Origin of the sequence: Pseudomonas akapageensis, assembly GCF_011355085.1 — a bacterium.
In the GTDB taxonomy this organism is placed as follows: Bacteria; Pseudomonadota; Gammaproteobacteria; order Pseudomonadales; family Pseudomonadaceae; genus Aquipseudomonas; species Aquipseudomonas akapageensis.
In genome coordinates this window covers 1-55,910 of record NZ_VXCP01000033.1, presented here as the reverse complement: position 1 = coordinate 55,910, position 55,910 = coordinate 1, and the positions used below count along the sequence as shown (strand labels likewise).

Annotated in this window: 56 protein-coding genes, 2 tRNA genes and 1 riboswitch (1 of these 59 running past the window's edge); of the genes, 28 read left to right on the top strand and 30 right to left on the bottom strand. The window is 60.0% G+C overall.

The features are described from left to right. The 3 genes from F2S13_RS19925 to F2S13_RS19915 all read right to left on the bottom strand — a co-directional run. On the bottom strand, positions 1–427 hold the start of the coding sequence (locus tag F2S13_RS19925) for a DUF1302 domain-containing protein (RefSeq protein WP_166363942.1). It extends 1,451 nt beyond the left edge of the window; only the first 427 of its 1,878 coding nucleotides appear in the window; the start codon lies at positions 425–427; the stop codon falls past the left edge of the window. Positions 428–773: 346 nt separating this feature from the next. After that, on the bottom strand, positions 774–2,456 hold the full coding sequence (locus F2S13_RS19920; RefSeq protein ID WP_166363940.1) for a fatty acid--CoA ligase: 1,683 nt from the start codon (positions 2,454–2,456) through the stop codon (positions 774–776). A gap of 150 nt (positions 2,457–2,606) precedes the next feature. Further along, complete coding sequence (locus F2S13_RS19915) at positions 2,607–3,236, bottom strand: LysE family translocator (protein ID WP_166363938.1); 630 nt, start codon at positions 3,234–3,236, stop codon at positions 2,607–2,609. Between the two features lie 77 nt (positions 3,237–3,313). Between F2S13_RS19915 and F2S13_RS19910 the strand changes: the two genes are divergently transcribed. From F2S13_RS19910 to F2S13_RS19900, 3 genes are all read left to right on the top strand, one after another. After that, the gene (locus F2S13_RS19910; protein ID WP_166363936.1) at positions 3,314–4,279 is read left to right on the top strand and encodes a 2-hydroxyacid dehydrogenase; all 966 of its coding nucleotides are present in this window, start codon (positions 3,314–3,316) and stop codon (positions 4,277–4,279) included. A gap of 45 nt (positions 4,280–4,324) precedes the next feature. After that, complete coding sequence (locus tag F2S13_RS19905) at positions 4,325–5,320, top strand: methyltransferase (protein ID WP_166363934.1); 996 nt, start codon at positions 4,325–4,327, stop codon at positions 5,318–5,320. A gap of 42 nt (positions 5,321–5,362) precedes the next feature. Beyond that, positions 5,363–5,483, top strand: a riboswitch (yybP-ykoY riboswitch). A gap of 90 nt (positions 5,484–5,573) precedes the next feature. Next, a complete protein-coding gene (locus F2S13_RS19900; RefSeq protein WP_166363932.1) occupies positions 5,574–6,161 on the top strand; it encodes a TMEM165/GDT1 family protein in 588 nt (195 codons plus the stop codon). Positions 6,162–6,306: 145 nt separating this feature from the next. Here the strand turns inward: F2S13_RS19900 and F2S13_RS19895 are convergent, their stop codons facing one another. From F2S13_RS19895 to F2S13_RS19880, 4 genes are all read right to left on the bottom strand, one after another. Continuing rightward, complete coding sequence (locus F2S13_RS19895; RefSeq protein WP_166363930.1) at positions 6,307–7,122, bottom strand: M48 family metallopeptidase; 816 nt, start codon at positions 7,120–7,122, stop codon at positions 6,307–6,309. Positions 7,123–7,197: 75 nt separating this feature from the next. Beyond that, a complete protein-coding gene (locus F2S13_RS19890) occupies positions 7,198–7,818 on the bottom strand; it encodes an SOS response-associated peptidase (protein WP_166363928.1) in 621 nt (206 codons plus the stop codon). Between the two features lie 34 nt (positions 7,819–7,852). Continuing rightward, a complete protein-coding gene (locus F2S13_RS19885; protein WP_166363926.1) occupies positions 7,853–8,113 on the bottom strand; it encodes a putative signal transducing protein in 261 nt (86 codons plus the stop codon). Next, the gene (locus F2S13_RS19880; protein ID WP_166363924.1) at positions 8,113–8,295 is read right to left on the bottom strand and encodes a CPXCG motif-containing cysteine-rich protein; all 183 of its coding nucleotides are present in this window, start codon (positions 8,293–8,295) and stop codon (positions 8,113–8,115) included. Before F2S13_RS19880 ends, F2S13_RS19885 begins: the two co-directional genes overlap by 1 nt. 121 nt (positions 8,296–8,416) lie before the next feature. Here F2S13_RS19880 and F2S13_RS19875 point away from each other — a divergent pair, with 121 nt between their 5' ends. Beyond that, positions 8,417–9,583: a 1-acyl-sn-glycerol-3-phosphate acyltransferase gene (locus tag F2S13_RS19875; RefSeq protein WP_166363922.1), complete on the top strand. Its 1,167-nt coding sequence runs from the start codon at positions 8,417–8,419 to the stop codon at positions 9,581–9,583. Between the two features lie 124 nt (positions 9,584–9,707). Here F2S13_RS19875 and F2S13_RS19870 read toward each other — a convergent pair whose 3' ends face one another. Together F2S13_RS19870 and F2S13_RS19865 are read right to left on the bottom strand one after the other, a co-directional pair. After that, the gene (locus F2S13_RS19870) at positions 9,708–9,974 is read right to left on the bottom strand and encodes a hypothetical protein (RefSeq protein WP_166363920.1); all 267 of its coding nucleotides are present in this window, start codon (positions 9,972–9,974) and stop codon (positions 9,708–9,710) included. Between the two features lie 167 nt (positions 9,975–10,141). After that, positions 10,142–10,726 carry a YajG family lipoprotein gene (locus F2S13_RS19865; protein ID WP_166363918.1) on the bottom strand — a complete coding sequence of 195 codons (585 nt, stop codon included), beginning with the start codon at positions 10,724–10,726 and terminating at the stop codon, positions 10,142–10,144. A 773-nt stretch (positions 10,727–11,499) separates the two neighbouring features. Between F2S13_RS19865 and mqo the strand changes: the two genes are divergently transcribed. After that, positions 11,500–13,011 carry a malate dehydrogenase (quinone) gene (gene mqo / locus F2S13_RS19860; protein WP_166363916.1) on the top strand — a complete coding sequence of 504 codons (1,512 nt, stop codon included), beginning with the start codon at positions 11,500–11,502 and terminating at the stop codon, positions 13,009–13,011. A 51-nt stretch (positions 13,012–13,062) separates the two neighbouring features. Here mqo and F2S13_RS19855 read toward each other — a convergent pair whose 3' ends face one another. From F2S13_RS19855 to F2S13_RS19840, 4 genes are all read right to left on the bottom strand, one after another. Then, positions 13,063–13,350 carry a PA4642 family protein gene (locus F2S13_RS19855; protein WP_166363914.1) on the bottom strand — a complete coding sequence of 96 codons (288 nt, stop codon included), beginning with the start codon at positions 13,348–13,350 and terminating at the stop codon, positions 13,063–13,065. Between the two features lie 69 nt (positions 13,351–13,419). After that, complete coding sequence (locus F2S13_RS19850; protein WP_166363912.1) at positions 13,420–13,899, bottom strand: hypothetical protein; 480 nt, start codon at positions 13,897–13,899, stop codon at positions 13,420–13,422. A gap of 187 nt (positions 13,900–14,086) precedes the next feature. Continuing rightward, positions 14,087–14,560, bottom strand: coding sequence for a WbuC family cupin fold metalloprotein (locus tag F2S13_RS19845; protein ID WP_166363910.1), 474 nt, complete (start codon positions 14,558–14,560; stop codon positions 14,087–14,089). Positions 14,561–14,563: 3 nt separating this feature from the next. Further along, positions 14,564–15,121, bottom strand: a complete 558-nt coding sequence (locus tag F2S13_RS19840; RefSeq protein ID WP_166363908.1) for a hypoxanthine-guanine phosphoribosyltransferase — start codon at positions 15,119–15,121, stop codon at positions 14,564–14,566. Positions 15,122–15,284: 163 nt separating this feature from the next. On the opposite strand from F2S13_RS19840, the gene upp reads away from it, so the two are divergent. Then, positions 15,285–15,923, top strand: a complete 639-nt coding sequence (upp, locus tag F2S13_RS19835) for a uracil phosphoribosyltransferase (protein WP_166363906.1) — start codon at positions 15,285–15,287, stop codon at positions 15,921–15,923. A gap of 2 nt (positions 15,924–15,925) precedes the next feature. Next, entirely contained in the window at positions 15,926–17,200 is a 1,275-nt protein-coding gene (locus tag F2S13_RS19830) for a uracil-xanthine permease family protein (protein WP_166363904.1), read from the top strand. Positions 17,201–17,308: 108 nt separating this feature from the next. Here the strand turns inward: F2S13_RS19830 and hemH are convergent, their stop codons facing one another. Both hemH and F2S13_RS19820 read right to left on the bottom strand, forming a co-directional pair. Further along, positions 17,309–18,325, bottom strand: a complete 1,017-nt coding sequence (gene hemH, locus F2S13_RS19825) for a ferrochelatase (protein ID WP_166363902.1) — start codon at positions 18,323–18,325, stop codon at positions 17,309–17,311. 14 nt (positions 18,326–18,339) lie between these two features. Next, positions 18,340–19,242 carry a TIGR01777 family oxidoreductase gene (locus F2S13_RS19820; protein WP_166363900.1) on the bottom strand — a complete coding sequence of 301 codons (903 nt, stop codon included), beginning with the start codon at positions 19,240–19,242 and terminating at the stop codon, positions 18,340–18,342. A gap of 194 nt (positions 19,243–19,436) precedes the next feature. Between F2S13_RS19820 and F2S13_RS19815 the strand changes: the two genes are divergently transcribed. From F2S13_RS19815 to phrB, 4 genes are all read left to right on the top strand, one after another. Beyond that, the gene (locus F2S13_RS19815) at positions 19,437–20,426 is read left to right on the top strand and encodes an NAD(P)/FAD-dependent oxidoreductase (RefSeq protein ID WP_166363898.1); all 990 of its coding nucleotides are present in this window, start codon (positions 19,437–19,439) and stop codon (positions 20,424–20,426) included. Positions 20,427–20,555: 129 nt separating this feature from the next. Next, positions 20,556–21,044, top strand: coding sequence for a DUF1722 domain-containing protein (locus F2S13_RS19810; protein WP_166363896.1), 489 nt, complete (start codon positions 20,556–20,558; stop codon positions 21,042–21,044). Next, positions 21,034–21,981: a MerR family transcriptional regulator gene (locus F2S13_RS19805; RefSeq protein ID WP_166363894.1), complete on the top strand. Its 948-nt coding sequence runs from the start codon at positions 21,034–21,036 to the stop codon at positions 21,979–21,981. Before F2S13_RS19810 ends, F2S13_RS19805 begins: the two co-directional genes overlap by 11 nt. Before the next feature lie 11 nt (positions 21,982–21,992). Continuing rightward, positions 21,993–23,465 carry a deoxyribodipyrimidine photo-lyase gene (gene phrB / locus F2S13_RS19800; protein ID WP_166363892.1) on the top strand — a complete coding sequence of 491 codons (1,473 nt, stop codon included), beginning with the start codon at positions 21,993–21,995 and terminating at the stop codon, positions 23,463–23,465. 1 nt (position 23,466) lies between these two features. On the opposite strand, the gene F2S13_RS19795 is transcribed toward phrB, so the two are convergent. The 6 genes from F2S13_RS19795 to hemA form a co-directional block, all read right to left on the bottom strand. After that, positions 23,467–23,994, bottom strand: a complete 528-nt coding sequence (locus F2S13_RS19795; protein WP_178119031.1) for an acyloxyacyl hydrolase — start codon at positions 23,992–23,994, stop codon at positions 23,467–23,469. Between the two features lie 96 nt (positions 23,995–24,090). After that, a complete protein-coding gene (gene murI / locus F2S13_RS19790) occupies positions 24,091–24,888 on the bottom strand; it encodes a glutamate racemase (protein WP_166363888.1) in 798 nt (265 codons plus the stop codon). Beyond that, positions 24,881–25,636, bottom strand: a complete 756-nt coding sequence (locus F2S13_RS19785) for a molybdopterin-synthase adenylyltransferase MoeB (RefSeq protein ID WP_166363886.1) — start codon at positions 25,634–25,636, stop codon at positions 24,881–24,883. The genes murI and F2S13_RS19785 overlap by 8 nt, the downstream gene beginning before the upstream one ends. Continuing rightward, entirely contained in the window at positions 25,630–26,460 is an 831-nt protein-coding gene (gene prmC, locus F2S13_RS19780) for a peptide chain release factor N(5)-glutamine methyltransferase (protein ID WP_166363884.1), read from the bottom strand. Before prmC ends, F2S13_RS19785 begins: the two co-directional genes overlap by 7 nt. Next, the gene (gene prfA, locus F2S13_RS19775) at positions 26,461–27,543 is read right to left on the bottom strand and encodes a peptide chain release factor 1 (RefSeq protein WP_166363882.1); all 1,083 of its coding nucleotides are present in this window, start codon (positions 27,541–27,543) and stop codon (positions 26,461–26,463) included. Further along, a complete protein-coding gene (hemA, locus tag F2S13_RS19770) occupies positions 27,540–28,817 on the bottom strand; it encodes a glutamyl-tRNA reductase (protein ID WP_166363880.1) in 1,278 nt (425 codons plus the stop codon). The genes prfA and hemA overlap by 4 nt, the downstream gene beginning before the upstream one ends. 175 nt (positions 28,818–28,992) lie before the next feature. Between hemA and F2S13_RS19765 the strand changes: the two genes are divergently transcribed. The 11 genes from F2S13_RS19765 to F2S13_RS19715 all read left to right on the top strand — a co-directional run bounded on the left by F2S13_RS19765 (position 28,993) and on the right by F2S13_RS19715 (position 39,938). Next, positions 28,993–30,720 (top strand): tetratricopeptide repeat protein, encoded by a 1,728-nt coding sequence (locus F2S13_RS19765; protein WP_166363878.1) that lies wholly within the window; start codon positions 28,993–28,995, stop codon positions 30,718–30,720. A 3-nt stretch (positions 30,721–30,723) separates the two neighbouring features. After that, positions 30,724–31,341 carry a lipoprotein insertase outer membrane protein LolB gene (gene lolB / locus F2S13_RS19760; RefSeq protein WP_166363876.1) on the top strand — a complete coding sequence of 206 codons (618 nt, stop codon included), beginning with the start codon at positions 30,724–30,726 and terminating at the stop codon, positions 31,339–31,341. A gap of 1 nt (position 31,342) precedes the next feature. Next, positions 31,343–32,194, top strand: a complete 852-nt coding sequence (gene ispE / locus F2S13_RS19755) for a 4-(cytidine 5'-diphospho)-2-C-methyl-D-erythritol kinase (protein WP_166363874.1) — start codon at positions 31,343–31,345, stop codon at positions 32,192–32,194. A gap of 34 nt (positions 32,195–32,228) precedes the next feature. Further along, positions 32,229–32,303, top strand: a tRNA-Gln gene (locus tag F2S13_RS19750). A 48-nt stretch (positions 32,304–32,351) separates the two neighbouring features. Then, positions 32,352–33,293 carry a ribose-phosphate diphosphokinase gene (locus tag F2S13_RS19745; protein WP_166363872.1) on the top strand — a complete coding sequence of 314 codons (942 nt, stop codon included), beginning with the start codon at positions 32,352–32,354 and terminating at the stop codon, positions 33,291–33,293. 139 nt (positions 33,294–33,432) lie between these two features. Beyond that, the gene (locus F2S13_RS19740; protein ID WP_166363870.1) at positions 33,433–34,023 is read left to right on the top strand and encodes a 50S ribosomal protein L25/general stress protein Ctc; all 591 of its coding nucleotides are present in this window, start codon (positions 33,433–33,435) and stop codon (positions 34,021–34,023) included. A gap of 74 nt (positions 34,024–34,097) precedes the next feature. Then, positions 34,098–34,682: an aminoacyl-tRNA hydrolase gene (gene pth, locus F2S13_RS19735; protein WP_166363868.1), complete on the top strand. Its 585-nt coding sequence runs from the start codon at positions 34,098–34,100 to the stop codon at positions 34,680–34,682. Positions 34,683–34,704: 22 nt separating this feature from the next. After that, complete coding sequence (gene ychF / locus F2S13_RS19730) at positions 34,705–35,805, top strand: redox-regulated ATPase YchF (RefSeq protein ID WP_166363866.1); 1,101 nt, start codon at positions 34,705–34,707, stop codon at positions 35,803–35,805. Positions 35,806–36,070: 265 nt separating this feature from the next. Then, entirely contained in the window at positions 36,071–37,516 is a 1,446-nt protein-coding gene (locus F2S13_RS19725) for an OmpA family protein (RefSeq protein WP_166363864.1), read from the top strand. A gap of 15 nt (positions 37,517–37,531) precedes the next feature. Beyond that, positions 37,532–39,106, top strand: a complete 1,575-nt coding sequence (locus F2S13_RS19720) for a hypothetical protein (RefSeq protein ID WP_166363862.1) — start codon at positions 37,532–37,534, stop codon at positions 39,104–39,106. A gap of 1 nt (position 39,107) precedes the next feature. After that, positions 39,108–39,938 carry a hypothetical protein gene (locus F2S13_RS19715; RefSeq protein WP_166363860.1) on the top strand — a complete coding sequence of 277 codons (831 nt, stop codon included), beginning with the start codon at positions 39,108–39,110 and terminating at the stop codon, positions 39,936–39,938. A 109-nt stretch (positions 39,939–40,047) separates the two neighbouring features. On the opposite strand, the gene F2S13_RS19710 is transcribed toward F2S13_RS19715, so the two are convergent. Continuing rightward, on the bottom strand, positions 40,048–41,265 hold the full coding sequence (locus tag F2S13_RS19710; protein ID WP_166363858.1) for an MFS transporter: 1,218 nt from the start codon (positions 41,263–41,265) through the stop codon (positions 40,048–40,050). A gap of 177 nt (positions 41,266–41,442) precedes the next feature. On the opposite strand from F2S13_RS19710, the gene F2S13_RS19705 reads away from it, so the two are divergent. Both F2S13_RS19705 and F2S13_RS19700 read left to right on the top strand, forming a co-directional pair. After that, positions 41,443–41,519: transfer RNA gene (locus F2S13_RS19705), tRNA-Met, on the top strand. Positions 41,520–41,956: 437 nt separating this feature from the next. Continuing rightward, positions 41,957–42,283: a DUF6124 family protein gene (locus F2S13_RS19700; protein WP_166363856.1), complete on the top strand. Its 327-nt coding sequence runs from the start codon at positions 41,957–41,959 to the stop codon at positions 42,281–42,283. A gap of 297 nt (positions 42,284–42,580) precedes the next feature. Here the strand turns inward: F2S13_RS19700 and F2S13_RS19695 are convergent, their stop codons facing one another. Beyond that, positions 42,581–43,138 carry a D-Ala-D-Ala carboxypeptidase family metallohydrolase gene (locus F2S13_RS19695; protein ID WP_166363978.1) on the bottom strand — a complete coding sequence of 186 codons (558 nt, stop codon included), beginning with the start codon at positions 43,136–43,138 and terminating at the stop codon, positions 42,581–42,583. A 136-nt stretch (positions 43,139–43,274) separates the two neighbouring features. On the opposite strand from F2S13_RS19695, the gene F2S13_RS19690 reads away from it, so the two are divergent. Then, positions 43,275–44,447 carry a hypothetical protein gene (locus F2S13_RS19690; protein WP_166363854.1) on the top strand — a complete coding sequence of 391 codons (1,173 nt, stop codon included), beginning with the start codon at positions 43,275–43,277 and terminating at the stop codon, positions 44,445–44,447. Positions 44,448–44,500: 53 nt separating this feature from the next. On the opposite strand, the gene sodC is transcribed toward F2S13_RS19690, so the two are convergent. From sodC to F2S13_RS19670, 4 genes are all read right to left on the bottom strand, one after another. Next, on the bottom strand, positions 44,501–45,022 hold the full coding sequence (sodC, locus tag F2S13_RS19685; RefSeq protein ID WP_166363852.1) for a superoxide dismutase family protein: 522 nt from the start codon (positions 45,020–45,022) through the stop codon (positions 44,501–44,503). Positions 45,023–45,121: 99 nt separating this feature from the next. Continuing rightward, positions 45,122–45,763 (bottom strand): carbonate dehydratase, encoded by a 642-nt coding sequence (gene can / locus F2S13_RS19680; RefSeq protein ID WP_166363850.1) that lies wholly within the window; start codon positions 45,761–45,763, stop codon positions 45,122–45,124. Positions 45,764–45,833: 70 nt separating this feature from the next. Beyond that, positions 45,834–46,286, bottom strand: coding sequence for a ribosomal protein S18-alanine N-acetyltransferase (gene rimI / locus F2S13_RS19675; protein WP_166363848.1), 453 nt, complete (start codon positions 46,284–46,286; stop codon positions 45,834–45,836). Beyond that, positions 46,279–47,058: an energy transducer TonB gene (locus F2S13_RS19670; RefSeq protein ID WP_166363846.1), complete on the bottom strand. Its 780-nt coding sequence runs from the start codon at positions 47,056–47,058 to the stop codon at positions 46,279–46,281. Before F2S13_RS19670 ends, rimI begins: the two co-directional genes overlap by 8 nt. A gap of 178 nt (positions 47,059–47,236) precedes the next feature. Here F2S13_RS19670 and mksB point away from each other — a divergent pair, with 178 nt between their 5' ends. Genes mksB through mksF form a run of 3 tightly spaced genes read left to right on the top strand, consistent with a single transcriptional unit; the run spans position 47,237 to position 52,030 of the window. Beyond that, positions 47,237–48,514 (top strand): Mks condensin complex protein MksB, encoded by a 1,278-nt coding sequence (gene mksB / locus F2S13_RS19665; RefSeq protein WP_166363844.1) that lies wholly within the window; start codon positions 47,237–47,239, stop codon positions 48,512–48,514. After that, positions 48,504–49,205, top strand: a complete 702-nt coding sequence (mksE, locus tag F2S13_RS19660; protein ID WP_166363842.1) for an Mks condensin complex protein MksE — start codon at positions 48,504–48,506, stop codon at positions 49,203–49,205. The genes mksB and mksE overlap by 11 nt, the downstream gene beginning before the upstream one ends. Further along, a complete protein-coding gene (mksF, locus tag F2S13_RS19655) occupies positions 49,202–52,030 on the top strand; it encodes an Mks condensin complex protein MksF (protein WP_166363840.1) in 2,829 nt (942 codons plus the stop codon). Before mksE ends, mksF begins: the two co-directional genes overlap by 4 nt. A 74-nt stretch (positions 52,031–52,104) precedes the next feature. Here mksF and F2S13_RS19650 read toward each other — a convergent pair whose 3' ends face one another. From F2S13_RS19650 to F2S13_RS19640, 3 genes are read right to left on the bottom strand one after another with little or no spacing between them, the layout of a single operon-like run. Then, a complete protein-coding gene (locus F2S13_RS19650) occupies positions 52,105–54,408 on the bottom strand; it encodes a PqiB family protein (RefSeq protein WP_166363838.1) in 2,304 nt (767 codons plus the stop codon). Further along, on the bottom strand, positions 54,401–55,024 hold the full coding sequence (locus F2S13_RS19645) for a paraquat-inducible protein A (protein WP_166363836.1): 624 nt from the start codon (positions 55,022–55,024) through the stop codon (positions 54,401–54,403). The genes F2S13_RS19650 and F2S13_RS19645 overlap by 8 nt, the downstream gene beginning before the upstream one ends. After that, a complete protein-coding gene (locus F2S13_RS19640; protein WP_166363834.1) occupies positions 55,011–55,670 on the bottom strand; it encodes a paraquat-inducible protein A in 660 nt (219 codons plus the stop codon). The genes F2S13_RS19645 and F2S13_RS19640 overlap by 14 nt, the downstream gene beginning before the upstream one ends. Positions 55,671–55,910 lie beyond the last annotated feature (240 nt).

Sequence of the window (55,910 nt, the reverse complement as noted above, 5' to 3'; positions counted from 1 at the left end):
GGCTGCCGGCCGACTTGGCGCCTTCCTTGCGATTGGAGTCGCTGATGTTCTTGAAGTTCAGGTCTTCATCCTTGAGCTTGAAGTCGTACCAGTACTTGCCGCGCACGAACACCCCGGTGTCGCCGTATTTCAGCTCCAGGTCGTGGATGCCCTTGAAGATCTTCGAGAAGGTTTCGCCACTGTTGAAGTTCAGGTGGCCGTCATCGGAGGTCTGGGACAAGCCCTTGCCGCCGTTGTTGACGCCAATCAGGTTCCTGTTCGGACTTTCGGTCGACCAGCTGGCCCCGATGGACAGCGACGAGTCGAATTGGCCTTCGATTTCCCCAATGTTGAAGCTGACGCCGAATGCAGGACCGGCGAGCGTAGAAGCGAGACTGACTGCCAGGGGAAGTTTCGCCCGGCGCCAGAACTGGTTTAACGATGTCATCGACGCTACTCCATGTACTTTTATAGTTATGGCAATGAGTCCTTCTAAAAACGCTTCGATCGACAGGTCTTTCGATATGTTTCGACTACCCTGATCGGCCGAAGTGGCAGTGCGCATTCAATTGCGCGAACCCCCGTTCCTAAAAATTCCCTGGCCCGACTATAGCCAGCAGGTACTACTGCTTGATCCCTCTAAAGTGTGATTTGCAGTGCGCGAACGCCCTGGCACGGCCTTTACGGCGATCCGGCCAAAAAGCAGGGCAATCATGACTGAAGTTTTTTCGTGAACAAGCCAAGCGCTTGCTTGGTGGGCTTGCCGTGCCTTTTGGGGCACGGCAAGGGACGCGTCAGAGCGTCGAGAGGAAGGTGCTGTCAGTGGCTTGCCATTCGCTGATATCGAGGCGAATTTGCTTCTTGTTGAGCTTGCCGACACTGGTCTTGGGAATTTCAGTAACAAGCGCGATCTGGCTGGGGATGGCCCACTTGTTGATGTGCCCCAGCTCCACGAACGGCTTCAGATGCTCCTTGAGCGCCTTGGCATCTATCGCGTGCCCCTCACGCACCACCAGCAACGCGAAGGGGCGTTCGCCCCATTGCGGATCGGCGATGCCGACCACTGCTACCTCACGTATCGCCGGGTGCTGGCTGATCAGGTCTTCGAGGTCCAATGAGGAGATCCACTCGCCGCCGGTCTTGATGACATCCTTGATCCGGTCGCGAATATCGATCACGCCCATGCTGTCGAGGGTCGCGACATCGCCCGTATGCAGCCAGCCGCCTTCCCACAGCTCGGCGCCCTTCTCCTCCTCGCGGAAATAACCCATGGTCAACCAGGGGGCCCGCAGCACCAACTCGCCCTGGGACTCGCCGTCGGCGGGCAGGAAGTTGCCGTCGCAGTCGACGATGGCCGCCTCGACCAATGGCGTGGGCACGCCGGCCTTGATCCGGTAAGTGGTGCGCTCGTCTTCACTGCTGGCCAGCAGTTCTTCGTTCAGGTGCGCGCAGGAAATCAACGGGCAGGTTTCCGACATGCCGTAAGCCGCCGTCAACTGGATGCCACGGGCCTTGGCCGCATCGTACAAGGCATGGTTCAGGGCGCTGCCGCCGATGATGATTTTCCAGCCATTGAAGTCGACACCCTGGCCCCCCTTGGCGTTGAGCAGCATCTGCAGGATTGTCGGCACGCAGTGGGAGAAGCTGACGTTTTCCTTGCGCCACAGCTCAACCAGCAATTCCGGGTCGTAACGGCCGGGGTAGACCTGTTTGATGCCGAGCATGGTCGCCACGTACGGAATACCCCAGGCATGCACGTGAAACATCGGGGTAATGGGCATGTACACATCGTTGGTGCCCATCAGCCGAACACTGTCGACGCTGCCGGTCACCGCCGCCGCGGCCAGGGTATGCAGTACCAATTGACGATGGGTGAAGTAGACACCCTTGGGGTTACCAGTGGTGCCGGTGGTGTAGAACGTGGTGGCCACCGAGTTCTCGTCGAAATCCGGGAAGTCGTACACCGGGCTTGCTGCGGCCAGCAATTGTTCGTACTCGCCGACCAGGTTGGGCAAATCGGCTGTCTTGTCGGTGCCGTCGGTAATCAGCAGGGTTTTTTCGACCGTGGTCAATTGCCCGGCGATGGCGTTGTAAAGACCGACGAAATCACTGTTGACCAGCACGAAGCGGTCGTCAGCGTGGTTCATGGTATAGAGAATCTGATCGGGAGACAGACGCACATTGATGGTGTGGATCACCGCGCCGATCATCGGGACGGCGAACATGCATTCCAGGTAGCGATGGCTGTCCCAGTCCATCACCGCCACGGTGTCGCCCGCCTTGACGCCGGCTTCGGTCAGCACGTTTGCCAGTCGCGCGATGCGCTCGTTGAGGGTTGTATAGTTGTAGCGCAGCTGGTCCCGGTAGACGATCTCGCGAGTTTTCTCGTAACGGCTGCCCGACAGCAGCAGCCGCTTGATCAACAGAGGGTACTCATAAGCGCCATCGGCGGGTGGAATGATGCGAGTCTGCAACATAAGGATCCCTTTTCTGAGTGCAAAGGCTTGGCAAGTTCCTTAACACTCTAGATCCCCTGTGTTACATACAAATCAGCCGAAGGAATGATTTGGAAACAACACCGACATTAATGGCTAATAGCCATTAATGTCATTTTCAGCTCAGCCGGATCAATGCATCTCGGTGAAGGCGATCTTGATGCCCAGCGCCACCAGCACAGCGCCCATGGTCCTGTCGAACCAGTGCCCCATCCGGGCAAAGCCTGCACGCACGCGCTGCTGGCTGAAGAGCATCGCCACCAGGCAAAACCACAACCCCGTGGCCACGGCCAGGTAAACCCCGTAACCGGCCTGGATCGCCAGCGGCGTATGCGGGTTGATGACCACGGTGAACAGCGACAGGAAGAACAACGTCGCCTTGGGATTAAGACCATTGGTCATGAAGCCTGCGACAAAGGCACCGCGCGGGGTCCGCTCGACCACCGGCGCCGCCGCGTCTTCGGCGGCTGGCGTTGCCGGTCCTGAACGCAAGGCCTTGATACCGATATAAACCAGGTACGCCGCCGCAAGCCACTTCAAGGCGTTGAACAGCACGATCGACTGGGACACGATCAGCCCGATACCCAGCAGCGAATACCCTACATGCAGGAAAATCGCGGTGCCCACGCCGAATGCCGTCCAGGTGCCCGCGCGGCGACCATGGGTCACACTCTCTCGCACCACCACGGCAAAATCGGGACCGGGGCTGGCGACCGCCAGCAAGTGAATGAGGGCAACGGTCAGAAATTCCGTCCAGTACATGGGGCCTCCAAAGGCATCTTCGAGAACAGCGGCTGGTAACATTACCCCTTCGCCCGCCCGCACAAAAGGTACAGTTGATGAGTAACAATCGCCGCGCCGTTTTTCTCGATTACACTTCCCTGGACCTGGGCGACCTCGATTTCAGTGAATTGCGCGGCTGCTTCGATGACCTGCAGCTGTACGCTTCCACTGCGCCGAATCAGGTGCGCGAACGCTTGCAGGGTGCAAGCGCGGTGATCAGCAATAAAGTCGTACTCGATGCCGAAACCCTGGCCGCCTGCCCGGATTTGAAGTTGATCCTGGTGGCCGCCACTGGCACCAACAACATCGACCTGGCCGCCGCCCGGGCCCAGGGTATCTGCGTCAGCAATTGCCAGGGCTACGGTACGCCCTCGGTCGCCCAGCACACCTTGACCCTGTTGCTTGCCCTGGCCACGAGCCTGCCCGATTATCAAAAAGCCGTGACCGAGGGCCACTGGCAGAAAGCCAAACAGTTCTGCTTGCTGGATTTCCCCATTGTCGAATTGGAAGGCAAGACCCTCGGCCTGCTCGGCCATGGTGAACTGGGCAGCGCGGTGGCCCGCCTTGCCGAAGCCTTCGGCATGCGTGTGCTGCTCGGCCAGTTGCCCGGCCGTCCGCAACGCGCCGACCGCCTGGCCCTGGACGAACTGCTGCCGCAGGTCGATGCCCTGACCCTGCATTGCCCGCTCAACGAACAGACCCGGAACATGATCGGCGCCGAGCAACTGCGTCTGCTCAAGCCGGGAGCTTTCGTGATCAACACGGCCCGCGGCGGCCTGATCGACGAACAGGCACTGGCCGATGCCCTGCGCAGCGGTCACCTGGGAGGGGCGGCGACCGATGTGCTCAGCGTCGAGCCGCCGGTCGCGGGCAACCCATTGCTGGCCGCCGATATTCCACGCTTGATCGTCACACCACACAACGCCTGGGGTTCGCGCGAGGCTCGGCAACGCATCGTGGGCCAATTGACCGAGAATGCCCGAGCGTTTTTTGCCAATGCACCGCGTCGGGTCGTCAGCTGAACCTGCCCGCTCTGGTAGACTTCGTCACTTTTTCAGGAGCCGTCCATGGACCCGCGCAGTGAAGTGTTGCTTCGACAGGCAGAATTGTTCCAGGGCCCTTTGTTGTTGGCCGGCCTGCCAGCCGACGATCTGCTCGGGAAGTTGCCCCAGGCCCATGGCTGGTGCTGGCATGCCGGTGACCAGACGGCCCTTGAGGCGCGCTTCGCCGGTCGCAGCCAATTCGGCGTGAGCGTAACGGAGCAGCCTTTCGAAGCCGCCGTACTGTTCCTGCCCAAGTCCCGCGAGCTGGCCAATTACCTGCTCAACGCCCTGGCCTCGCGCCTGGCCGGGCGCGAGCTGTATCTGGTCGGTGAAAAACGCGGCGGCATCGAGGGGGCGGCCAAACAACTGCACGCCTTCGGCAAGCCGCGCAAGCTGGACAGCGCCCGGCATTGCCAGCTATGGCAGGTGGTGGTTGAAACGCCGCCGGCGGCCGTCGAACTCGAGAGCCTGGCGCAACGCTACAGCCTGCCGCTGGCAGAAGGCCCGCTGGAAATTGTCAGCCTTCCGGGCGTGTTCAGTCACGGCCGCCTCGACCGGGGCACCGCACTGCTGCTCGAACACCTGGACAAACTCCCCGAGGGCCATGTGCTGGATTTCGGCTGCGGTGCCGGCGTGCTCGGAGCGGCCATCAAGCGACGTTACCCACAAAGCCATCTGACCCTGCTCGATGTCGACGCCTTCGCCGCCGCCAGCAGTCGCCTGACCCTGGCCGCCAATGGCTTGACCGGTGAAGTCATCTGCGGCGATGGCATCGATGCAGCCCCCAGGGGGCTCAATGCCATTCTGAGCAACCCGCCGTTCCACACCGGCGTTCATACCGATTACCAAGCCTCGGAAACCATGCTGAGAAAAGCAGCCGAACATCTGATAAAAGGCGGCGAACTTCGACTGGTAGCCAACAGCTTCCTGCGCTATCAACCGCTGATCGAAGAGCGCTTCGGTGCTTGCCAGGTGCGTGCCCAGGGGCAGGGCTTCAAGATCTATCAGGCAACGCGCTGATAAAAACTTCGCTTGCCGAATCGGATTTGCCTAGGCAGAATCCGCACCGTCCTAGGGGAGTAGTCTCCCACGAGCGCCAGCTCGTCCGGCATGCGTCAACATACTTGGTCCACAGACCATGGCGCATGCGATCCCAAGTCCGCACAGACGGACTTCAGGGTTTGACAAGACCTATGACACGCACACCTTACCCGGGGCGGGGAGGCTGTACGTGTCATAGCCGTGTCGACCCGCCCCCGTAGGAAACCCCCTGATGCTGGAATCCCTGCTCGTCCCCACCGCTATCGTGGCCCTGGCCGAAATTGGCGACAAGACCCAATTACTCGCGCTGATCCTTGCCGCACGCTTTCGCAAACCCTGGCCAATCATCGCCGGGATCATCGCCGCAACTCTGGCCAACCACGCCGCCGCCGGTGCGGTCGGGGCCTGGTTCAGCAGTTTCTTCAGCGACGCGACCCTGCACTGGATTCTCGCTGCCAGCTTCACCGCTACGGCACTGTGGACCCTGGTTCCAGACAAGATGGACGATGACGAGGCCAGCACCGCTCGACGCTTCGGGCCGTTCCTGACAACGCTGTTCGCTTTCTTCATCGCTGAAATCGGTGACAAGACCCAGATCGCCACGGTCATGCTCGCCGCGCAATATCCGCATCTGTGGCTGGTGATTCTGGGCACCACCCTGGGCATGTTGATTGCCAACGTACCGGTAGTGCTGGCGGGCAACTTCGCCGCCGAGAAGCTGCCTCTGACATTGATTCGCCGCCTGGCGGCCACCGCCTTCTTCGTGCTGGCATTGGTGGCGGTGTACACGGCAATGCAGGTCAGCGGCTGGGTTTCATAAGACGGGGTGATCGACCTCGTTCCCACGCTCTGCGTGGGAATGCAGTGAGTGATGCTCCGCGTCTCGACGCTGAGCGTCAGGTGAGGCATTCCCGCGCAGAGCGTGGGAACGAGGGAACGCTCTGCGTGGGAACGAGGGAGAAACGTTACTTTTTGGCTTTTTCGTAAAGCGGCATCACTTTCGGAATCGCCGCCTGAAGCGAAGCAATCCGGCTGCTGGACGCCGGGTGAGTGCTCATCCACTCAGGCGGCGATCCCTCCGAGGCAGCCGTCATCTTGTTCCACAGGGTGATTGCTGCGTTCGGGTTATATCCAGCGCGAGCCGCCAGCTCCAGACCGATCAGATCGGCCTCATTCTCGTTCTCGCGACTGTTTGGCAGAGTCATGCTGTATTGCACCACGGTGTCGGCCAGCGCCATGCTATCCGAGCCCAGGCCCAATATAGCGCCAGCGCCCGTCTTCGCCATTTCTATACCGTACGCCTTGGACATGGCTTCACGACCATGCTCGCGCAAGGCGTGGGCGATTTCATGGCCCATCACCGCAGCGATTTCATCGTCGCTCAATTTGAGCTTGTCGATCAGCCCGCTGTAGAAAATGATCTTGCCGCCAGGGCCGCAGCTGGCATTGAGCTCATCGCTCTTGATCAGATTGACTTCCCACTGCCACTGCGCCGAATCCGGGCGAAAAACCGGTGCCTGGGCAATCAGGCGGTCGGCGACTGCCTGGACCCGCCGGGCATCGGCGCTGGTCTTGTCCAGCACACCTTTGCTCGAGGCCTCGCCCAGGGTTTGCTGGTAGGACTGGGCATACATCTGGTTGACTTCCTGGGTCGACAGCATGCTGAACATATATTGCTTGCGCTCAACGCCCACCGCACCACCGCTGGTGGTGTTGACCGCCTGACAGCCACTTAGCAGAACACAAGCACTCAAGGCACTGACGACAAATGACTTACGCATGAAAAATCCCCTGGAGAACATGACCGGTATCCTAGGCCGACAACTTAGGTTGCGCCACCTCGATCGAATCCGGCCTCAAGCCGGTGTCAGACACTCGGGTGCATTAAGTTTAGGATCATTGACAAGATTGCTGAGCGCTCGTTCACGCAGCGGTGCCTGCGGGCTGGCCAACAAGGACTGCAAGGCCGGCAAGGGTGTGTCAGCGGCCATCCAGGCCGCTTGCCCCGCAGCATCGAGTATCAGCGGGCGTCGCTGATTCACCGCCGCCTGGGTCACCACGGCCGTGCTCAGCCAGACCTGCCCCTGCACCGGATAAGCCTCCCAGACAGCGGCGAAAAAAAGCGACGAGCCCTCCCCCGGCGTCAGCCAGTAGGGACGCTTGCGCACGGTGCCACGCCATTCGTAGAAACCATTGGCAGGCAGCAGGCAGCGACGCAGACGAAACGCTTCACGAAACATCGGTTGTTCAGCCAGGGTTTCCGCCCGGGCATGGGCTGGCGTGCGTGACAGATCGGTCAACCAGGCGGGTGTCAGCCCCCAACGTGCCCGCGCAAGATCGAGCTGGCCATCGGTACTGCGCTGAATGAGCACCGAATCGCCGGGCGAAATGTTCCACTGCGCCTTCTGGTCGGCGGGAAAGCCCGGCAGCGAGGCGAATGCGGGAGACCAACGAAACAGGGCATAACGTCCACACATGGGGCTTTGAGACTCTTGGGTAGCCGACGGCCGATCAGCAGACCAGCGTGCCGGGAAAACTGTCCGGTTCATCGCCCGGAAGCGGCAGGGCTGCATTGTACTCGGCGATCAGGCGCCGTGCGTAATCGGCCTGGTCGTTCTCCACCGTTAGACCGAGCAGACCAAGCGGCGGCAACTCACCTACCCCGCCCACCAGATCACGCCCGGCGAGGTAAGCACAGACACCTTCACTGGCCAGCATTCCCAGCAGCAACTCGGCTTCCAGCAGGTTTTCCGGCTCGTAGATTCGCTGCATCATTCATTCTCGCTGTGTACGTCGAGCATCCATTCATCTCCATCAGTCTGGAGTTTGAATACGATAGGACGACAGCAGACGGGGCAGTCCTCGATATACTGTTGATCGCCACCAGACAAATCGAGCACCGCCTCGCACGCCTCACCGCAATAAGGGCATTCATATCGCTCGGTTACCAGCATCGCGGTCTCCCAGGTGACTTGTGCGTATAATCGCCGGTCTATTTGAAGGCCCGATTCGAGTCTGAGCCGTTTTTCAGACCAAAGCCTTAACTATTACCCTAGCCGTTTCTAACAAGAGAGCATGATGGGCGAATTCGATGCCATCCGACCGTACGACGACGCTGAAGTCCCTGCCGTTCTGGCACGGCTGCTCAGCGACCCGGCGTTCCTCGATATCCTCACCCACTTCCGCTTCCCGCGCTTTGCCGGCTCCTTTGGCTGGTTGCTCAAACCACTTATAGCTCATCGGCTGCGCCGCGAGTTCGCAGAAGTCAAATGCGTCTCGACCCTGCAGGATAAAGTCGAAGTCTATGTCGACCATACGATCGCCAAGGCTACTGATGGTGTGACCTACACGGGCGTGGAGCAGTTCAAGTCCGGCAGCGCCTACCTGTTTCTGGCCAACCATCGCGATATCGTGATGGACCCGGCGTTCGTCAACTACGCCGTGTACCACGCCGGCCTGCCGACACCGCGCATCGCCATTGGCGACAACCTGCTGCAGAAACCCTTCGTCAGCGACCTGATGCGCCTGAACAAGAGCTTCATCGTGCACCGCTCCATCACCGGGCGGCGCGAAAAGATGGCGGCTTATCAACTGCTCTCGGCCTATATCAACCATTCGATCCGCAACGATTGCCAGTCGATCTGGATTGCCCAGGCCGAAGGGCGCGCCAAGGATGGAGACGACCGTACCGATTCGGCGATCCTCAAGATGTTCCACATGAGCCGCAAGGACGAACCCTTCGCCGAGGTCATTCGTTCACTGAACCTGACGCCCGTGTCGATCAGCTACGAATACGACCCCTGCGATCAGGCCAAGGCCCGCGAACTCTATATCCGTGCAACTACCGGGACCTACAGCAAGGCACCGGGCGAGGATGACGCCAGCATCGCCCTGGGCATCACGGGCTACAAAGGCCGGGTGCACGTGAACTTCGCCGCACCGATTGCAGGGTTGTTCGAAGATACCAAGCAGTTGGCTGTGGAGATCGATCGGCAGATTCTCGGCGGATACCGGTTGTTCCCGGTGCATTACCTGGCCTATGCGCAATGGGCCGATGCCGACCCGGCGCTGCAGGTACCGAGCGCAGACAAGGTGTTTGCCACCGATGAACTGGAACGCGCCAAGGCCGAATGGCAGCGCCGCCTGGACGCTTGCCCGGTGGAGCATCGGCCGTACCTGGTGCTGCAGTATGCGACGCCGGTGCGTAATCAGTACCGGGTCAAGGCGGGGCTTGCGTTGTAAGTGAGGGCCTCATCGCTGGCAAGTCGAGTCGTCGCACCGCAGCTCCCACAGGGGATTTATGGTGCGGCTCAATCTACTGTGGGAGCTGGCTTGCCAGCGATCGACTGCGAAGCAGTCGCAATAATCAAAGCTTGGTACTGATCCACGAAACCAGCAACGCCACCCCCAGACACCCAAACCCGAACCGGTAAAAAAACCGGTTCATGCGCAATGTCGCACCGTCGATACCGCGCTGCTCCCCCTGCGCCACCACACTGCCCAGCGCCAGCTGCTCACGACGGCGAGTTGCATGCAGCAACCAGGCCCCCGGGCAGGCAAACATCAGCGCCAGCACGTTGACCAACTTGGCCGGGTGGGCGGTAAACAGCGACCAGATCACTTGCAGCGACATCGAAAACCTCGAATAAGAGCCCATCGGAACCGTTCAGGCGGCGCGAATTCTATCCAACCCCACTAAAAAAACCCGCCCTTTACGACCAATGACGTACCCCGGAAACAAAAAAGCCGATGCCACCCAAAGATGACACCGGCTTTTTCCTGCCACTTCAAGCTTGCAGCTTATTCCCCCAGCACCTGGCCTACGGTCGGGTCCTTGAAGAGGCGGGTCAGCGCATCGCTGAGTACGTCGCTGACCAGCTTGGTGTTGGTCTCCTGGTTGGGCGCCATGCCGAAGCGCTGGTCCAGGGATGCACCATAACGACCGCTGTAACGGCGGTTGGAGTTAGCCACGTCGGCGCGGAAGGTCGCGCTGATGGTTGCCTCGGTCACGTACAGGCCTTCTTTTGGCGACTGGTACTTCAGCTCGGCCAGGGTCACGGTCAGCTGCGGTGCGTTGTAGGCACCTGGCGTCGGCGTGAAGCCCAGCAGGCGTACGGCCGCTTCGGCCTGGGCCTGCAGCTTGGGCAGGATGTCCTGGCCCTGGACGCTGATGGCACTGGTTTCCGGGTACAGGCCGCCACGCGTACCCAGTGTCGGCGAAGGACGACCGTCGACAACCTTGACCACCACCGGCTGGCCATGGCCCACCGGTGCGAGCTGAGTTGTGAGTTTGGGCTGCGGGCTGAGCTGTTGCGGACTGTGGGCACAACCGGCCAGGGTCAGACTGGTCACAGCGATCAAACCGATCAACAGGCGTTGCAACATGCTCATCTCTCCAGCAATGGGTACAAAATAGGGCCGCAGTATAGCGGGCCGGGCATGGGACTCACCAGCGATCATCGGCACTGGTTACTGTCAGACCCATCGCTGTATCGGCGGTTCCTGTCATCGCCCTGTCATGCCCACGGGGCATCCTCTGTTGACCGTTTGACCGGCGCCCCAAGAAAAGTCACGGAATTAAGATCATTTCTGCGCGTTTCATCGCTATAATCTCCCCCCGATTATAAGGACGTCTCCTGATCGGGCCTCGCAGCATCGCTGATGCACTGCATTCAGCTCCCCGCACCGCCCACAGAGAGCCGCCCACACAGGCCATGTGAGCCGATGTGCACCCGCTGTTTATTCGGCGCCCATCTCTTGCCCTGGCCTGCCAGAGCTGCCCCGCGCAGCCCTTTTTGAGGTTCACGACTCCAAAAGAGCGTGAAAAAACGGGTTTTCACAACTTCACGAGAGTGTGGCGAGCAATGAATAGTTTGGCATGTGTAAAAGCACCAACTGTGTCCCGATCAGCCCTGATGAGCTGCATGGACTCCTCATTCACGATGGGAGCCTGATGCCTGTTCACTACGCAAAACGGATGCCTCGGCCATAAGTCGAATTGCCGCACGGGCCGCAAAATGAGTTCATATGGACTCGATAGCCCGAAAGGTAGCGTCCGCTGAAGTTGCAGGAATTGCGAAGAAACGGACATGGCGATCCTGGCAAAGGCCAGGGTCCTATGCTGTCAATTGGTGCTGAAGATTTTGGAGACGCGTTAAATGGCGCAGAACGAAGCAGTCGACGTGGTATTGGTAGGGGCCGGCATCATGAGCGCCACCCTGGCAGTACTGCTCAAGGAACTCGACCCCGCGATCAAGCTGGAAGTCGTCGAGTTGATGGACTCCGGTGCCGCGGAAAGTTCCAACCCCTGGAACAATGCCGGGACCGGTCACGCCGGGCTGTGTGAGTTGAACTACACGCCACAGGCTGCCGACGGTTCCGTCGACATCAAGAAAGCCGTGCACATCAACGCCCAGTTCGAGGTGTCGAAGCAATTCTGGTCCTATCTGACCAAGAAAGGCACGTTCGGCTCGTCCCGATCCTTCATCAGCCCGGTGCCGCACCTGAGCTACGTTGAAGGTGACAAGGGCGTCGACTTCCTGAAGAAGCGCCATGAACTGCTCAAGCAGCACCATGCCTTCGCCGATATGGAATACACCGAAGACAAGGCCACCATGGCCCAGTGGATGCCGCTGATGATGCCTGGGCGCCCTGCCGACCAGAAAATCGCCGCGACCCGCTGCATGAACGGCACCGACGTCAACTTCGGCGCATTGACCAACAAATTGCTCAAGCACCTGGCCAGCGCCCCCGATGCCCAGGTCAAGTACTGCAAGAAGGTCACGGGCCTGGCCCGTAACAAATCCAATGGCTGGACCGTCAGCATCAAGGACGTCAACAGCGGTTCGACCCGCGAAGTCGACGCCCGCTTCGTGTTCCTCGGCGCCGGTGGCGCGGCCCTGCCGCTGCTGCAACTGTCCGGCATCGAAGAAGGCAAGGGCTTTGGCGGCTTCCCGGTCAGCGGCCAGTGGCTGCGTTGCGACAACCCGGAAGTGGTCAAACACCACCAGGCCAAGGTCTACAGCCAGGCCGCGGTCGGTTCGCCGCCCATGTCGGTGCCGCACCTGGACACCCGCGTGGTAGACGGCAAGACTTCGCTGCTGTTCGGGCCGTATGCAGGCTTCACCACCAAGTTCCTCAAGCATGGCTCATTCCTCGATCTGCCGATGTCGGTACGCGCCGGCAACATCGGCCCGATGCTGGCCGTGGCTCGCGACAACATGGACTTGACCAAGTACCTGATGAGCGAAGTGATGCAGTCCATGGAGCAACGCCTGGAATCGCTGCGTCGCTTCTATCCGGAGGCCAAGGCCGAAGACTGGCGCCTTGAAGTGGCTGGTCAGCGTGTGCAGATCATCAAGAAAGACCCGAAAAAAGGCGGTGTATTGCAGTTCGGTACCGAACTGGTCGCAGCCAAGGACGGTTCGCTGGCCGCCCTGCTGGGTGCATCGCCTGGCGCCTCGGTGACGGTTTCGATCATGCTCGACCTGATCGAACGCTGCTTCGCGGAAAAAGCTCGCACGGTATGGGCTGCCAAGCTCAAGGAAATCTTCCCGGCCCGTGAAAAGGCGCTGGAAACCGACGCTGCACTGTATCGCAAGGTCAGCGCCCATAGCGACGAATGCCTGGGCCTGGTGGAAAACAGCAACGAAGCGCAAAGCTACGCCTGATTCCCACCCATAAAAAAACGCCCTTCGGGGCGTTTTTTTTATGCCATCAATTTAGCCGCGGGCTTTGTTGATGATCTCGATGTATTCCGGGGCATTGCGCTGATCCTGGATCAGGGCGATGAAATCCTTGCCATGCTCGTCCTTGCCATCGAGGTCGTAGCCAGCCTCGAGGAAGAAACCGACAAAACGCTCGAAATCGTCGATGCGCAGGCCACGGTAGGCCTTGATCAGTTTATGCAGCGACGGCGAAGTGGCGTCGGCTGGTTCGAAATCAAGGAACAACTTGATCTGCGCATCGCCGATCTCATCACCAATCACCTGCTTCTTGTCTTTACGCATTGCCGACTCCAACTGAACGATCACGGACATCTCACGGGCCGGCAGTTTAACCCTCGCCCGCCTTGCGGCTCAACGCGCGCGTACGGCACCTGTGTGCAAATCGGCCCAGATATGCCCGTTGGCATAGGTCAGGAACTGGACATAGACGGTGTCGTTGCGCAGCAGGTCGAGGATTACACGGTACTGGGCCAGCGGGTAATTGAGGGTCAAGGTCCGTGTCTTGTCATCGTAAGCCGGCTTTTTCAGGCTTTTGCTTTCGGCATCGAAACTGATCAGCACTTGAGACAGGGTCGTGCCCTTGCTCAGGGGTTTGCCCTTGAGGCGCAGCACTAGTGGTGACGTCACTGGAATCGGTTGCTGGTTGGACTGGCGCTGATTGCCGACCACGACGGAGTAATCGGTCACCTGCAGGAGTTGTTGTTGCTCAGGTTGCTCGGTGCGCAGGGACAGGTCGTCCGGAGGCAGGAATTGGCTGTGCAGGGGGGCGGCGGCCAGCGGCAGGCTTAGGGATAGCAGGAAGACGGCTGGAATGCGGGTCGACAGGCGCATGGGTGGCTCCAGGGAGGAAGCTGGGCACTCTAGCATGCGGACAGTCTGGAGGTCCTGCGGGGCGGCTATCGCGGGCAAGCCAGCTCCCACAGGTTTTTGTGTCGGTAACATTATTTGTGAATGCCCGAAAACCTCTGTGGGAGCTGCGGTGCGACGACTCGACTTGCCAGCGATGAGGCCGGTGCGGTCAGTCGAACTGCGCCCGCATCCACGCCTGATACTCGGCCACCCCCGGCTCGCCTTCACGCGGCGCCCAACTGGCCATCTCGCCCTCGCCTACAGGCCGGTAAGGCCCGGCCTTGCATTCGAACATCAGCGAATCAGCCTCAAGTACTACAAGACCATGGAAAACCCCGGGCGGCAAATCGACACCCAGGCAATCTCCACCCGCCTGCAACACCCGCTTGGCCAGCACTTCCCCGCTTTCACTGAACAGCAGCAGGCCCAACTTGCCCTTGAGTACGATCAAGGTCTCGGCCTTGTCAGCACCCAGGTGCCGGTGCGGCGGGATATAGGTCGAAGGCTGCAATCCCACCGCCATCCGATGACAAGGCTCTTCCATCTGATGGAAGTTGTGATGCTGGCGCCCGCGCGGGTTGGCCGCAGCTTTCTGCGCAAGTTCGGCAAACAGGGACTGATCGAGAAAACCGGGCTGGTTCATGCTTTACAACCCCTTGACCGCATAGATACCGGCTGCATTACGCCAGTAGCCTTTATAATCCATGCCGTAACCGAAGATGTAACGGTCAATGCAAGGCAAACCGACGTAATCGGCCTTGAGGTCCGGACGGGCCTTGCGGTCATGATCCTTGTCGATCAACACGGCTGTGTGCACGGCGCGAGCACCGGCGTGCCTGCAGAAGTCGATGATGGCACCCAGGGTGTGCCCTTCGTCGAGAATGTCGTCGATGATCAGGACATCACGGTCGATGAAGGAGACTTCCGGCTTGGCTTTCCAGAACAGTTCGCCGCCGCTGGTCTCGTTACGATAACGGGTCGCGTGCAGGTAAGAGGATTCGAGCGGGAAGTTCAGGTGCGTGAGCAGCTTGCCCGAGAAGATCAGGCCGCCGTTCATCACACAGAACACCACCGGATTGCTCTCGGCCAGGTCCGCATTGATTTGTGCACCGACGCGGGCGATGGCCGCTTCGACTTCGGCTTCGGTGTACAGGCAGTCGGCCTCTCGCATGACTTGACGGATGTGCTCGAGATCAGCGGACATGGCGCTCTCCAGGGGGCGATGGAAGAAAAGCGGGCAAAGGTACGCATCCGCTCCCTTCAGATCAAGCATTTCTGGACTAACGTCCAATAATGCTTATAGGACACAACGGCTGAATAGATTAATCTAGCGCGGTTTTTTTGCCCGCCCCCCGGAGCCTTTCCCTATGCCCATCCGTGAGATCCGCCACCCGCTGATCCGCCACAAGCTCGGCCTGATGCGCCGCGCCGACATCAGCACGAAGAATTTTCGCGAACTCGCTCAGGAGGTCGGCGCACTGCTGACCTACGAAGCGACCAAAGACCTGCCCCTGGAAAGCTACGAAATCGAAGGCTGGTGCGGCACTGTCCAGGTCGAAAAGATCGCCGGCAAGAAAATTACCGTCGTGCCGATCCTGCGCGCCGGCATCGGCATGCTCGACGGCGTGCTCAGCCTGATTCCGGGCGCCAAGGTCAGTGCCGTCGGCGTAGCCCGCAATGAAGAAACCCTGGAAGCCCATACCTACCTGGAAAAACTGGTTCCGGAAATCGACGAGCGTCTGGCGATGATCATCGACCCGATGCTGGCCACCGGCGGCTCCATGGTTGCGACCATCGACCTGCTGAAAAAGGCCGGTTGCAAGGATATTCGCGCCATGGTCCTGGTGGCGGCGCCCGAAGGCATCGCCGTGGTAGAGAAGGCTCACCCGGACGTGCAGATCTACACCGCGTCCATTGATGAGCGCCTGAACGAGCATGGCTACATCATCCCCGGCCTGGGCGATGCCGGCGACAAGATCTTCGGCACCAAGCAGAAGGACGCCTGATAATGCCGGATGAGTTCAAGGACCCGCTCTGGCGACAGGTCGTCTCCGGCGCGCAAATGCTCTTCGTAGCCTTTGGCGCACTGGTATTGATGCCGCTGATCACTGGCCTCGACCCGAACGTCGCGCTGTTTACCGCTGGTTTAGGGACTCTGCTGTTTCAGCTGGTCACCGGGCGCCAGGTGCCGGTGTTCCTGGCATCGAGCTTTGCTTTTATCACCCCGATCATTCTCGCCAAGGGCCAGTTCGGCCTGGCTGCGACCATGGGCGGGGTGATGGCCGCCGGCTTCGTTTATACCTTCCTGGGCCTGGCGGTGAAGATCAAGGGCACCAGCTTCATCGACCGGCTGCTGCCGCCCGTCGTCATTGGCCCGGTGATCATTTCCATTGGCCTGGCGATGGCGCCGATTGCCGCCAACATGGCCATGGGCAAGGCAGGAGACGGTACCGAACTGATCCCGTACAGCACCGCCATGCTGATTTCCATGCCGGCGCTGCTGACCACCCTGATCGTTGCGGTGTTCGGCAAAGGCATCTTCCGCCTGGTGCCGATCATCTCTGGCGTGCTGGTGGGCTTTGCCTTGTCGTTCTACTTCGGCGTGGTCGATACCGCGAAGATCGCGGCGGCGCCATGGTTTGCCCTGCCGCACTTCACTGCACCGGAGTTCAACTGGCAGGCCATCCTGTTCATCGTACCGGTGGCCCTGGCCCCGGCCATCGAACATATCGGTGGGGTGATTGCTGTCGGCAGCGTGACCGGTCGCGATTACCTGAAGAAACCCGGCCTGCATCGCACGCTGCTCGGTGACGGCATTGCTACCACTGCAGCTGGCCTGTTCGGCGGCCCGCCCAACACCACCTATGCCGAAGTGACCGGCGCGGTGATGCTGACCAAGAACTACAACCCGAAAATCATGACCTGGGCAGCGATTTTTGCCATCAGCCTGGCCTTCATCGGCAAGTTCGGCGCCCTGCTGCAGAGCATTCCGGTGCCGGTCATGGGCGGGATCCTCTGCCTGCTGTTCGGCTCGATCGCAGCCGTGGGCATGAATACCATGATCCGCCACAAGATCGACCTGGGCGAAGCGCGCAACCTGGTCATCGTTTCAGTGACCCTGGTATTCGGCATTGGCGGCGTACTGATCGGCAGCGGTACCGGCCCGGACGACTTCGGCCTCAAGGGCATCGCCCTGTGCGCCGTGGTTGCCATCGCCTTGAACCTGCTGCTGCCGGGGCATGACAGCTGGAAGAACAAGGCGCTGGATGATCAGTTGCCATAGTTAAAAGCATCGCGGGCAAGCCCGCTCCCACAGGGTTCAGTGGTGTACATTCCTGTGGGAGCTGGCTTGCCAGCGATGAGACCTGTGCAGCCAACAGAAAATACGGGGTTAGACCGCCCGCTCACACAACGTCTTCAACGCCCGCACCCACTCCGGGTGATCATTCAGGCAAGGCACCAGCACCAACTCATCCCCCCCTGCCTCACGGAACTGCTCGCGCCCGCGATCACCGATCTCTTCCAGGGTCTCGATGCAATCGGCCACGAACGCCGGGCACATCACCATGACTTTCTTCACCCCCTGCCTGGCCAATTCATCGAGCCGCGCTTCGGTATAGGGTTCGATCCATTTGGCACGCCCCAGGCGCGACTGGAACGACACCGACCAGGAGCCCTCGGGCAAGCCCATGCGCTCGGCAAAAACCTGGGCTGTGCGCAGGCACTGGCCGCGATAGCACACGGCACGGACTTCCGGCGAGGCATTACGGCAACAGTCGGCATCCTGGAAGCAATGCTTGCCGGTGGGATCGAGCTTCTTCAGATGGCGCTCGGGCAAGCCATGGAAGCTCAACAGCAAGTGATCGTAGGGCTGCTGCAGATAGGGTCTGGCACTGGCGACCAACGCATCGATGTACTCGGGCTGATCGTAAAACGGCTGCAGCAATGACAGTTGCAAGGGCAGTTGCTTGTCCCGCACCACCTGCCGGGCCAGTTCCACCACGGTCGTCACGGTACTGTCGGCGAACTGCGGATACAACGGCGCCAGGGTTACCCTGGTAACGCCCTGGGCCGCCAGCCGGGCCAACACGGTCTCAAGCGACGGTTCGCCGTAGCGCATGGCCATTTCTACCGGGCCATGGGGCCAGTGTTCGCTCATCGCCTGCTGCAAACGCCGCGTCAGCACCACCAGGGGCGAGCCTTCATCCCACCAGATCGAGGCATAGGCATGCGCCGACTGCTCGGGGCGCTTGATCAGGATCAGCGAAACCAGCAGACGTCGAATCGGCCAGGGCAGGTCGATGACGTACGGGTCCATGAGAAATTGATTGAGGTAGCTGCGCACATCAGCGACTTCGGTCGAAGCCGGTGAGCCCAGATTGACCAGCAGCAAAGCATGATCGGTCATGCAACGTCCTAATTTCAGAGGCGACTGGACAGCTCGTCCAGGGCCGATTGCACATCAGTGAAACGGAAGGTGAAACCTGCCGCCAGTAAACGAGCTGGCCGGGCCCTCTGCCCACCCAGCAACAATCCGGACAACTCACCCAGCCCGGCGCGCAACAACAGCGCCGGCATCGGCATGATGGCCGGTCGATGCATGACCTTGCCCAAGCACTGGGCGAACTCGATATTGCGTACCGGCTCCGGTGCACAGGCATTATAAGGACCGCTGGCGTCCTTGAGGTGCAACAGAAAATCAATCGCGGCAACTTCATCCTGCAGATGGATCCATGGCATCCATTGCCTGCCATCACCGATCGGCCCGCCCAGGCCCATCTTGAAAGGCAGACGCATGCGCGCCAACAGTCCACCGTCACTGGCCAGAACCAGGCCAGTGCGCACCAGCACTACGCGAATGCCCAAGGCTTCGGCACGCTGGGCGGTTTCTTCCCAGGCAATGCAAAGATGGCTGGCGAAATCCTCTTTCACCGGTTGCGATGCCTCATTCAACTCACGCTCGCCGGCATCGCCGTACCAACCCACGGCAGAACCCGAGATCAACACGGCCGGCCGCTGTTCGCGACGTTCGAGCCACGCCAGCAATAGCTCCGTCAGCGTAATCCGGCTGCTCCAAAGCAGAGCCTTGCGCCGTGTCGTCCAGGGTCGATCGGCAATCGGTGCCCCCGCCAGGTTGATCACGGCATCGAGCGGCTGTGCACCATAGTCCTCGAGCTGGCCGATTCCCCTGACCTCGGCGCCGCAAATTTTTGCCACCTGCTCCGGGCGCCGGCTCCATACAGTGAGTCGATGCCCTTGCCCTAACCAGTGCTGACAGAGCTGTCGCCCTATCAGACCCGTACCGCCGGTCAGCAATATTTGCATCTGCGCATCCTCGCGTGGCGTTGAGCGTGATTCACTAGTCTATTTTTAAGAGCAAGGCTCTTTTACTGCAGACCAGCTCTGAGCTAAACCATAGGCCAACCTGCCGACCACGAAAGGATGAAGTTATACCGCAGTTCGTTATTGTACAGGTTTGCCCTACAGCGTAGTCTGTGTATAGAGGTGACGAGGCCACTATGACTGTACCTATCGCGATCATCGGCTCCGGCATTGCCGGACTTTCGGCAGCCCAGGCCCTGCACAAGGCCGGGCATGCCGTTCACTTGTTCGACAAGAGCCACGGCTGCGGCGGGCGCATGTCCAGCAAGCGCAGTGATGCCGGCGCGCTGGACCTGGGCGCGCAATATTTCACTGCGCGGGATCGACGCTTTGTCGACCAGTTACAACAGTGGCAAGCCATCGGTTGCGTCGAAGAGTGGGCACCGCAGCTTTACAACTACCGTGCCGGGGAACTCACGCCGTCCCCCGACGAGCAGACCCGATGGGTCGGCGTACCCTGCATGGGCGCCATCTCCCGGGCCATGCTCGGTGATTTGCCGAGAACCTTTTCCTGCCGGATCAGCGATGTCTTCCAGGGCGAGCAGCATTGGTATTTACATGACACTGAAGACCACGACCACGGCCCCTTCAGCCATGTGATCATTGCCGTTCCCGCGCCCCAGGCCAATGCCTTGCTGACGCAGGTAGCGCCGAAACTCGCAAACGTCGCAGCGGGCGTAAAAATGGAGCCCACCTGGGCCGTTGCCCTGGCGTTCGATACGCCGCTGGACACCCCGATGCAAGGCTGCTTCGTCCAGGATAGCCCGCTGGACTGGCTTGCCCTCAACCGCAGCAAGCCTGGCCGGGAAAGTACTCCGGACACTTGGGTGCTGCATGCCACCAGCACTTGGAGCAAGCGGCATATTGGCTGGTCCAAGGAGCAAGTGATCGAACACTTGCACGGTGCTTTTGCCGAACTCCTGGGCTGCGTCGTGCCCGCCCCGATCTTCACCCTCGCCCATCGCTGGCTGTATGCCCGCCCGGCGGCTGCGCATGAATGGGGCGCGCTTGCCGATGCCGACCTGGGCCTGTACGTCTGTGGCGACTGGTGCCTGTCGGGACGTGTCGAAGGTGCCTGGCTCAGCGGCCAGGAAGCCGCGCGGCGCTTGCTTGAACATATGGACTAGTAAAATCGAGCGCAGCCAAACCTCTACTTAGGTTGTACAGGCCTATTGACTTGTACACCATCGCTTCTATGATGAACTGAAATTGTACATTTATAGATTTACGTACAAGTTTATCTGCAGAGGTCAACTATGCCCCGCGAGAACGCCATCATTCGCATGCGTGCCCGTTCCGACTGGCAGCAACTGCTGCAAGGCGACCTGAGCCGGCATGCATTGATGAGCTTCCACGCGCGCTACAAATACCAGCTCATGGCCAACAACCCATCGCAATACCGGGTGCTTGGAAAGCTGTTGGGCAGCATGGGACGCTCCGATGCCACAGAACTGGGGCCTCGATACTTCAGCCTGTTGATGAATGCCCTGAACCGCTGTGCAACACGGGGCAACCATGCCAACGTCCTGTTGCACCTGAGCGGTTACTTGCGCCACTCCATCAACGCACAGGACAAACAGGAAATTCGCCAGCTGATCGAAGCCTACCGCCAAGGTGCTATCCCCTTGGCGGCGCCGATCGACCTGCTCAAGCATCACTTCGAACAGCACCCGGACCCGTACGTGCTCCAGCAGGTCTACCTGCAACCGCACCCGGAAGCACCCGGCCCGCGAAATGCGCTCTGAAATCACTGCCGCCTCCGGCCCAAGGCTTCTCTGCGATCAAGCAGAACAATGGCTGCCGATCCGCGAAGTGGCACGCCAGACGGGCGTCAACCCGGTAACCCTGCGTGCATGGGAACGTCGATATGGCCTGATCGTGCCGCAACGCACGGCCAAAGGGCATCGGCTGTACAACCATGAGCACGTGCAACGCATCTTGAATATCCTGATCTGGCTCAACCGGGGCGTGTCAGCCAGCCAGGTCAAGGCTCTGCTTCAGTCTCCCCCGTTGGTCTTCGTGCAGTCGCAAGCCAGTGACTGGCTGCCCTTGCGCCAAAAACTGATGCACAGCGTCGGCGAGCTGGACGAGGGCCGTCTCGACGAGAGCGTCAATCAAGCCATGGCGCTCTACCCGCCGACAACCTTGTGCGAGCACCTGCTGATTCCATTGATGGCCGACCTTGAACTTCGCTGGCAAGGCCAATTTGGCATGCAGATGGAGCGGGTGTTTTTCCATTCCTGGTTGCGCAGCAAACTGGGTGCGCGGATCTATTACAACAATCGACAACTCACGGGCGCGCCGCTTCTGCTGATCAATCACTCCGATTTGCCGCTGGACCCGCAGTTGTGGCTGATCGCCTGGCTAGTCAGCAGTTCCGGCTGCCCTGTGGAAGTATTCGATTGGCCGTTGCCGGTCGGCGAACTGGCACTGGCGATCGATCGACTGGCCGCACGTGCCGTGCTGCTCAGCGCCAGCAAGGCGCTGGACCCCATCCAGCTTGGCCGCCTGCTCAAAGGCATTGACTGCCCGAAGCTCCTGTGTGGCTCTGCCGTCATTATCCACAAGGCAGAACTGCGCAAGCACCTTGCCGCCATTGCCGGGCTGCACCTGCGCGAGGATCTCTTGTCGGCATATCAGTGCCTGCAGCAACTGAAGCTTCTGCAGACGCAATTGATATGAACAGGATCGACATGCACTTGATCTGGCTGCGTAGCGATCTGCGCATCAATGACAATACGGCTCTCACGGCGGCCTGCGAACGCGGGCCGACTGTCGCCGTCTATCTGCTCTGCCCGCAGCAATGGCAACGCCACGAAGACGCCGCCTGCAAAGTGGATTTCTGGCTGCGAAATCTATGCGAGCTCAGACGGGCACTGGGCGAATTGAATATTCCACTGTTGATTCGCCATGCCGACACCTGGGATGAGGTACCCGAGGTATTGCTCGAATTGTGCCGGCAACACCACTTCGCGACAGTGCATTTCAACGAGGAATACGGTGTCAATGAAAGCCGCCGCGACCAGGCTGTGATCACCAGGCTGCGCAGCGCCGGTATCGGTGCTCACGGCCACCTCGACCAGTTATTGTTCAAACCCGGCACTGTGCTGACCAGAAGCGGGACCTACTTCCAGGTGTTCAGCCAGTTCCGCAAGGTTTGCCATGAGCGCCTGCATCATTCGCTGCCCGATCTGATACGACGCCCGAGCGCGCAGTGCGCCTTGGCTATCGAGAGCGATCCAGTACCCGAGAATATCGACGGCTTCGCGCTTCCAGGCCCGACACTGCGCCAAATCTGGCCTGCCGGTGAATCCCGAGCCAGCCAGCGCCTCGCCAGCTTCATCGATGAGCCGATCGAGCACTACCAACGTGAACGAGATCTGCCGGCGCTAGCCGGCACCAGCCAATTGTCTGCCTATCTGGCTGCCGGTGTGATTTCCCCCCGGCAATGCCTGCATGCGGCGCTTGCACGTAACTGCGGTGAGTTCGACAGTGGCAATAGCGGCGTGATGACCTGGATCAACGAGCTGCTCTGGCGCGAATTCTATAAACACATTCTGGTCGGTTACCCACGGGTCTCGCAGCACCGAGCCTTTCGCCCCGAAACCGAGGCACTGGCCTGGCGCAATGCGCCCGAAGACCTGGCCGCCTGGCAGCAGGCACGCACTGGTTTTCCGATCATTGATGCGGCCATGCGCCAATTACTGGAAACCGGCTGGATGCATAATCGGCTGCGGATGATCGTCGCCATGTTCCTGACCAAGAACCTGTTGATCGACTGGCGAGAAGGCGAGCGCTTTTTCATGCGTCATCTAATCGATGGCGACCTGGCCGCCAATAATGGCGGCTGGCAGTGGAGCGCCTCGACCGGCACCGATGCGGCACCCTACTTCCGCATTTTCAACCCACTGAGCCAATCGGAAAAATTCGACAGCGACGGACGCTTTATCAAGCATTGGCTACCGGAGCTCGCCAGCCTGAACAACAAAGATATCCACAACCCCGCCGCCCGCGGCAAGTTGTTTGCCCTCACCGACTACCCACAACCGATCGTCGACCTGGCCAGTAGCCGCGCGCGCGCATTGAACGCATTTAAAAACCTGCCTGATCACCGGAAACCAGGGCGCAGCACTAAAGAGCATCCCGCAGCCGACCTGCGACCTTGATTTACAACGGCATGCGGTAATGCAGCGCGTAACTTTCGACGCCGTCATTGTGGCGCTGCATCTTGGCGTTAGAGTAATGGATCACACGAAAGCCGATCTCTTGCCCTGCGCCAAATCGAATGCCGCCACCAATACGGTCTTCGAACTGAAATGCTGCGCCCAGGTCATTGTCTTCAATTTCGGTGCTCGAAAACGCGGCAACACCGATACCGGCTTCAACATAAGGTTTAACCGATTCGCCAGCGAACTCGTATACGAACACCGGTGAAAACGACAAGCTGTGAACAGCGGAAGTACGGTCACCTTCCCAATAGGTGTAGGCGCCATCCCAATAACCTGTCAGGTGACCGGTGCTGCTTTGCCACCAACTAGCGTCCCAGTTCGACTGCAAGCCCAGTCGATAGGTCATGGAGGAGTCACCGGTCTGGCCGACGGAAAAGGATATATCGGCGGCTTGTGAAGTAAAGGATTGCCCCAGAATCACGGCTGCAACTGCAGCCAAACCAAGCAGTTTCTTCATGAGAAACATCCTGTTTTCCAGTACAGCTGTTGGATTTCTAGGTTGCCTCATCGGGCAACTTATTGAGGCCGGTAGCTATGCGTTGGTTCACCTGAATCAAAACGCTCACAGGTTGAATTTATGCACATCCCCGCTCTTTATCCACAGCATAGGTAGGATATTTCTAAAATGCTCGGTATCGGCACTCGTCCAGAACTGCGCCGGCAACGAAGGCCCTGTGGCCAGTAATTCCCGCTCGCCGAGCAGGCGCTTGAGTTGCCTGGCAACTGCCGCCCCCGTATCGATGATTGCCACCGACTCCGGCACCATCTCGCCTAGCAACGGCTTGAGGAAGGGGTAATGGGTGCAGCCCAGAATCAGCGTATCGCAACCAGCCGCCAGCAAAGGTTCTACATAGCCGACCAACAGATCGCGCAAGACCGGGCTGGTCAACTCGCCCTGTTCGATGAGTTCCACCAGGCCCGGGCAGGGTTGGGTGATCACGCGAACGTCATTGGCGAAGCGATCGAGCAAGGCGGCGAACTTTGCGCTCTGCAAGGTGCCGGTAGTGGCCAGCACGCCGACCACACCGGTGCGGGTGGCAGCCGCCGCTGGCTTCACCGCCGGCTCCATGCCGACAATGGGCCAGTCCGGATATTGCGCGCGCAGGTCGGCCACCGCTGCTACCGTGGCGGTATTGCAGGCCAGCACAAAGGCCTTGGCACCGCGAGCCTGAAAGAATTCGGCGACCAATCGGCAGCGCTGGCGAATGAACTCGGGGGATTTCTCGCCATAGGGGATATGCCCGCAGTCGGCCACATACAGCAGCGACTCATCAGGCAACAACTGACGGATCTCGCCCAGCACCGACAGACCGCCGACGCCGGAATCAAATACGCCAATCGGCGCCCGAGCTTCAAGCATGGGCATCGCCACAGACAGTGCAAGCCGGGTCACGCTTGACGCGCAGCTCGCGGAAACGTGTGCCCAAGGCATCGATCAACAACAACCGACCGACCAGGGGTTCACCGAAACCCGCCAGCAACTTCAGGGCTTCCAACGCCTGCAGGCTGCCGACCAGCCCAACCAGCGGACCCACCACACCGGCCTCGCTGCAGGTCAGTTCGGCCTCGCTGCCATGTCCGTACAAACAGTGGTAGCACGGGCTATCGCCACGCCTTGGGTCAAACACCGACAGCTGCCCTTCCAGGCGGATCGCCGCCCCGCTGACCAGTGGCTTGCCGGCCGCTATGCAGGCGGCGTTGACCGCCTCGCGCGTGGAAAAATTATCCGAACAATCGAGCACCAGATCCACTGCAGCCACGGCAGCAGCCAACGAGTCCTCGTCCAGTGCCACTCGGTGGGCAACCAGGGCTATTTCAGGATTGATTGCCGTCAGACGGGAGATGGCCGAATCGACCTTGCTCATGCCGACCGTCTGGCTGTCGTGCAGGACCTGCCGTTGCAGGTTGGTCAAATCGACGCTGTCGAAATCGGCCAGATGCAGCTCGCCGACCCCGGCAGCCGCCAGGTACAAAGCCACGGGCGAACCGAGCCCGCCCAGCCCGATAATCAAGGCACGGCTCGCCTTCAGCCGCAGCTGGCCGTCGATATCGATCTGCTGCAGCAGAATCTGGCGGCTGTAGCGCAGGAGCTCCTGATCGGTCAGCACGACAGGCGCCCCAGACTGATGCGCTGGTGACCGGACAGGTCGTCACGGCTTTCGATCTGTTCGAAGTCATGCCGTGCCAACAACTCGCGCACGGCTGCAGCCTGATCGTAGCCATGCTCGAGCAGCAACCAGCCACCCTCCTGCAGATGCTCGGGTGCCTTGGCAATGATTGCCCTCAGGTCATCGAGCCCATCATCGCCGGCCACCAATGCACTGGCCGGCTCAAAACGCACATCGCCTGCCGCCAGGTGTGGGTCGCAGGCAGCGATGTAGGGTGGGTTGCTGATGATCAAGTCATAGCGCTGACCTTCGAGCGCACTGAACCAGTGGCTGCTGCACACCGTCACATTGCCGAGTTCCAGGCGCTGGCGATTGCGTTCGGCCAGGGCTACGGCCTCGGGTACCCGGTCGACCGCCGTCACTTGCCAGCTCGGACGTTCACTGGCCAGGGCCAGGGCAATGGCACCGGTCCCCGTGCCCAGATCCAGTACCCGGGCTGAAGTAGCCGGTAACAGCATGAGCGCGGTTTCTACCAGCAACTCGGTTTCCGGACGGGGGATCAGCGTGTGCGGTGCGACTTCCAGGTCCAGCTTCCAGAACCCTTGCTGGCCAAGAATATAGGCCACTGGCTCGCCGGCACGACGTCGTTGCAGGTAATCAGAAAAAGTCTGCGCCGCTTCGCTGCTGACAATCCGCTCGGGCCAGGTGTGCAGGTAGCTGCGGCTTTTGCCCAGGGCCGCAGCCAGCAGCAACTCGATATCCAGGCGTGCCGTCGGTGAGTCGGGAAGCTCTGCGCCACGGAGCAGGCTGGCAATAATCGTCATTTACTCACCCAGTGCTGCAAGTTGATCGGCCTGGTACTCCGCCAACAGCGGCTCGATCACCGCGTCGACACCACCTGCCAGGACCTCATCGAGGGAATACAAGGTCAGGTTGATGCGGTGATCGGTCACGCGGCCTTGTGGATAATTGTAAGTACGGATGCGTTCGGAGCGGTCGCCCGAGCCCACCAGCAACTTGCGTTCGCTGGCAATCGCATTTTGCGCGGCGCTGGTCTGCATGTCGTTCAATTTTGCCGAAAGCCACGACATGGCCCGCGCGCGGTTCTTGTGCTGGGAGCGTTCTTCCTGGCATTCGACCACGATGCCGGTTGGCAAGTGAGTGATGCGAATCGCCGAATCGGTCTTGTTGACGTGCTGGCCACCAGCGCCAGACGAACGGTAGGTGTCGATGCGCAGGTCGGCCGGGTTGATCTCGATCGCCACCTGCTCGTCAGGTTCAGGTAATACCGCTACGGTACAGGCTGAAGTATGCACGCGGCCCTGGGATTCGGTTTCCGGCACGCGCTGGACGCGGTGGGCACCGGATTCGAACTTCAGCTTGCCATAGACGTGCTCGCCTTCGACCCGGGCAATCACCTCTTTATAGCCGCCGTGCTCGCCCTCGTTTTCGGACAGGATCTCGAGCCGCCAGCCACGCCGTTCGGCGTAACGCGAATACATGCGGAACAGGTCGCCGGAAAAAATCGCCGCCTCGTCACCGCCGGTGCCGGCACGAATTTCCAGGAACACGTTGCGACCATCGTTAGGGTCCTTGGGCAGCAGCATGCGCTGCAACTGGCCTTCGAGCTCGGCCAACTGTTCCTTGGCTTCGCGCGCCTCTTCGACAGCCATTTCACGCATGTCGGGGTCGCTGTCCTTGAGCAATGCCTGCGCCCCCTCCAGGTCGCCCTGGACTTTGCTCCAGCGCTGCCAGGCGGCCGCGATGGGCTCGAGCTCGGCGTATTCCTTGGAATAGGCGCGAAATCGGGTTTGCTCGGAAATGACTTCAGCATCGCCCAACAGGGCGGTCAATTCCTCGAAGCGGTCCTGGATCGTCTCCAGTTTATTGCGCAGTGACGCTTTCATTGCGGGGTTTTATCCGTCGGGCCCTCACCGAGGGCAAAGAGTTCTTGGGCCATGGCCAGCGCATCGAGGCGGCCTTCGGCAGACAGCTTTTTCAATTGCACGCTCGGCGCGTGCAGCAATTTGTTGGTCAGGCCCCGGGCCAATTGCACCAGTATTTCTTCGGCGCTGCCGCCATTGGCCAGCAAACGCTGGGCCTTTTGCAGCTCTTCATCACGCAGGCGCTCGCTCTGCTGGCGATAGGCCTTGAGCACGTCGACGGCCGCCAACTCGCGCAAGCGCAGCATGAAGTCGTTGGCACCTACAGATACCAGCTCCTCGGCCGCCTGTGCCGCACCTTGGCGGCTCTTGAGGTTCTCTGCAACGACTTCGTGCAGATCATCAACCGAATAGAGGTAAACGTCGTCCAACTCGCCGACTTCCGGTTCTATATCGCGAGGCACGGCGATATCGACCATGAAGATCGGCTTGTGCTTGCGCAGTTTCAGCGCGCTTTCCACGGCGCCCTTGCCCAGGATCGGCAACTGACTCGCCGTCGAACTGATCACGATATCGCTTTTGACCAGTTCCTGCGGGATATCGGCCAGCAGGACCGCGTGCGCACCGAACTGCTCGGCCAGGATACTCGCTCGCTCCAGCGTACGGTTTGCGACCACGATACGCTTGACGCCCTGCTCGTACAGATGACGCGCGACCAGCGTGATGGTCTCGCCGGCACCGATCAGCAGGGCCTGACTACGGGCCAGGTCGCTGAAGATCTGCTTGGCCAGGCTTACCGCGGCAAAGGCCACCGATACCGGGTTCTCGCCGATGGCGGTATCGGTCCGCACCTGCTTGGCCGCACTGAAGGTCGCCTGAAACAGGCGCCCCAGCAACGGCCCGATGGTGCCTGCCTCACGGGCCACGGCATAGGCCGATTTCATCTGGCCGAGAATCTGCGGCTCGCCCAGCACCAGCGAATCAAGACCGGAGGCGACCCGCATCATGTGCCGCACCGCCGCGTCGTCTTCATGGATGTAGGCACTGGCGCGCAGCTCATCGAGACTCAACTGGTGATATTCGGCCAGCCAGCGCAACACGCCGTCGGCCCCCAGTTGGTCCTGCTCTATGTACAGCTCGCTGCGATTACAGGTCGAGAGGATCGCAGCTTCGCGGCTGTTGGTCAGGCGGCAGAGCTGCTGCAAGGCCTCAACCAGCTGCTCAGGGGTAAACGCCACGCGCTCGCGCACGTCTACTGAGGCAGTCTTATGGTTGATACCGAGGGCAAGGAAGGCCATTCAAGGTCGCTGATGATGTCGAGAAGCCGACAATTGTCCTACTTCACTAGATTGAGAACAACCTCCGCTGTCTATTGTCTCAATAGACCGTGCCTGGAAGTGCCATCAATTATGGGTTTGCCCTGGCGCTTGTGTCATGATGATCTGACCGCAGGTTAGTCGCCAATTCCCCAATATGAATAGATCCTCCGCGTTGCTCCTTGCCGTTGTCTTGCTCCAGGGTTGCCAAGCCTGGTCACCCGTTTCAAAAGACGGCTCGCCGCCCGTCGAAGAAACCACCAAGGCACCTGAAGCCAAGCCCCAGGTGTATGGATCATTCAGTCAGGACACCATTTACAGCCTTCTGACTGCGGAGTTGGCTGGCCAACGCAATCGCTTCGACATCGCCCTGGACAACTACGTGACCCAGGCGATCAACACCCAGGATCCAGGCATATCCGAGCGCGCCTTTCGCATTGCCGAATACCTGGGCGCCGACCAGGCAGCCCTCGACACCTCGCTGATCTGGGCACGCAACGACTCGGGCAATCTCGAAGCTCAACGCGCAGCCGCCATTCAACTGGCGCGTGCCGGTCGCTACGACGACTCACTGGTCTACATGGAAAAAGTCCTGCAAGGCCAGGGCGACACCCATTTCGACTTCCTCGCCCTGTCGGCTGCCGACACCGACCAGGACACCCGTGACGGCCTGCTCAAAAGCTTCGATCGTTTATTGGCAAAATACCCGCACAACGGACAATTGATATTCGGCAAGGCCCTGCTGCTGCAACAGAACGGTGATAGCCGGGGGGCGCTGACCCTGCTCGAAGACAACCCGCCGGAAGAGGGCGAAATCGCGCCGGTGCTGTTGCGTGCTCGCCTGCTGGCAAGCCTCAATCGTGGCGACGAAGCCCTGCCGCTGCTGGAAAAGACCATTCGCAAATACCCTGACGACAAGCGCCTGCGCCTGACTTATGCGCGCACGCTGGTCGAGCAGAACCGGCTCGACGACGCCAAGGTCGAATTCTCCACCCTGGTGCAGCAATACCCCGATGACGACGAACTGCGTTACTCGCTTGCGTTGGTGTGCATGGAAGCCAAGGCCTGGAACGAGGCCGCCGGCTACCTGGAAGACCTGATCGCCCGTGGCAGCCATGTCGACTCGGCACACTTGAACCTGGGCCGCATTTATGAAGAACGCAAGGACCCGCAAGGCGCCTTGATCGAGTATGGTCAAGTCGGTCCCGGCAACGACTATCTGCCGGCGCAGTTGCGCCAGGCCGATATTCTGGTCGCCAATGGTCGCTCCGCCGAGGCCTCCAAGCGCCTTGCCGCAGCACGTGAACTCCAGCCCGATTACGCCATCCAGCTGTATCTGATCGAGTCCGAGACACTGACCAACAACAACAAACAGCAACAAGCCTGGCAAGTACTGGATCAAGCCCTCAAGCAATACCCCGAGGACCTGAACCTGCTCTACTCCCGCGCCATGCTGGCGGAAAAACGCGATGATCTGACTCAAATGGAAAAAGATCTGCGCTCCATCATCCAGCGCGAACCGGACAATGCCATGGCACTCAACGCGCTGGGCTACACCCTGTCCGATCGGACGACCCGCTACGCCGAAGCCAAGGCGTTGATCGAGCAGGCGCACAAGATCAATCCGGAAGACCCGGCGGTACTCGACAGCCTTGGCTGGGTAAATTACCGCATGGGTAATCTCGATGAAGCCGAACGCCTGCTGCGCCAGGCTCTCGAGCGCTTCCCCGATCATGAAGTCGCTGCCCACCTGGGCGAAGTACTCTGGGCCAACGGCAAGCAACGCGAAGCCCGCAAAGTCTGGAGCAAAGCGCTCAAGGACCAACCCGACAGCCCTATTCTGCGCAGCACCGTGTTGCGCCTGACCGGATCCGAGACCCTTTAAAACATGTTCTTGCGCCACGTCATCACATTCACCCTGATCGCCCTGCTCGCCGGCTGCGCCGCCTTCGCCCCCCGTGAAGCACTCGAAGGCAAGGGCAACCCCCAGCAATGGCGCGACCACAAAGCGCAATTGAGCCTTCTCGACGGCTGGCAAATCAACGGCAAGGTCGGCATCCGCGCCCCCAAGGATTCCGGCAGTGGCACGCTGTTCTGGCTGCAACGCCAGGATTACTACGACATTCGCCTGTCCGGCCCACTGGGTCGCGGCGCCGCTCGCCTGACCGGGCGCCCCGGCAACGTCGTGCTGGAAGTGGCCAACCAGGGCCGCTATGAAGCGCCGAGCCCCGAAGATCTGCTTGAAGAGCAGCTTGGGTGGAAATTGCCCGTGTCCAATCTGGTCTGGTGGGTACGCGGCTTGCCCGCGCCCGACAGCAAGAGCCGCGTGACTCTCGACAGCGACAGCCGCCTTTCCAATCTGGAGCAGGATGGCTGGAGCGTTGAATACCTGAGCTACATCGAGCAGAAAGGTTACTGGCTGCCCGAACGACTCAAGCTGCATGGCCGCGACCTCGATGTAACATTGGTGGTCAAGGATTGGCAGCCACGCCAACTGGGGCACTGACATGAACCAGACCACCCTGACCCTGCCCGCCCCGGCCAAGCTCAACCTGATGCTGCACATTCTCGGTCGCCGCCCGGACGGCTATCACGAACTGCAGACCCTGTTTCAATTCCTCGATTACGGCGATGAGCTGTCTTTCGCCGTGCGCGACGACGGCGAAATTCATCTGCACACCGAAATCGACAACGTCCCACACGAAAGCAACCTGATCGTAAGGGCCGCACGACAGCTTCAACAAATCTCCGGTTGCAGGCTTGGCATGGATATCTGGCTGAAAAAGATTCTGCCCATGGGCGGTGGAATCGGCGGCGGCAGTTCCAATGCGGCCACCACGCTGCTGGGACTCAACCACCTCTGGAAGCTGGATTGGAGCGAGGACCAACTGGCCGCGCTGGGCCTGAAACTGGGGGCCGACGTCCCGGTATTCGTGCGTGGCCACGCGGCTTTCGCCGAAGGCGTAGGGGAGATTCTTACCCCTGTTGACCCCGAAGAGCCCTGGTATGTCGTGCTTGTCCCGCAAGTATCTGTAAGTACAGCAGAAATTTTTTCACATCCGTTGTTGACACGTAATTCAACGCCCATTAAGATGCGCCCCGTTCCCAAGGGAAACAGTCGTAATGATTGCCAACCGGTGGTAGAGCAGAGTTACCCAGAAGTACGTAACTCACTGAATTTGCTAAGCAAATTCACTGATGCTAGACTCACCGGAACTGGAAGTTGTGTGTTTGGGGCCTTCCCAAACAAAGCTGAAGCTGATAAAGTTTTGGCCCTTCTTACAGGGACCCAAACAGGGTTTGTCGCAAAAGGTAGCAACATCTCGATGTTGCATCGCAAGCTTCAAAGTCTGCTCTAGGAATCGAGTATCAGGTACTCGCAGCTACAGATACAGGGGCGTCGCCAAGCGGTAAGGCAGCAGGTTTTGATCCTGCCATGCGTTGGTTCGAATCCAGCCGCCCCTGCCATTTTCCTTATACTCATCCAGGTATACCCTCAGCCTTCAGGTACTGCGCGTGTCCAAGATGATGGTCTTTACGGGGAACGCCAACCCCGATCTGGCTCGACGTGTCGTACGTCAGCTGCATATCCCATTGGGTGACGTCTCTGTCGGTAAATTCTCCGACGGCGAAATCAGCACTGAGATTAATGAAAACGTCCGCGGTAAAGACGTCTTTATCATTCAGCCGACCTGCGCTCCGACCAACGATAACCTGATGGAACTGGTTGTGATGGCCGATGCCTTCCGCCGCTCCTCAGCGTCCCGAATCACTGCGGTGATTCCTTACTTTGGTTATGCCCGTCAGGATCGCCGTCCGCGTTCCGCACGTGTGGCTATCAGCGCGAAAGTCGTTGCTGACATGCTCACCGTGGTCGGGATCGACCGTGTTCTCACGGTTGATCTGCATGCTGACCAAATTCAGGGTTTCTTCGATATTCCGGTAGATAACATCTACGGCTCCCCGGTTCTGGTGGATGACATCGAAGATCAACGCTTCGAAAACCTGATGATCGTATCCCCGGATATCGGCGGCGTCGTGCGTGCACGAGCCGTTGCCAAGTCCCTGGGCGTGGATCTCGGGATCATCGACAAGCGCCGTGAGAAAGCCAATCACTCCGAAGTGATGCATATCATCGGTGATGTCGAAGGGCGTACCTGTATTCTGGTCGATGACATGGTCGATACCGCCGGCACCCTGTGCCATGCGGCCAAGGCCTTGAAAGAGCATGGCGCTGCCAAGGTCTTTGCCTACTGCACACACCCTGTGCTGTCGGGTCGGGCGATCGAAAACATTGAAAATTCCGTGCTGGACGAGCTGGTGGTCACTAACACCATCCCGCTGTCCGCTGCAGCACAAGCTTGTGCGCGTATCCGCCAACTGGATATCGCACCGGTAGTCGCCGAAGCGGTTCGCCGCATCAGCAACGAAGAATCGATCAGCGCGATGTTCCGCTAAGGGCACAGCCCTTCGCACGCATCTCGTTGACGAAAAGCGCCCCGCCCCGACACACCTGTCGGGGCGGGGCTTTTTTGCCCATCCCGCTTTGGCACTGGTCGCAAGTGCTACCCGGGAATGGCTATTTTGGAGATACAAAATGACTGATTTCGTTCTGAACGCCCAAGCGCGTACCGACCTGGGGAAAGGTGCGAGCCGCCGCCTGCGTCGTCTCGCCAGCCAGGTTCCTGCCGTTGTTTACGGTGGTGACAAGGCCCCTGTGTCCATCACCCTGATGGCCAAAGAAGTTGCCAAACTGTTCGAAGACGAAGCGGCTTTCAGCCACATCATCGAACTGAACATCGACGGCGCCAAGCAAGACGTCGTGGTCAAGGCAATGCAGCGCCACCCGGCCAAGCAATTCATCATGCACGCTGACTTCGTCCGCGTTGTAGCTGGCCAGAAACTGACCGCTGTTGTTGCAGTGCACTTCATCAACGAAGAAGCACCGATCAAGAAAGGCGGCGAGATCTCCCACGTTGTTGGCGAAATCGAAGTTAGCTGCCTGCCAAAAGATCTGCCTGAGTTCATCGAAGTCGACCTGGCTAACGCCGAAATCGGTTCGATCATCCACCTGTCCGACCTCAAGGCGCCAAAAGGCGTTGAGTTCGTGGCACTGGCTCACGGCAACGACCTGGCAGTGGCCAACGTTCACGCACCACGTGTACCAGTAGAACCTGCTGCAGAGTAATTCGTTACTCTGGTGTTGCCCGGCCACGGAGCTCCAAGCACCGTGGCCCACAACTCCAAGGAAGAGCCCCTGACGTGACCGCCATTCAACTGATCGTCGGCCTGGGAAACCCCGGCCCCGAATACGAACAGACCCGGCATAACGCAGGGGCTCTTTTCGTTGAACGCATCGCATCGGCCAAAGGTGTCAACCTGGTTGCCGATCGCAAGTATTTCGGCCTGACGGCAAAATTCAGCCATCAAGGCCAGGACGTTCGTCTGCTGATCCCCACCACCTACATGAACCGTAGCGGCCAGGCCGTAGCAGCCTTGGCGAATTTTTTCCGGATACCTCCGGAGGCCATTCTGGTGGCTCACGACGAACTCGACCTGCCCCCGGGGGTTGCCAAGCTCAAGCAGGGCGGCGGCCATGGCGGGCACAACGGCCTGCGCGACATCATCGCGCAGCTCGGCAACAACAACAGCTTTCACCGTCTGCGGCTTGGCATCGGCCACCCGGGTGTCAGTAGCCAGGTGTCCAATTTCGTCCTGGGTCGTGCGCCACGCGCCGAACAGGAAAAACTGGACGCCAGTATCGATTTTGCCCTCGGCGTGCTGCCGGATATCTTCGCTGGCGAGTGGAATCGCGCGATGAAAAACCTGCACAGCCAGAAGGCCTGACTTCACGAAGAGGGGATACACCATGGGTTTCAACTGCGGTATCGTCGGCCTGCCCAACGTCGGCAAGTCCACCTTGTTCAACGCCCTGACCAAATCCGGTATCGCGGCAGAGAACTTCCCCTTCTGCACCATCGAGCCGAACAGCGGCATCGTGCCGATGCCCGATTCGCGCCTGGAAGCCCTGGCTGCCATCGTCAATCCAAAGCGCATCCTGCCGACCACCATGGAATTCGTCGACATCGCAGGCCTGGTAGCCGGCGCGTCGAAAGGTGAAGGTCTGGGCAACAAGTTCCTGGCCAACATCCGTGAAACCGATGCTATCGCCCACGTGGTCCGCTGCTTCGAAGACGAGAACGTGATTCACGTCTCCAACAGCGTCGACCCCAAGCGCGACATCGAGATCATCGACCTGGAGCTGATCTTCGCCGACCTCGAAAGCTGCGAGAAGCAACTGCAAAAGGTTGCGCGCAACGCCAAGGGTGGCGACAAGGACGCCGTGGCCCAGAAAGGCCTGCTCGAGCAACTGATCGCTCACTTCACCGAAGGCAAGCCTGCGCGTAGCCTGATGAAGAGCATGGGTGCCGACGAGAAGGCAGTAGTCCGCGGTTTCCACCTGCTGACCACCAAGCCGGTCATGTACATCGCCAACGTTGCTGAAGACGGTTTCGAGAACAACCCGCACCTGGACGTGGTCAAGGCCATTGCCGAAGAAGAAGGCGCGGTCGTGGTGCCGGTGTGCAACAAGATCGAAGCAGAAATCGCCGAGCTTGAAGACGGTGAAGAAAAGGACATGTTCCTCGAAGCCCTGGGTCTTGAAGAGCCAGGCCTGAACCGCGTGATCCGCGCAGGTTACGAACTGCTCCACCTGCAGACGTACTTCACCGCCGGTGTCGAAGAAGTCCGCGCCTGGACCGTACGCGTTGGTGCCACCGCGCCACAAGCCGCTGGCGTTATCCATACCGACTTCGAGAAAGGCTTCATCCGCGCCGAAGTGATCGCCTATAACGACTTCATCCAGTACAAGGGCGAAGCCGGCACCAAGGAAGCGGGCAAATGGCGTCTGGAAGGCAAGGATTACATCGTCAAGGATGGCGATGTGATGCACTTCCGCTTCAACGTCTGACGGTTGCCGTGGATATCCACGGCGCTTGATGCACCTCGAAACCCCCGTAATCGCCAGGCGATACGGGGGTTTCGCGTTTCAGCACGACTATCCCTGTTCGTATCTGCTTGCCTCTCTCTTAAACCAACCAGCGAGAGGTCATGGCAGTTCGATCCGTGGCGTTTTTACCGCCTTCTCTTGGTTTTCACAGGCAGTATTTCAGCATCATTGCTGATATCATTTTGCCACTCATCGAATGCATTTTCATTTTTGCAAGGAAGCCTCTATGCGTCGAGCCATCTCGCTGTCTCTGCTCGCGTCGACGATTGCCCTCACCAGTTGTTCCAGTACCCAGTTGGACACCCTCGGTCGTGAGCATGGCACCGCAGTGCTCTGTGGTGTCGGCCTGCTCGGCGGGGCCCTGTTGGGCGCCGCCGTCAACGGTAGAAATGGCGCCTTGGCCGGAGCTGCCTTGGGCACTGCCGCAGGATGCTATGCCGGATCGGCCTGGCAATCGCGCATGCAGGCGCTTGATCGCATTGCCAAGGAAGAGGGCCTGAAGCTGACCTCCACACCGCTGCAGATCGCCAACAGCGCTCCCGGCGCCAAACCGGCCGAAGCCGGTTTGGTGACCGAGGTCGAGAGCGAAAGCATGTTCGACACCGGCTCTGATCAGCTCACCGCTGCCGGCGTACGTGCCGTGAGCAAGCTGGCGGCCGAATACTCGAAGAATGACGGCACCCCGGCCAACGCCCAACGCCGCTTCCTGGTAGTCGGTCACACCGATGCCACGGGTACTGCGCAGATTAACCAGAGCCTGTCCGAGCACCGCGCACGCACTGTAGGCCGCCTGTTGCGTGATGCTGGCATCCCAGCCAGCGCTATCTATTATCAAGGCGCCGGGGCCGCCCGCCCTATCGCCGACAACACTGACCCCTTGCAACGCGGACGCAATCGCCGGGTCGAAATCGTCGAAACCACCAGCGAAGACGTGCTGATCAAACGCATCGTCTCCGAGCAGAACAACGCCCGCTACCTGGCCTACGGCACGGTCAGCGAGCGCAAGCCGGCAACTGTCGCCAGCGCAACGCAAGCCAAAGCCAAGCCCACCAATCCGGTAAAGGCCAGCAACACGAAGCCGACCACCGATAGCAAAGGCACGTCCGCCCTGGTGGATTTCGGCGGCAGCCCGACCACCAGCGACCAACTCGGCTACAGCCTCAAACCCATGACCGACGGCCTCAGCCTGATTTCTACCGCCCGCGCGGCCGAGCCGCCGATGCGTACCTGCCAGGCCGACAAGCCCCGCGATAGCGGTGCTGCGCTCAACCTGGCGACCGAACAGCCGCTGAACCAGCACGCAACCCGTGAATACTTGCCGGGCTATAACAACCGCGTCTGGGCCAATACCGTCAACGGTAATCTGGTGACCATTTCCCCAGTCTCCATCCTGCGCGAAGGTGCAGCGGTCGGTACGCAGCCCTTCATTCAGATCGTGACCGGCTACGAGACCGCGAAAAAGAAAAATCTGGGCAAGCTCGACGCTGTCGCCAACACCTATGAAGGCCAGGACGAAGTGCTCTATCGCGTGTTCGTCACCGAGGACAACGCCGCCGTCAGTTGCATGGACATTGTCTTCAGCAAAGGCAATGCCAAGGCCAGCCAGGGCGCGCTCTACTACCCCGACAACGGCCAAAGCTATACCGCTCGTTTCGTCCCTATCCGCAGTTGATCAGGAGGATCATCCATGGAAACCTTTTTCAGTCTGCAAGACCTGCAGACACTGTTGCGTACCCACACCGTGCTGACCATTGCGATCATCGCTACCCTGCTGGCAATCGCTCTGATTGCCTATCTCTGGGAACACGTTTGCTATTTCACCATGCGCGCCTGGCATGGCCTGCCTGTGATCGGCACCGTCTCGCGCCTGTCCGCCACACCCGGTTATATGAAAGATGGCTGGCCCAGCGTCGAGTCGGATATCTGCGGCGACTACAAGACCTATTACGACAAGTACGATCGCGACTCCTCGCTCTATCGCAAGAGCAAGGACTACCTGGCCAAGGTGGGTGAAGCCGGACGCCGGCCGATGCCCTCCTGGGTTCTGGGTCTGGCGGTGATCCTGCTGGTGGTCGAGGCTGTCGGCTTCGGCTTCGTCCTCGGCCCGTTCGTCAATAGCTCGGCCAGTGCCAACCAAATGGCCATGCTGGCCTGGTCGGTAGCCTTCCTGCTGGCGTTGATTTCCGGCGGCTTCGCCCACTTCGCCGGTCATGACATGCACTACAACTCCCTGGTCAAAAAGGCCCATGCCTGGTGGTCTCGCGACAGCAAGGGACCTCAGCGCCCCAGCTCGCTGAAGCAACTGAAATCGTTGCACCTGGAAGACTCGTTCAATGACGACGACCAGCCCGACTACCAGCAGATCATGGCGCGAATCCACGCCAACCACGATGTGACCCAGAAGAAGAAAGTCATCTATGGCTTCTTTGCCGTAATCATTGTACTGGCCATCGCCGCGTTCTGGATTCGTGCCTACACCCTCGAATCCATCGAAACCGATATGGTCGCCCAACTCAGCACCAGTGCCGCACCGGCCTCGGCTTCGGCCTCACCGTTCGACCTTCCGGACGAATCAAAATCGGTCAATGAACAGTCCGATGATCAGGCCGTTCAAGACAAGATGGACGCAATCCGTCACGCTTCGATGGTGACCTACATTGTGCTGTCGGTGGTATATATCGCCATCCAATGCCTGATGCTATGGCTATCGGTGGTGTATGGCTTCAGCGGCGTACATTCCAAGGAAGCCTGGAAGAACACCCATCGCTTCAACAGCGCAGACGAGTTCGAACGTTGGTACGCCAACCAGCGCGCGCGTATCACCGGGCATGCCGACCACAAACTGCGTCTGCTGCAACAGAAGCGCTCAAGCAAGCATACCGCCATCGCCGAGGAACAGGATGCCCTGGCCACCGAGCAAGTGGGCAGCCGCAACTTTCTCAGTTTTGTGCTGTTGAGTCGGCAGGACAGCAACCGTCATGCGGAAAAAATGGCCAATGCGCGCCAGGTCGCGGCCGAACCGCGCCCCGCTGTTACGCCTGTCGTCCCGGTTCAAACTGCAGCGGCACCTGAGAGCGCAACCAGCGCGCAAGTCGCTGAAGTGGATGCGGCCAGCTTCAATGACCTCACACCTTTCGACGACGCCCAACTGAACCTCGCCGCCAAAGCCTTGAAAATGCCTTATGAGACGCTGCTGGACATCCGTGCCCAGCAGACCGTGCTCAAACAATTGGGCATGTTCGGTGCACAGGAGCCCGCCTGAGATGCTCAAGTCACTGATCACCACGCTGACCCTGATGATCGCTGCCAGCGCCAACGCCGCCGAACGTAACGACCTGCCCAGTTGCTACGGCAAGGCACACCTGAGTGACCAGCGTGCGCCCACCTCTGGGCGTCTGCTCAATGTCGTGGTCGACCAGACCATTCCTATGCCCGAGGACATCCAGCGCGCTGCCTGGGGCAACATCAGCCGCTACGTCGGCCCCGGCGATCAGGTACGGCTGTACAGCTTCTCGGCGCTGGTACCGGGCCAGTACGTGCGACTGCTATTCGCCGGCACACTGGATGCCCCCATCGACCCGGCGCAACGCGACGATATCGACATGAATAAACTGCGCAGCTTCGATGCTTGCATGGCGCAGCAGAAGGCCCTGTTCGAAGGCAGCTTCGGCCGCCAGTTCGTTGCCGCCCTGCGCGGCGCCACCGCCGATCTCCCCAAAAGCGAAATCATGTTCGCGCTGCGCGAAGTAGCAGGCGATCAAGCAAAAATACCAGCCGATCAACGGGTGCTGTTCGTCATTAGCGACATGCTCGAACACAGCGACTACACCAGCTTCTATGCCGCCAACAAAATTCGCGACCTCAACCCCGCGCAGGAGTTGACCAAGGCGGAGAAAAGCGGAGCCATCGGCGACCTTCACGGCGCACGGGTGTATGTTGCCGGGGCAGGCCTGATCACGGACGCAATCAAACAAAATTACCGCTCAGGCAAGACGATGGACTCCCTGGAGAGCTTCTGGCGCGGCTACTTCGAGAAATCTGACGCCTCTCTGGCCGATTTCGGCAAGCCAATGCTGAATGTGGATCTGCAGTGAGCGGGTAACGGGGTCGTGACACCAGCTTGGTGAATCAAGTAACAGGAGAATCAGACGGCGCTGTTGATCAGCGCCTGTCTGCCATCGCGAAGATTCACGTCGACATGATTCAAGCCTTTTTCGTGCGCGGAAGCAAAATCGCCAGCACGCCAAACAGCGGCAGGTACGAGCACAGGCTGTAAACGTATTCGATGCCACGGATATCGGCCAGGTACCCCAGCAAGGCCGCGCCAATCCCGCCGAAGCCAAACATCAGGCCGAAAAACACCCCGGCGATCATGCCGACATTGCCGGGCACCAGTTCCTGCGCGTAGACCACGATGGCGGAAAAGGCCGAGGCCAGGATAAACCCGATGATCACGCTCAGGACGCTGGTCCAGAACAGGTCAACGTAAGGCAACAACAGGGTGAACGGCGCCACGCCGAGAATCGAGAACCAGATCACTGCCTTGCGACCGATACGGTCGCCAATCGGCCCACCGAAAAAGGTGCCTGCTGCAACCGCCCCCAGGAACAGGAACAGGTGCAACTGCGAACTGGCCACCGACAGATCGAACTTCTCGATCAGGTAGAACGTGAAATAGCTGGTAAAGCTGGCCATGTAGAAATACTTGGAGAACACCAACAACCCAAGTACCACCAGCGCCCCGATAACCCGCTGCCGGGACAGGCCGTGGGTGGCGCCCTGCCCTTTGCGCGCCTTGAACAGGCTCAAATGCTCGCGGTACCAGCGGCTAAGCGCATAGGTCACCACCACGGCGAATATCGCGAACAAGCCGAACCACACCACGTTGCCCTGGCCGAACGGAATGATGATCGCCGCGGCCAGCAACGGCCCGAAGGCTGAGCCGGCGTTGCCACCGACCTGAAAAGTCGATTGCGCCAGACCGTAGCGACCGCCTGAGGCCAGACGGGCAATACGCGAGGTTTCCGGGTGGAAGGTCGAGGAACCGATGCCAACCAGCGCGGATGCCAGCAGAATCATCGGGAAGCTGCCGACGTAGGCCAGCATCACTATCCCCACCAGGGTGCAGAGCGTCCCCAGCGGTAACAGGTTCGGCATCGGCCGGCGATCGGTGTAGAACCCTACCCAAGGCTGCAGCAGAGAGGCTGTGACTTGAAAGGTCAGGGTAATCAGCCCGACCTGGGTAAAGCTCAGGCCATAGTTGGCCTTGAGCAACGGATAGATCGAGGGCAAGACGGCCTGGATCAGGTCATTGATCAGGTGCGCCAAAGCGCAGGCCGCGATGATACGCATCACCAATGGACTGCTCTGGCCGATGGGCGGGGAAACGGTCGTACTGGGCTGGATATTGCTCACGGCCACGGGAATTCATTCCAATCAGCGATTTGGATCCAAATTATCCAGAATCCGCCGGGCCCCGCGCCAGCGTTTTTTCCGGAGCCGAGGCCGATGGAATCGCTAACCTTTTGATAGCGTGCAGAAATTTTTTGAAAAAAGGCTTGACGCATATCCGTTCTCAGCGAATAATGCGCGCCACTTGGCTACATAGCTCAGTTGGTTAGAGCATAGCATTCATAATGCTGGGGTCCGGGGTTCAAGTCCCTGTGTAGCCACCAAGTACTAAAAAGGGCTTACCGAAAGGTAGGCCCTTTTTTTATGCCTGCAGAAAAGTAAGGCTTCCATTGTATCTTCCTCGTTCCCACGCTCCGCGTGGGAACGAGGGGAAAATGTAAAAAAGTAGGCCTTTCATTGTGCCTTAGGAAAAGGCCTACTAATCCTTGAGACCGATCGAGCTTGTTGCGCCAGAGCCTCGCCTCTAACCTTTTCCCGTCGTTGCAAACCCAGCGACCGGATTTAGCAGTCCGCATCTATCGGCGCTCAAGCGCCACCCTCAAGACAGGCGCTTTTTTATCGCCTGTACTTTATGGTGGCTGTGCGTGGGGCATCTTAGGATGCGCCGGGTTCCGATAGACCGGTCTGCTAACCCGCGCACAGCTGCCACCCTTTCGTTTAGCAGCGTTTGATGGCAGCTCCACTCTATCGGAGCGTCACCATGAAAAAGATCACCCCCGATCCACCACAAGCAACAACCGAGCAATTCACTCACTTCTCGACATCCGAAACCGCCTTCGGCGCCAGCTGCGGCGACAAAAGGCTTTTTGCCGTCTGCAAAGACATCAGTGTCGAAGCTGCCCTGATACACGCAACGGAATTACTTGGCTGCGCGTCAGCCTCCGCTTTTGAAATAGCCAACACGCTGCACGAGAGCAATCGCAGTCAGATCCTCGCGGTTTTCCATCTAGTGGAAATGGCGAAAGGACTGGTTAACGCGTCGCTGGAGGGCACCAACAAGGCGGGCGATCCGCTTTGCCGCATCTAATGCAGCTCAATACGATCGGCCGCTGCCCCCAGGCTGCGCTGAGGTCCAGCAGGACCTTCCTACGATCTACCGAACCTGCGCCCACTTCACGGTGGGTTCGTGCTTCGCTGCGACAGCCTGACGCCAGCGGCCTGGACCGTTCCCTTTCCTCGTTCCCACGCTCCGCGTGGGAATGCAGGGTCAGACGCTCCAGCGTCGGTGGGCCTGAGAGCGCGCGGAGCGTCGCTGCAGGCATTCCCACGCGGAGCGTGGGAACGAGGAAACAATTCGGGAGATCCGCTCTGCCGTATCACGCCGCTACCGGCAAAACGACGTCTTGTTGGTAAAGTCATCACCCCAAGTCCGGTAGCCCGCCGTATCGATATGAATACGCCCAGTCGCGTACTGGCTCAGTCCCATCTTCCACTGCTCCCCCTGAAGCTTCCAGAATGCGCATAGGCGCGTTGCAGCATCTTCAGGCATAGCGATGAACAGATCGACTGCGAAAGCCCGTACATGAGCGCTTTGGGGGGCTCCGCCGGCACAGGCGTTGAGCGCCGGGTCGCGGTAGGCAGAGACCACCTCGAACTCGCTCAAAGCTTGCTCTACCTTCAATGTCTGGAGCAGCCGCAGTGTCGAAATGACAGATTGCCACAAGCTTTGCGGCGGCAACGAAAAAGGCTCGGCCGCACACGCTTCCCAGTCGCTGGCCGTTCTGAGCAACTGGTACAGCGGGACGACTGTATCGATATGATTCTCGGCCAACATCCGCGTGAAGCTCGCCAGATCATGTTGGCTGGCCCACTGCGTAAACATCCCCTCGTCCCGCTCATCCGCCTGCACGGCCAGGGCAATCGAAACTAGTAGCGCCACCATCCCTCTGAGCAATGATTCGTCTCCTGCTGTGACCGGTGTCAGACGTTGATACGAAACTCCGATGGGCGTGTCGCCGGCGGTCTTTCAGTATGGCAAGCCTCCCGCCTGGAGGGAGCATTCTGACAAGGAGTCGCCGATGTCCAAAGCACCTTGCCTCACGCTGCTTGCCCTGAGCCTGCTGGCAGTATCGTTCACCACCACCGCCCACGCCGACGCGCACATCACCTTGGGTAGCCAGGAACGCGTGGCCCGGCTATTTGCTTACCCCAACAATTGCAACGTGATTTGCTTTCGCAACTGGACGCTGGAACAGACGGTGGAGCACTACCTGAGCCAAAGTACCCAGCGCGATGGTTACTCTGCTGCCAAGGTGAAAGTCAGCCGTGACAACGATCAGCTCGTCGCCCGCATCAGCGGGGTCCCGCAGAGCTACGAAATGCCCGTAAAAGACCTTCTGGACGCAGGTGACCTGGCATTCGAAGGGGCCAGCCGCCTCAACCGCGACGGCAAGTGGGCGTACAACTGGAACCTGTTCCTGCCATTGGGCATGGCGCTGGAAAAGCGCCGCAGCATCGAACTGCTGCACTTCCCGCCCGACTACTCACTGACTCAAGCCCAGGACTACCTGCGCTCGGCCACCAGTGATCGCTGGGCCTCCTTGCTGACCCGCAACGGCATACCCCGGGAGCAGACTCCCGCGTACCAGACCATCATCGATATCGCCCCCATCGCCGCTCCCGCCAGCGCCGGCAAGAACCTGGAAGGCGTCTACGGCTATTTTCAGGATTACCAGCGGCAGATGGTCAAGTCACTGAGCCGCAATGCTGACGGCCAGACACTGCCGATGGTGGCTTTCGGCGCGCCAGTGCGCGACTGGATCAAACAGCAATACGGCCCGACGCTGAAGGTCCTGGGTCTCGCCAGCATCAGCCTGGCGTCTGAACAGCAGGTGACGGTGCTCGGCGCCCATCACCCCAGCAATATCTGGTATGCGGCAGACAGGAACAACCATAAGGGGGATCAAGACAGGGCTGACCAGGCCGGGCTGAAAGTCATGGGCCAGGACCTCAGCGCTGCCTGCTGGCAGGCCGGGATGGGTCGCAACCACAACGCCGACCCGAAGGCGACCCTCGACGCCTGCACCCACAAATGGCAGGTCACGTCCAAAAAACAGACCTGCGAACTGTTCTTCAGCTCGATTCGCAACATGACGGCAGCACAGGCCAAGAGTAGATGTGCCACTGGGCCAATGACCCGCACCCTGCGGGACCTGCAGAAAACATCGGTGCAGCCTGCACCTGGCCTTTAGAAAGGACCAAGGGCCGCTCGCGCCTGAGTTGCCCTTGGCTGCTGCTGAAGGCGTCAGATCACACCACAGGCCATCCGTTCGCCACCGCCACCCAGGGCTGCCGGTTGATCCGAATGATTATCTCCCCCAGCATGGATCATCAGCGCTCGCCCCTCTATCTCGCTGATCTTGCTGATTCGAGGCGCCAGCACCGGATGGGTCACGGTACCATCCGCGTTGGCATAGAGTGCTGGTAGGTCACCCAGATGCCCGTCGGCGTAGGGCCCCAGGTGCTTGCCGGTCTTGTTGGCATCGAAATGCCCGCCCGCCGCAAGCGCGGCGACCGGCCTGCCATCTTTCACGGCGGCATCGCAGCTGCCGTTTTCGTGTACATGAAACCCATGAATACCTGCCGGGAGCAGGCTCAGCTGCGGGGTGAAGAGCAACCCATGTTCGGTTTCATTGATAGTGACCTGCCCAATGGGTTGCACAGCGCCGTCGGCGCCGACCAGGTTGATTGCCACGTCCTTCGATGCGGCCTGCACGTTGCCAAAGGACAACGTGGCCAGCATTGCAATCCAGCCATACGGTTTCATTACGTCTCCTGATACGTCCAAGTAAGGACGCAGCAGTCTAAGGCAACCGCCGAGCGGATAGCCCCGACTACATATCAGGAAACGATATGCCCGCCGCCGCTATTGCCCCAACGGGCGCAGACGGTACTGCGGTGGCAGTTGCTCGAAGCCGCTGATGGTCGTATCCAGGCTCTTCCAGCGACCGTCCTTGATGCCGTAGATGCAGCCATGGATCGACAGGCTCTGACCACGGTGCCAGGCGTTCTGGACGATACTGGTATGCGCGACATTGGCCACCTGCTGAATCACGTTCAACTCGCACATGCGGTCGACACGTTCCTCTTCGGTTGCCAGCTTGGCCAGTTCATCGCGCTTTTCGTAATAAAGATCACGAATCGAGCGCAGCCAGCCATCGATCAGGCCCAACTGACGGTCCTGCATCGAGGCACGCACACCGCCGCAGCCATAGTGACCGGTGACCAGGATATGTTTGACCTTGAGCACTTCCACGGCGTACTGAATTACCGAAAGGCAGTTGAGGTCAGTGTGCAGCACCACGTTCGCCACATTGCGGTGCACGAACAGATCGCCGGGCAGCATGCCGACGATTTCGTTGGCCGGTACTCGCGCATCCGAACATCCGATCCAGAGAAATTCCGGCGTCTGCTGGCGGGCCAGCTTGGCGAAGAATTCAGGATCTTCCTTGTTGATGGCATCAGCCCAACGCGCGTTGTTATCAATCAGTTCTTGTAGATCGCTCATGTTCAAGCCTCATAATTGATGCGTAGCTATGACAAGCCCCGCGCCCTGCGGGTCACGCCGGCGCCGTCACCTATTCGAGCAGCGAACAGGCCATGACCAACGCATCTTCGCGCCCGCCCACTGCCGGATAGTAATCGCGGCGCCGACCAATTTCGTTGAATCCGTAACGCTCATACAGGCGGTAAGCCGACTGATTGCTGGCGCGCACCTCAAGGAAACACTCCCGGCCGTTCAACTCGTAGGCGCGTGACATCAGCTTTTCCAGCAGCCGCAAGCCCAGGCCGCGGCCCTGGCTTTCCGGCTTGACCGTGATATTGAGCAAGTGCGCTTCATCGATGATGACATTGATGACACCGTGCCCGACTTGCTGGTTGCCTTCGAACATCAACCAGATTTCGTAGGATTTGAGCCCATCGAGGAAGATCCCCCGAGTCCACGGATGGCTGAACGCGGCGTATTCGATCTTCAACACAGCATCCAGATCCGCCTCAGTCATGGGGCGGAAGCTTACAGCGTCACTCATCGGTTGGTTTCCAGCGCGCCATCAGCCGACGCATGGCTTTCCAGACGTCCGCCTTGCGTTGCGGCTCGTCCATCAGTAATTCCAGTGCCGGCAGCGCCCAGGCAGTGCCCAGGCCCTCGACCGGCAATTCGAGACAATAGGCCTGGGCATCGGCTTCACCGGCAAAACGGATGGCCGGCACGCCGATCAGCCAGAGGCAAGTGCATGGCGCTTCTTCCAGGCGTGCCTGGACGAAGCCCTGAACGAAATCCCGTGCAGCTTCCGGGCCCTGGTCGAGGTTGCCGCGTACCAGCAATGGCCAGCGCACCGGCTCGCCGATGATCTGCGGGCTATCGGGCAGGCCGGCAGCGCGCAGCATGTCCTTGAGCAGCAGATAGGACGGATCCCGGCTTTGAAACGGCTCGCCCGTGGCCAGTTCCACCAGCAGCAGGCACGACCCCGCCCGCAACAGTTGCAGGGCAAAGCGTGGCGGTGGAACGGCGGCAACCCTGGGCGCGACCACAGCGGGCTCCGCATCGACGGCCGGCTTGCTGGCAGCCTTCGGCGTGGCACTGGGCCGCGGCACTTCGATTTTCGGACGTTCGGCTACCCGCGCCACGGGCGCTGCAACCGTTTCTACCGCTTGCTGCACCGGCGCAGGCTCGGGCAACGACGCCACCGGCAACAGCAGCTCCGGCCGCGATGGCGCGGCGAAGGGCAGTTCGGTACGCGGCAGCCAATGCACCACTTGCATGGCGTTGAGGTAAGCGCGGCGGCGGGACTCGATAAGCAAGGGTCGGCCATCTGTGGATAAGTGAAGACGCCAATTCTACCGCCCTTCGCTGCGCTGCGCCGCAGTTGATCGGCAGAAAAACGGTGCGACTGATGAGTCGACCGATCAGGGGGTGAATCGCCAGGCGAATGATGCAGTACAATCGCTCCCTTTTATCTGGCAACGAGTCGACCATCCAATGATCGAACCCAAGCGCGTCCTGCGCGCCCTCGCCGAACACTGGGCCTTGCTCGAGCCACTGTGCGAGCATTTCGACCAGGGCACCCTGAGCCTTGGCGAGTTGCGCCAGCAATTGGCGGCCCGACAGCTGGACAGCACCCCCCAGGACATCACCAGCCTGCTGGACGTGTGGATCCGCCTGGATATTCTGGTTCCGGTGGCCAAGAGTCCGAACCGCTTCGAGCTCAACGCACAGATCCACGACTTCCTCGCCTACCTGCGCCGCGAACACCGGCTGGGCCTGTGCCTGGAGATCGAAGCCTATCTGCGCCATCTCGAACGCCTGGCCGGGCATATCCAGGACGCCTTCGACATTCGTGACGGCAACGACCTGGCCCGCCAGTTGCGCCTGCTCGACATGCGCGTGCGCGATGTGCTGAAAAAGCTCGATAACGACGAACAGGCGCTCGTGGCCGTGGCCGAAAGGGCCAAGACCAGCGACCGGCAGATTCCGTTGAGACAGCGCTATGCCGAGGTGCTGGCGACCTGGGACGAGTACGTCGAGCCGATGATCCAGCTGGTCAATGCCGACGGTGCCTTCGAACAGGGTGTACGCAAGGTCGAGAACGTCCTGTTGCGCCTGCTCGGTGAACAGCAGCGCCTGGGCCATCTGGTCGACGACGACATGTTGCTGCGCACCCATGCCCGTATCCTCGAGATGCAGACCAGCGCCCAGCTGACCCTGCGCCATGCCCGAGAGCTGCTGCTGCCGTTGCGTGAAGAAGCCCGCCGGCACAACGCCGTGACCCGTGGCGCCGCCCTGGCCCTCTCGGTCATCCGCCGCAAGGGCCTGGACGCCTTGCCGCAGGCGGCGATGCCCATGTTCACGCGCCCGCAAAGCACTTTCCTGGGCAGCGCCAGCCAGGTCGAGGCCTACGTCTATGCCCTGGCCCGATTCGAGCCCAAACCCGCGCAGTTTCCCAAGTCGCACAAGACCAGCAAAGGCGAAACGCCCCGTGCGCCCCGCACCGTCAAGGAAATGCTCGAACGCTGCGAAAGTGCGCTGCCGATGCCCGACCTCATGGTCTGGCTGCTCGAGCAGGAGCCCAACGGCGCCACCGACGAACTGCTTTATTGGTTCTCGCGGCTTTCCCGTGAGAAGCGTTTTTCCCGTGAGCGCCTGGAGCGCCGCGATTATCACACCCGGGAGCATCAGGTCAGCCTGCGCTCTTTCGCCTTGATTTCTAGCCGAGACGAGCCGCTAGACCCTTCTGCGAGCACACCTCATGCATCTTGATCTTTCTGAATTGTCGCAACTGGCACCGATCTTCCGCGAGTTGTTCAAGGGTTTCCACATCAGCCGCCGCGACCCGGAACTGTACGCGCAGCTGTCGAATTTCCAGGATCAGTACCGGGGCCTGTTCAAGGCGCTGGGTTTCGAGCTGGTCTGTGATACCCGCGGTTTCTACTACTTCGTCCCGGAACTGGCGGCCGCACAGGTCAACAAGACCGCCCAGCGCTTGTCCTTGTTCACCTTCATCCTGGTCGAACACCTGGCCGACCAGGGCCGCGACCCGATGGCCGTGCTCGATGGCGGCAGTCTTGGCCGCGACGAATTGCCCTCGTTGCTGGAAAAGTACCGCGACCTGTTTATCCAGGCCGAGGTCCAGACCCAGGACGAACTGGAAGAGAAAATCATGCGGCGCATGACCCAACTGGGTTTCGCCAGCGAAGAAAACGGCATCTACCGCTTCCTGCCGCCCATGCACCGCTTCCTCGATGTCTGCCTCTCGGTCCAGCAGGACCGCGACCTGGCCGCCAGCCTGCACAGCGCCCTGCCGCTGCCGACGCCCGAGCTGGTCGACGATGACAGCGACGAGCAGCTGCTCAAGACCGATGACCCGCTCGACCTGAGCCCATTCGAAGAAACCGAAGAGCAGGCATTGGCCCGCGCCATCGCCGAAGAACAACAGGAGATCGATGCATGAGCCAGGAACGCTACGGCATTCGCCGCTTTGCACTGCTCAACACCGCTGGCTACAGCCTCGGCCTGTTCCCCCTGGAGCATCCGCTGTCGGTCTACGGTGCCAACAACCTGGGCAAGAGTGCCTCGATCAACGCCCTGCAGTTCCCGATTCTGGCGCGCATGTCGGATATGAGCTTCGGCAAGTACAGCCTTGAGCAGTCCCGTCGTTTCTACTTCGCCAGTGACACCAGCTACATCCTTTGCGAAGTCTCCCTGCCCCACGGGCCACACGTCATCGGCGTGGTCGGTCGCGGCCCGGGTGGCGGCTTCGGTCACCAGTTCTTTGCCTATGCCGGTGAACTGGACCTGGCCCACTACCAGAAGAACGACACCTGCCTGCGACAAAAAGAGTTGTTCACCAACCTCGAGCGCGAGGGTCTGAAGGCTTACGAGCTCAAGCCAGACGAACTGCGTCGCCTGCTGGTTGGCGGCCACACCTCCATCCCGCTGGACCTGACGTTGATTCCGCTGCGCTCGACCAGCGAGCAGAGCCTGAAAACCTTCCGCGCCCTGTTCATCAACCTGCTGCACATGCGTGAAATCACCGCGGCCAAGCTCAAGCAGCTGTTCCTCGATGCCTTCGAGCACAGCCTGCGTTCGGGCAGTGTCGACTATATCGCCGCCTGTGAAGAAGCCTTCCGCGACGTGCGCCGCATGGAGCAGGACTACAACTCGCTGGTCGCTGCCGGCCCGCTGGTCGAAGCCCTGGCCAACGGTGTCAAACAGCGCGATCTGCTGCGTGGCAAGCTGCACCGGATTTCGCCACTGCTCGATTCATTGCTCGGCACCTGGCAGGACTATGCCGGCGCGCGCAAGGAAGAGCTGGTCATCCAGGCCGAGCACTACCGCAGCGAACAGGATGCCCTGCAGAACGATCAGCGTGGCGGCACCCAGGAGCTGATGCGCCTGGAGCGGGAAATTACCGGAGTTCAGCGTTGGCTCGGCGAGCTGTCGGTGCTCAAGCATCGCTTCGCCCTGGTCGATGACGTTCGCGTGCTGGAACAGCAACTGCTGGCCGCCAAGGACGCCCATGACGAGTTGGCCGGTGCCCTGGCGCAATCGCGACAGTTCAGCGCCGAAGACCTGGAAGAACGCCTGCGCGACCTGGAAAAACGCCTGAAGTCGGTCAAGCAGCAGCTCGACCACGCCGACAACAACAGCTACGCCCGCCTGCGCGAGGAGTTCTCGCAACAGGATGTGGAGCGTCTGATGCGCCTGTTCAACAGTGCACTGTTCAGCCTGCCGCTGGGCGAGCACGGCATTGCACTGGACGACAACGACGCCTGGGTCAAATCCCTGGAAGCCATACTCGACGGCTTCAAGGGCGAGCGTTTCGAGGCGCCGGGAATATCGATCGACCTGTCGCACATCGAGCCGCCGGCGTTGCAGGCCCTGGCCGATCGCGCGGCACTGCGCGATCAGAAAGAGCGCCTGGAAAAAGAACTCAAGCAACTGAAAACCCAGCAGGCCGTGGCCGCCGACCGCGCCGCCAGCAAGACCCAGACCGAAGCCCTGTACCAAAAGGTGCTCGATGCCCAGAAGGCACTGGAAGACTTCCGCCGCACCCAGACCCTGAGCGCTGAAGAATCCGACAAGATGGAACAGCTGGCGCAGATGGAGGCGGCTCAGGACGAGCTCAAGCGCTCCAGCGACGCCTTCACCGAGCGCGTCCAGCAGTTGTCCGCCAAGCTGCAACTGGTCGGCCGCCAGATTGCGGATCTGGAAGCCAAGCAGCGCACCCTCGATGACGCCTTGCGCCGTCGTCAGCTGCTGCCGGCCGATTTGCCGTTCGGTACGCCATTCATGGATCCGGTCGACGACTCCATGGACAACCTGCTGCCGCTGCTCAATGACTACCAGGACAGCTGGCAAGGGCTGCTGCGCTGCGACGGGCAGATCGAGGCGCTGTACGCCCAGGTTCGCCTCAAGGGTGTTGCCAAGTTCGACAGCGAAGACGATGTCGAGCGTCGCTTGCAATTGCTGATCAACGCTTACAGTCACCGCCAGGAAGAAGCCCTGACCCTGGGCAAGGCACGCCGTGCCGCTGTCACCGATATCGCCCGGACCCTGCGCAACATTCGCAGCGACTACGACAGCCTCGAGCACCAACTGGCCCTGTTCAACCGCGAGATCAACAAGCGTCAGGTCTCCAACCTGCAGAGCTTCCGTATCGTCCTGGCGCCGAACAAGGAAGCGCTCAAGCACATCGACCAGATCATCCACAGCGCCGGCCAGTACGAAGAGGGCGAAACCCTGTCGGTGTTCGACCTGAGCCAGAGTGCCGATCAGGACAACAAGAACGAAGAGGCGAAGGAGTACCTTGCCCGCCTGGTAGCTGCCAACCATAACCAGCTGGGCCTCAAGGACCTGTTCGAACTGGCGTTCGAGATCACCAAGGTCAACGGCCAACCGGTCATCCATACCGACATCGACGGCGCCGCCTCCAACGGCACCACCATGACCATCAAGGCGCTGACCAACATGTACCTGTTGCTGCACTTGATGGACCGCGACCTGGCCGGTCGAATTCGCCTGCCGTACTACCTGGACGAAGCAGCCGACATCGACGAACGCAATCAGGCTGCCTTGCTCGAAACCAGCCTGCAGCTGGGCTTCGTGCCGATTCTGGCCAGTGTGAAACCACAGGTTTCGGCCCGGGTGGCGATTGACCTGGAAGGTGGCAGCGGGCCGAACGGCATCTACATCGATGAGGCAGACTGGAAGTACATTCGTCGGCATGACGAGGTGAAGGCTTTGGTTGAAGAGATCGAGGCTGAGACGGCTTGAGCCGGATGCTGAAATGAAAAAGGCCGCGATATTTTCGCGGCCTTTTTTTTTTTGAAGGCCCTTTGGGCCTTATCTCATTTACCCAACTGAATCTTCGGCGCCCACTGCAGCCACTCATCCTCGGCCTTGTCGAACAAGGCGAAGGTCTGCTGCGGCCGGGCAGGACTGCCCATGCGCTCACCATCGGGAGTGGCAAAGGCAATTCCGCCTTCAATCAGCGTTTCAAGCGACTCGGTTTTCACCGTAGCCCCCTTGAACAAGCCAAAGTCGACACCAAAGCCGCTGCTGTTCCAGAATCGGCTGCCCCCACGTACCAGCGTGGCGTAGCGAGGTTCGATCAGGATCTTGATCAATACCCGGTCGGCCGTATCACCCAATTCGTACCCCGTCACCTTGCCCACAGTGACCTCGCGGTAGGTGACTGGCACCCCCGGCTTGATCGAGCCACGGCGTGGTGCACTGAGCACCAGGCTCAAACCGGCTTCGCGCTCGGCGAAGTCCGGTGGTTGAGGCAACGCCGTGAAGTTCTTCTGCGGTCCTGCATTCTTGATCGCCGGCTGCACTTCCAGGTATTGGCCAGTGACCAGGGTTTCCAGGTTGGCCGTCTTGACGATACCCAGTGCCGGCTTGACCACCCAGAACTGCGTGCCGACCCGGGCAATGCGTTCCGGCACCTCGGTGATGCGCGCGGTCAACAGTACCGACTGCAAGTCATCGCTCAGGTCGACGTTTTCGACCTTGCCGACATCGAGCCCCTTGTAACGAATGGGCGTGCCTTCCTTTAGGCCATCGGCCCGCTCGACCTTGATCGTGACCATGGTGCCGGTCTTGTTCGCTTCATCCTGGCTTTCGAACAGGCGGAAACGGGGAATGCGCTTTTGCAGCGGGACGTTCGCCTTTGGCGTCTCGAAGGCAATGCCACCGGCCATCAGGCTTTGCAGCGACTCGGCCTTGACCTGAATGCCGGACAGGCCGCCTGTCAGGGTAATCCCGCTGGCATTCCAGAAACGCGTCGAGCCATTGACCAGGTTGGCGTACTCCTTCTCGATGTGCACGCCGATGATCAACTGCTTGTTGGTACGCGAGAACTGATAGCTCTGAACCGTACCTACCTTGACCTGCTTGTAGAGGATGGGGCTGCCGACCTCCAGCGAACCGAGATTTTCGGTGAACAGAACCAGGTGCAGGCCGGGCGCGCGCAGGTCCAGCGGTGGCGCCTTGGCTCTTGCCTCGAATTCGCGCTGCGGGGTCGCCCCCTTGTCGCCCGGGCGAATGGCAATGTAGTTACCCTTGACCAACGCTTCCAGACCGGTGATGCCTGCCAGCGAAATCGAGGGCTTGACCACCCAGAACTGCGTCCCCTCGACCAGATAGTCCTCGGCTTGCGGGTCGAGTGTAAGCTCGGATGTCGCGCTGTTCAGGTCGGGGTCGACCTTGAGGGTCTTGAGCATCCCCACCTGGATGCCCTTGTACATGACCGGCGTGCGCCCGGCCTGCAGGCCCTCGAAGTCGGTAAGCTTGACCTTGATCCGTATACCCGCCTGAGCGGCATCGAAGTCTTCGTAAAGACGAAACGGCAGGCTCGGATCAGTGGGCGGGCTGTCCTGGCGGTGTTCCGGCGTCGCAAAGGCAATACCACCTGCCACAATGCTCGACAGCGACTCGCTGCGAACCTTCACGCCGCTGAGGCCAGCGTCGATGCTGATGCCGCTGGCGTTCCAGAAACGCGTATGTTTGCGCACCAGATTGGCATAGGTAGGCTCGATGAAAACCTTGAGCTCGACCGTATGCTGATCGTCGGACAAGGCGAAGCTCTTCACCCGACCGACCTTGATCTGCTTGTAGAACACCGGGCTGTCGCGATTGAGTGAGCCCAGCCGGTCAGCCTTGAGCGTCAAGTGCAGGCCAGGTTCGGTGTCCGAAAGCGGCGGTGGCGATGCCAGCGCCGTAAACGAACGGGTCGGCTCACCGCCTTCCCCGGGACTGACGGCAATATAGTTACCTGATACCAGCGTCTCCAGCCCGGTAATCCCGGCCAGCGTGACGCTGGGCTTGACCAGCCAGAACCGGGTGCTGGTCCGCATGTGAGGCTCGGCAGCCTTGTTCATCTCGATCGTGGCGATAACGCCCTTGTTGTCACCCTTCTCGTCCAGCGCCAGGGCGGTGACTTTGCCGACCGACATTCCCTTGAAGACCACTTCGGTCTTGTTCGCCTGGATACCTTCACCGCTCTCGAAGCGTACCTGAATCTCGATACCGGACTGGTTATAGGCTCTCCAGCCCAGCCAGCCGCCGATAATCAATGCAATCAGGGGAAGCACCCAAATAGCCGACCAATTGGAAGCGGGGCGGGTTTTAGCCGTAGGCAAATCACTCATGGTCGTCATCCGACTCCGTGTTATCCCAAATCAGTCGGGGATCGAAAGTTACTGCAGCAAGCATCGTCAAAATCACCACACTGGCAAAGGCCACCGCCCCCAGGTTGGCTTCAACGCTGGCAAGGCGGCCGAAATCCACCACCGCCACCAGAATGGCAATGACAAAGATGTCCAGCATGGACCAGCGTCCGATGAACTCGATGAAACGGTACATCCAGATGCGCTGCCTCGCCGACAGGGGCTGGTGGCGTTGCACCGAATAAAGCAGCAAGGCGATCCCTACCAGCTTGAAGGTCGGCACCAGGATACTGGCCACGAACACCACGCCGGCAATCGGGTACATGCCGTGTTGCATCAGGGTAATCACCCCGGACATGATGGTGTCCGGACTGCCCTGCCCCAGTGCGCTGACCGTCATGATCGGCAGCACATTGGCTGGGATGTAGAGGATTGCCGCGGTGATCAGAAGCGCCCAGGTGCGTGCCAGGCTGTTCGGTCGCCGGGCATGCACCAACGCACCGCAGCGCGTACAGATCTGCTCGTCGGTGTCCGGCTCCTGCCTGTTGAGCTCGTGACATTCGGCGCAGATCAGAATGCCTGCATCAATCGCCCGCATGTGGGTCCTCTCCTGACAACGCGACCCAGATCTGATGTGGCGACATCACCACTTCCAGCCAGACCTGAACCAGCAACAAACCAACAAAACAGGCCATCCCCAAGCCGAGGGACAGCTCGGCCAGATCCGACAGTTTGACGATGGCCACCAACACCCCCATCAAGTAGACCTCGAGCATGCCCCAATCACGCATGTGATGATAAATGCGATAGAGCAACAAGCCGTAACTGCGGCCGATATCCAGGCGGATGCTCAGTAACACGAACAACTGGCACAGCAGCTTGAGCAGCGGAAACCCCATGCTACAGAGAAAGACCACCGCCGAGATGCCTTGCATGCCGGAGTTGAACAATCCGACTACGCCGCTCCATACCGTATCATCGGAGGCTTGGCCCAACAGATTGAGCTGCATGATCGGAAGAAAGTTCGCCGGGACATACATCAACAATGCAGCCAGGACCAGGGCCAGGCTTCGATTGACTACGTTATGGCGGTGGGCATAGAGCTCGTAACCGCAGCGGGGGCAGAGGGCTTTTTCGTCGTGAGCAAGCGTGGGTCTGCGCATCAGCAAGTCACACTCATGGCAGGCCACCAGCTCATCCAGCGGTAACTGCGCCAGCTGACTGGGCTCAACGGGATCAGGCATAAACGGCTTCTGTGTAAAGAAATGGCTCTATTCTAGTGTTCTTGCTCGAAAATAGCCGGGCATTTTACATCTCGTACATTTACATCTCATTCCCACGCTCTGCGTGGGAATGCAGGGTCCGACGCTCCAGCGTCGCGACGCGGAGCGTCAGGAGAGGCATTCCTTTGCTGCGCGTGGGAACGAGGTCCAGGAGTATGCGGGGCTTTTCGCGGGGCAAAAACAAAACCCCATCTGCGTCAG

Bases quoted from the DNA above. Each gene is read 5' to 3' on its own strand.
- F2S13_RS19920 (WP_166363940.1), bottom strand. From the start codon at position 2,456: ATGTTGCAGACTCGCATCATTCCACCCGCCGATGGCGCTTATGAGTAC.
- F2S13_RS19915 (WP_166363938.1), bottom strand. From the start codon at position 3,236: ATGTACTGGACGGAATTTCTGACCGTTGCCCTCATTCACTTGCTGGCG.
- F2S13_RS19910 (WP_166363936.1), top strand. From the start codon at position 3,314: ATGAGTAACAATCGCCGCGCCGTTTTTCTCGATTACACTTCCCTGGAC.
- F2S13_RS19905 (WP_166363934.1), top strand. From the start codon at position 4,325: ATGGACCCGCGCAGTGAAGTGTTGCTTCGACAGGCAGAATTGTTCCAG.
- F2S13_RS19900 (WP_166363932.1), top strand. From the start codon at position 5,574: ATGCTGGAATCCCTGCTCGTCCCCACCGCTATCGTGGCCCTGGCCGAA.
- F2S13_RS19895 (WP_166363930.1), bottom strand. From the start codon at position 7,122: ATGCGTAAGTCATTTGTCGTCAGTGCCTTGAGTGCTTGTGTTCTGCTA.
- F2S13_RS19890 (WP_166363928.1), bottom strand. From the start codon at position 7,818: ATGTGTGGACGTTATGCCCTGTTTCGTTGGTCTCCCGCATTCGCCTCG.
- F2S13_RS19885 (WP_166363926.1), bottom strand. From the start codon at position 8,113: ATGCAGCGAATCTACGAGCCGGAAAACCTGCTGGAAGCCGAGTTGCTG.
- F2S13_RS19880 (WP_166363924.1), bottom strand. From the start codon at position 8,295: ATGCTGGTAACCGAGCGATATGAATGCCCTTATTGCGGTGAGGCGTGC.
- F2S13_RS19875 (WP_166363922.1), top strand. From the start codon at position 8,417: ATGATGGGCGAATTCGATGCCATCCGACCGTACGACGACGCTGAAGTC.
- F2S13_RS19870 (WP_166363920.1), bottom strand. From the start codon at position 9,974: ATGTCGCTGCAAGTGATCTGGTCGCTGTTTACCGCCCACCCGGCCAAG.
- F2S13_RS19865 (WP_166363918.1), bottom strand. From the start codon at position 10,726: ATGTTGCAACGCCTGTTGATCGGTTTGATCGCTGTGACCAGTCTGACC.
- mqo (WP_166363916.1), top strand. From the start codon at position 11,500: ATGGCGCAGAACGAAGCAGTCGACGTGGTATTGGTAGGGGCCGGCATC.
- F2S13_RS19855 (WP_166363914.1), bottom strand. From the start codon at position 13,350: ATGCGTAAAGACAAGAAGCAGGTGATTGGTGATGAGATCGGCGATGCG.
- F2S13_RS19850 (WP_166363912.1), bottom strand. From the start codon at position 13,899: ATGCGCCTGTCGACCCGCATTCCAGCCGTCTTCCTGCTATCCCTAAGC.
- F2S13_RS19845 (WP_166363910.1), bottom strand. From the start codon at position 14,560: ATGAACCAGCCCGGTTTTCTCGATCAGTCCCTGTTTGCCGAACTTGCG.
- F2S13_RS19840 (WP_166363908.1), bottom strand. From the start codon at position 15,121: ATGTCCGCTGATCTCGAGCACATCCGTCAAGTCATGCGAGAGGCCGAC.
- upp (WP_166363906.1), top strand. From the start codon at position 15,285: ATGCCCATCCGTGAGATCCGCCACCCGCTGATCCGCCACAAGCTCGGC.
- F2S13_RS19830 (WP_166363904.1), top strand. From the start codon at position 15,926: ATGCCGGATGAGTTCAAGGACCCGCTCTGGCGACAGGTCGTCTCCGGC.
- hemH (WP_166363902.1), bottom strand. From the start codon at position 18,325: ATGACCGATCATGCTTTGCTGCTGGTCAATCTGGGCTCACCGGCTTCG.
- F2S13_RS19820 (WP_166363900.1), bottom strand. From the start codon at position 19,242: ATGCAAATATTGCTGACCGGCGGTACGGGTCTGATAGGGCGACAGCTC.
- F2S13_RS19815 (WP_166363898.1), top strand. From the start codon at position 19,437: ATGACTGTACCTATCGCGATCATCGGCTCCGGCATTGCCGGACTTTCG.
- F2S13_RS19810 (WP_166363896.1), top strand. From the start codon at position 20,556: ATGCCCCGCGAGAACGCCATCATTCGCATGCGTGCCCGTTCCGACTGG.
- F2S13_RS19805 (WP_166363894.1), top strand. From the start codon at position 21,034: ATGCGCTCTGAAATCACTGCCGCCTCCGGCCCAAGGCTTCTCTGCGAT.
- phrB (WP_166363892.1), top strand. From the start codon at position 21,993: ATGCACTTGATCTGGCTGCGTAGCGATCTGCGCATCAATGACAATACG.
- F2S13_RS19795 (WP_178119031.1), bottom strand. From the start codon at position 23,994: ATGTTTCTCATGAAGAAACTGCTTGGTTTGGCTGCAGTTGCAGCCGTG.
- murI (WP_166363888.1), bottom strand. From the start codon at position 24,888: ATGCTTGAAGCTCGGGCGCCGATTGGCGTATTTGATTCCGGCGTCGGC.
- prmC (WP_166363884.1), bottom strand. From the start codon at position 26,460: ATGACGATTATTGCCAGCCTGCTCCGTGGCGCAGAGCTTCCCGACTCA.
- prfA (WP_166363882.1), bottom strand. From the start codon at position 27,543: ATGAAAGCGTCACTGCGCAATAAACTGGAGACGATCCAGGACCGCTTC.
- hemA (WP_166363880.1), bottom strand. From the start codon at position 28,817: ATGGCCTTCCTTGCCCTCGGTATCAACCATAAGACTGCCTCAGTAGAC.
- F2S13_RS19765 (WP_166363878.1), top strand. From the start codon at position 28,993: ATGAATAGATCCTCCGCGTTGCTCCTTGCCGTTGTCTTGCTCCAGGGT.
- lolB (WP_166363876.1), top strand. From the start codon at position 30,724: ATGTTCTTGCGCCACGTCATCACATTCACCCTGATCGCCCTGCTCGCC.
- ispE (WP_166363874.1), top strand. From the start codon at position 31,343: ATGAACCAGACCACCCTGACCCTGCCCGCCCCGGCCAAGCTCAACCTG.
- F2S13_RS19740 (WP_166363870.1), top strand. From the start codon at position 33,433: ATGACTGATTTCGTTCTGAACGCCCAAGCGCGTACCGACCTGGGGAAA.
- ychF (WP_166363866.1), top strand. From the start codon at position 34,705: ATGGGTTTCAACTGCGGTATCGTCGGCCTGCCCAACGTCGGCAAGTCC.
- F2S13_RS19725 (WP_166363864.1), top strand. From the start codon at position 36,071: ATGCGTCGAGCCATCTCGCTGTCTCTGCTCGCGTCGACGATTGCCCTC.
- F2S13_RS19720 (WP_166363862.1), top strand. From the start codon at position 37,532: ATGGAAACCTTTTTCAGTCTGCAAGACCTGCAGACACTGTTGCGTACC.
- F2S13_RS19715 (WP_166363860.1), top strand. From the start codon at position 39,108: ATGCTCAAGTCACTGATCACCACGCTGACCCTGATGATCGCTGCCAGC.
- F2S13_RS19700 (WP_166363856.1), top strand. From the start codon at position 41,957: ATGAAAAAGATCACCCCCGATCCACCACAAGCAACAACCGAGCAATTC.
- F2S13_RS19695 (WP_166363978.1), bottom strand. From the start codon at position 43,138: ATGGTGGCGCTACTAGTTTCGATTGCCCTGGCCGTGCAGGCGGATGAG.
- F2S13_RS19690 (WP_166363854.1), top strand. From the start codon at position 43,275: ATGTCCAAAGCACCTTGCCTCACGCTGCTTGCCCTGAGCCTGCTGGCA.
- sodC (WP_166363852.1), bottom strand. From the start codon at position 45,022: ATGAAACCGTATGGCTGGATTGCAATGCTGGCCACGTTGTCCTTTGGC.
- can (WP_166363850.1), bottom strand. From the start codon at position 45,763: ATGAGCGATCTACAAGAACTGATTGATAACAACGCGCGTTGGGCTGAT.
- rimI (WP_166363848.1), bottom strand. From the start codon at position 46,286: ATGAGTGACGCTGTAAGCTTCCGCCCCATGACTGAGGCGGATCTGGAT.
- mksB (WP_166363844.1), top strand. From the start codon at position 47,237: ATGATCGAACCCAAGCGCGTCCTGCGCGCCCTCGCCGAACACTGGGCC.
- mksE (WP_166363842.1), top strand. From the start codon at position 48,504: ATGCATCTTGATCTTTCTGAATTGTCGCAACTGGCACCGATCTTCCGC.
- mksF (WP_166363840.1), top strand. From the start codon at position 49,202: ATGAGCCAGGAACGCTACGGCATTCGCCGCTTTGCACTGCTCAACACC.
- F2S13_RS19650 (WP_166363838.1), bottom strand. From the start codon at position 54,408: ATGAGTGATTTGCCTACGGCTAAAACCCGCCCCGCTTCCAATTGGTCG.
- F2S13_RS19645 (WP_166363836.1), bottom strand. From the start codon at position 55,024: ATGCGGGCGATTGATGCAGGCATTCTGATCTGCGCCGAATGTCACGAG.
- F2S13_RS19640 (WP_166363834.1), bottom strand. From the start codon at position 55,670: ATGCCTGATCCCGTTGAGCCCAGTCAGCTGGCGCAGTTACCGCTGGAT.